A 48,349-nucleotide genomic window follows, 5' to 3' on the forward strand; every position below is an offset into this window, starting at 1 on the left:
GACGGAATCACAGCCCCCCGAAATCACTCACTCAATTTTCGGTCAGGCTCTCAGGGTGAGGGCGGAGAGATGCTCGTGAGAGACGGAGTGCCTACCCGGCCAGCGCGACGCGCTGGTGGCCGGGCTTGCCGTGCAGGAATCCGTTGGCGAAGGTGGCGTTCGGCATCAGCGCGGCAATGCGGGCTTCGCCCTCGGCGCCCGTGATCGACCCGTCCAGCACGTCGCGGAACACCTGGGCCACTGCGACCATGTCGCAGGTGTGCGGCGACAGCCGGAACGCCCGGATGCCGCGCGCGAGGAGTGCGTCGAGGTCACCGACCAGATTGACGAACGCGTCGCTCAGCGTCTGCACGCCGTTGACCGAGAGGAAGCGGCGGCCTTCCAGCGTGTCGACCGCGAGCCCATCCGGATCCTGGTTGCAGATGAACTGGCACGAATCCTTGGCGAGCCCGTGCACGCGCGCATGGTAGCAGCGCGCCGAGATGGCGAGCGGCGCGCGGCCGAAGGCCCAGGCCTCGATGGTCGCGGTCGTCGCCCTGGCGGCGAGCGGCGCCATCGCGGTCATCGGCAGCTCGGGCGGCAGGCAGACATGCACGGCGCCCTGCTTCTCCATGAAGGCGAGCGTGCCCTCGTTGTAGACATTGATCAGCGGCGAGATCGCGTGCGGCCGGCCGGCGAGCTGCGGGAAGGCGGAGACGTCGTTCGCCTCCACCAGCACGTCCGGCATCGCCGCCAGATCCTTGATCATGTTGCGCTCGCGCACCAGCGTCGGCAGCGCCAGCGACGACAGGATCACGGTCTTGCCGCCGCGCTGCAGCCGCTCGATCACGGCCGGAATGTCGTCCTGGTAGAACGGCAGGCGCTTGGAGCACACCACCTCGCCGACGCAGACGCGCTCGACCGGCGCCTCGTCGGCGATGCGGTAGTGGAAGTCGCGCCAGCGCTCCGGCGTCCAGTTGAACAGGAGCGGGCCGAGCGTGAGAGTCGGCCGGGCCGCCTCGGTGCCGTTGGTGGTCATGAATTTATCGCCAGGTCTTCTGGTAGGCACCGCGCGTCGTCGTGGCGCCCTCGGAGAGCGCCATCAGGGCGCGGGCATTGATCGGCAGGCCGCGGGAATGCGCATCGAGCGCGCCGCGCAGCGCCCGCACCACCGCGTCCGTGTAGCTGCGGCTGCGCTGGCGCCCCTCGATCTTGAGGGCCGTGACGCCAGCCTCGGCGAGCGGCGGGATCAGCAGGCTGGCGTCGAGGCTCGCCGGGTCCTCGAAGATGTGCGAGGTCTCGCCGTTCGCCGTGAAGCGGCCCTTGCACAGGGTCGGATAGGGCATCGGCTGGCCGCCCGGCACGGTGTTGATCATGAACTCGCCGAGCCGCGAGACGAACTCGCCGCGCTCCTGCGTGTAGGCGACATGGCTCGGCGGCGAGCAGACGCCGTTCATGTTGGGCGAGCAGCCGGTGACGTAGGAGGACAGCGAGCAGCGCCCCTCCGCCATCACGCACAGGCCGCCGAACACGAACACCTCGGTCTCGCAGGCGATCTCCTTGTTGAGCGTGGCGATCTCCTGGACGGTCAGCACCCGCGGCAGCACCACCCGCTTGACGCCGAAGCGCTCGATATAGAAGCCGATCGCCTCCGGATTGGCGGCGGCGGCCTGCACCGAGAGATGCAACCGCAGGTTCGGGTGCTTCTCGGCGGCGTAGTCCAGGAGCCCGATGTCGGCGACGATCGCGGCGTCGCCGCCGCACTGGACGATCGTGTCGATGGCGCGATGCCAGGCGGCCGGCTCGCCGGCACGCGGAAACGTGTTGACGGCGATCAGCACCTTGACGCCGCGCTTGTGCGCATAGGCGATGCCCTCGGCCATCTCGGCCGGGCTGAAGTTGAGGCCCGGAAAGTTGCGGGCGTTGGTGTCGTCGGCGAAGCCGCAATAGACCGAGTCGGCGCCGGCCTCGATGGCGGCCCGCATGGCGGCCGGCGTGCCGGCCGGGCACACCAGCTCGAGCTTGGCCTTGGGCTTCCAGGCGGCGCTCGGCGCCGGCGCCGCGTTGGCGGTCGTCATCGTGATGGTCATGAGCCGCTCCGTGGGCGGGCGAAGGCGATGCCGGTGATCGTTTCCGCGACCGAGGCGGCGAGGCGGCCGACCTGCTCGGCCGGCGACGCCAGCGGCCCGAGCACGGCGGCGGCCTCGGCGACGAGGTCGATCTCGGCGTCGTCGAGCGCGTTGCGCAGCGCCACCACGGCCGACATGTCGCCCTCGACCGCGAGATCGCGCGAGAAGAACAGCGCGTCGCCGTCATAGGCGCCGTGGATCAGGCCGATCAGGGCCCCGAGCGGTCCGGCGATGCGGGCGTCCGTCTCGGGCTCCTCGCCCCGGCGCACCACCAGGACCTCGGGGTCCTCGGCGCGCGGCGTCATCACCACGACGAAGGGCAGGTCGGTCGGCTCGATGAGGAACCGCTTGCCGGCCTGATCGCCGAGGCGGGCGAACATGGCGGGATGCCGGCGCGCGGCCGACTTGACGACGAGATCGAGCGCCGCAGCGAGCGGGGCGAGCGGCAAGGGCCGCAAGCCGAACGCGAGGGCGGACGGAAGCTCGGGAACAGTGGCAGAGTTGCTCGACATGGAACGCCGTGGTTACCGCGGTGAGGTCGACGCGACTTTGTCCTATATCAAGGACGCTTGACAGGCTAACGCTCTTGATCGCCTGCGCTGCGGAGGCTTTGCACAGTCTCTCCGGTCGTTCCGGGGCGGCGCGACGCGCCGAGCCCGGAACCCATAACCCCTGTCTTCGCCGACAACTGCCGCAGGGCGTATGGATTCCGGGCCCGCGCGCCAAAAGCGCGCGTCCCGGAATGATGGCTTCCGCGCTCTTTTGCCTCGTGGGGTTGAGCCGTGCCGATCCGTGACTTTCCGCCCTTCCGCGATCTTCGCGACTTCTTGCGGCACCTCGACGCAGGCGGCGAGGTGGCCCGGGTGTCCGAGCCGGTCGACCTCGTCCACGACATGGCGGAGATTCACCGCCGCGTGATCGCCCGCGACGGCCCCGTGGTGGTGTTCGAGCGCCCGCGCAACGCGGCGGGCGCGATCCTCCCCGTTCCGGTCGCCGTCAACCTGTTCGGCACCCGGGCCCGCATCGCCGCCGGGCTCGGCATAAAGCCCGAGCGGCTCGCCGAGCTCGGCGAGGCGCTGGCGAATCTGCGCGAGCCGCAGCCGGTGGACGGGTTTCGCGATGCCCTCGCCCGCCTGCCGATCCTTCGGGCGGCGATGCGCACCCGGGCCGAGACGGTCGATCGGCCCCCCGTCCAGGAAGACGTACGCCTCGGCCGGGATGCCGATCTCGGCGCCCTGCCGGTGCAGACCTGCTGGCCCGACGAGGCCGGACCGCTGATCACCTGGCCCGTGGTGGTGACCCGGCCGCCCGACAGCGAGGCGGTCGCCGGCTACAATCTCGGCATCTACCGCATGCAGGTGCTCGGCCGCGACCGCGCCATCATGCGCTGGCTGCATCATCGCGGCGGGGCGAAGCACCACGCCCAATGGGCCGCGCAGGGGCGCGAGACGCCGGTCGCGGTGGCCATCGGCACGGATCCGGCGACCATGCTGACCGCCGTGCTGCCGCTGCCCGAAACGCTGTCGGAGGTGCGCTTCTCCGGCCTTTTGCGCGGCGCGCGACCACGCCTGTCGCCCGCCCGCACGGTGCCGCTGATGGTGCCGTCCGACGCCGAGATCGTCATCGAAGGCTTCGTCTCGCCGACCGAGACGGCGCCGGAGGGCCCGTTCGGCGACCACACCGGCTACTACAACTCGGTCGAAGAATTCCCGGTGATGCGCGTCACCGCCATCACGACGCGACGCGACCCGACCTATGTCTCCACCTTCACGGGGCGGGCGCCCGACGAGCCGGCCGTGCTCGGCGCCACCTTCAACGAGCTCTTCCTGCCGATCGTGCGGCGGGCGTTCCCCGAGATCGTCGATGTCTGGCTGCCGCCGCACGCCTGCTCGTACCGGATGGCGATCATCTCGATCAGGAAGCGCTATCCCGGCCATGCCAGGCGCATCATGATGGGCCTTTGGGGGATGCTGCCGCAGTTCACCTACACCAAGCTGATCGTGGTGGTGGACGACGATGTCGACCCGAAGAGCTGGGACGACGTCGCCTGGGCGATCGCCACCCGCTTCGACGCGTCGCGCGACCTGATGGTGATCGACCGCACCCCGATCGACTATCTCGACTTCGCGTCACCCTTGTCGGGATTGGGCGGCAAGCTCGGCATCGACGCCACCAACAAGATCGGCGCCGAGACGTCCCGCGAATGGGGCAAGGTCTTGAAGCCCACGCCGGACCTGACCGCCCGCATCGACGCGCTGTGGCCGAAGCTGGGGTTGTGAGGCCAATTCCGTCATTCCGGGGCGCGCCGGAGGCGCGAGCCCGGAATCCATAAACACAAGCCGGGGTTTTGGATTCCGGACAGCCGACCTTCGGTCGGCTTCCGGAATGACGGATTTGCTCAATTCCGCTGCATGCGAAACCGCAGCGTGGCCGGGCCGCCGCTGAGCACCAGGGCGTCGTCGACGACCTTCCAGTGCGTCGCCTGGTTGAGGGCCGCGAGCACCTCCTCGTCGCCACGCGCACGCTCGGGCGGGCAGGAACGGTCGGTGCGGGGGCCGGTCAGCACCGTGATGGTATCGGCGGCGACCACCAGGCGGGCCTTGACGGCATTGCACCACAGCTCGATGTCGGCGAGGCCCGTATCGGCGATGTCGAGCACCGGAATCTTCTTCGATCCCTTCATCGGCTCGGCGTCCATCCGCAGCTCCTGCCCGTAGGGGAAGCCGTCCTGGGCGACGGCCTGCCGCACGCCGCCAGCCGCCAGCCCGAGACTGGCCGCGAGCACGAGAGCAAGCGCGCAGGCGCCGCGCCCGCCCCCGGTCGCGAGCCGCAGAGGAACAGCACAGGGTCGAATCACGGTCACACTCCGAAAGAGGACGGGTCTACGGGGACGGCCTCGGCGCCGGACCCCGTGGCCCCGCCGCCAGGGTCGCGGGCGCCTTGTTCTTGCCGGCAGGGCGTGCTTGTGGTCAAGCGCCGGCGGAGCACCCGCCGGCCTCGTGATTCCCCCCGTGCGGGCGGCCGGCCGCGGCCGCCCCGGGTCGCAGCCATCCCCGCTGGAGGACTTCATGCGTGCGCTCGCCGTCGTCGCCGCGTCTCTGACGCTCGCTTTGCCGGCCCCGGCCTGGTCGCAGGCCAAGGGCGGCGCCAAGCCGGCCGCTGCCCCGCCCGCCGAGACGGTGCGTTACATGACGATCTTCGGCGAGCTGATGGGCCCGCTGCCGAGCGACGCGATCTGGCGCGAGACCCGTCAGGGCAACCGGATCACCGCCGCCACGCTCGACGTCTGCCACTCGGTCACGGCCACATCGAACCGCAAGGACCGTTTCGTCGTCACGCTCAAGCCCGAGGGCGGCAAGCTCACCGGCACCGCCCTGAGCGAGCCGGACCACGTGCCCGTCACGGTCAGCCTGGTGCGCAAGCAGTCCGGCGACACCTTCTCGCTCGAAGGCACCATCACCAAGGGCGGCAAGGTCCAGCAGGTGACGGCCGGCGACCTCAGCGACATGAGCGAGGCCGACTTCAAGGACCAGCAGACCAGCGAGGACGAGATCATCGCGACGCCGGCGAGCTTCGCCGAGGTGTCGCCGATCGCGGTCGCCGTGCGGGTCTCGCAGGACGGCTTCCTCGACCTGGTGAAGAGCCTGCGCGGCCAGGGCGTGCGGATCGACTATGCGAGCCTGGTGCAGAGCTGCACGGATCTGCGCAGCGGCCACCAGATGGTGCGGATCGAGGCCGCCCCCGAGCGCGCCGGCGCGCTGGTCGCCAAGCTGCAGGGCATGCCGGGCGTGACCGCGGCCGGCTGGACGACCGGCTCCTACGGCATCGAGCGCTCGGTGCGCATCAAGGCGGCGCCCTTCATGGACGGCGGTGCCCTCAAGGCGGATGCGCTCGCCACGCGCCTCGCCGCCGCGGTCGGCAGCGCGCTGTCGGCCAAGCCGGTGTCGTCGCAATGGGACGAGGTGACCCGCGAGCTGACGCTCAAGCTCGAGCGCCCCGACCAGGCGGCGCGCGGCCTCGACCTCACCGAGGTCATCGAGGTCACGCTGCTGGTCGGACCGGAGAAGCCGGGCGCCGGCGACGCGCTGGTGATCTGGCTCGGCGAATCGAGCATCGAGCCGGCCGACAAGAGCGCCGGCGCTCAGCTCGGCTTCACCAGCGGCTACCAGGGCAACGACGAGGAGGGCGCCGCCATCGAGCAGGAGGCCCTGCTCGCCGCGCTCGCCCGCGACCTCGACGGCCAGACCTGGAGTTCCGAGACGTCGAGCTGGAAGTGAGATCGGCCGCGGTTACGCGGCGCTTGGTGATCTCGCACTGTCATCGCCGGGCTCGCCCCATGGATGCCGAGACGACAGTCTCGCCGGGCTCGCTGGCGTCATCGTCCGCGACGGAGGGCGCTCCGGTGAACGCCGGGAGCCAGCATGGTTCCTCGACACGGCATGGCGTGCTGGATGCCCGGCCTGCGCAGAGCATGACGAAGGACGCGCAATACCGGCTCGTCCCGCGTCCACAAGCATCGACCAGGCGATCCATGAAACCGAGACGATGGTACCTATCTACTCTGCCGATCGTTGCGCAGGCTCGATCCGCGCATGATGCTTCGATAGACGGGCGACACACACTTGCCGCAACGCCACGAGCATCGGCAATGCGGATGATACAAATGCACTATCTACATATCTATTTTCTACTAGGTCCCGAGAGCTGCGACTTAAACGTATTGCCTGCCCCAACCATGCTGATACGGTCACAAATCTGATTTGATTCGTTCGTCGCCAAGGTCTCCGAGTGCGTCGCCGCCGGGCCTGCGAGTTTGTGAATCAGAGCTTCCGAAGACTGAGAATCCCTCCGATAATATTCGGTATGACCGCATGGTTGCGCTCTGGGCGAGCCGCCTGTTCGGGTCCGCGCTGTCGCCCCGCACGGTGCGCAGCACGTTGGTCTGGGTCGTCCTCGCCTGCATGGCCCCGGTCGTCGTCGGCACGCTCTTCCTGGCCGACGCCTTCTACCGATGGGAAGCGAGCCGCCTCGTCTCCGGAACCGTCACGACGGCGCACGAGGTGATGATGGCGATCGATCGCGAGCTGGAAAGAACGGCCGCGACAGCTCGGGTGCTGGCGGCCCTGCCTCACGTCAAGTCCGGCGATCTCGCAGCCTTTCATGCCGAGGCCCGCGAGATCGTGCAGCGGCTGTTGGGATACGACGTCGTGCTGAGCGACGCGTCGGGCCAGCAGGTCCTCAGCACCCACCTTCCGTTCGGTTCGGAGCTGCCGCAAGACGAAAGCCATTCACATCTCGCCGCGGTGTTTGCCGGCCGCGAGACGATCGTGTCGGACCTACTGATGGACAAGGTGCTCCTGCAGACGGCCATCGCCGTCGCCGTGCCGGTCCTGCGCGGAACCGACATCGTCTACAGCCTGGACATCAGGATCGGTTCCGCACGGCTGAGCCGGCTGATCGTCCAGTGGGCGCAGCCCCCCGACCGCGTCGTCGTTCTGATCGACAGGACCGGCACCATCGTGGCCCGCAGTCAGCGGCCGGAGATCTTCGTCGGGCAGAGCCCCCCCTCGAAGTTCACCGATTATTGGGCGCGGCAGGGGGCCGGCGTGGTCGAGACCGTCACCAACGACGGGATCCCGGTCTACGCCGCCTTCAGCCGTTCCGACGTCTCCAACCTGACGGCCGCGATCCTGGTTCCGGTCGCCGCCGTGACCCGCGACCTTCGCTGGTTCGTCGCCGCTTGCGCCGCCATCGGGCTGCTGCTGATCGCTGCGAGCCTGTACGTCGCCATCCGGTTGTCGCGGCGACTGACCGCGTCGGTCGACGCCCTCATCGACCCGGCGCTGGCGCTGAGCCGCGGCGAGGCCGTGCCTCTGCCCAGGCTCGACCTTCAGGAGTCCAACACGCTGGCGACGGCGATGCAGGGCGCGCAGAGCCTCATCGCGAACCGCACCAAGGAGCGCGATCGCGCGCAACGACAGTCGTATCAGATGCTCGTCGCCGGCGACGCCATGGAAAAAACCATGAAGCTGAATGCGGCCTTCTTCTCCTCCCTGAAGCAGGAGATCAGCAAGCCGCTCGAGGCGATCGTCGCGACCACCGACCTGATCGGCTCCGAGACCTACCAGACGCTCGGCTTTCCACAATATCGCCAGTTCGCGACGTGCATTGCCGAGAATACCCGCCACATCATCGCTCTGGTCGATCAGATGCTCGACTCGGCGAGCGTCGAGGTGAGCAAGGTCGTGCTGCACGAGGAGGTCGTCGATTTCGCCGCCGAGGTGCGGACCGTCACCCTGCTGAGCACCGCGCGCGCCGAGTTGGCGGACCTGCGCGTGCATCTGGAGATCGATCCATCGGTGCATCCGATCCTCGGCGATCACCAGCGGCTGCGACAGATCGTGCTCAACCTGCTGTCGAACGCCATCAAGTACACCGACCCGGGGGGAACGATCTCGATCTCGCTGAGCGAGTCCGAAAAAGGAGAGATCGTGCTGACGATCGGCGACACCGGAATCGGCATCGCGGCGGAGGACATCGGACAGGCGCTGTCGCCCTTCGGACGCGTTCCCAACCAGCGGAACTCGGCCGGCGGAGGGACCGGCCTCGGCCTGACGCTGGCGAAATCCCTGGTCGAGCTGCATCAGGGAACGCTGGAGCTGACGAGCAAACCAGGCTGCGGCACGACCGTCACGATCCGCTTTCCGAGACGGCGGGTGGTCGAAGACCGCCACGCGACCCCCGACGCGGCGTGACGGACGGACCGTCACGCCCGGCCGCTCGTCTCACCCCCCGTAAAGATAGGCCGGCAGCCACAGCGTCATGCCGGGCCACAGATACATGATCACCATGCACAGGATCACCACCAGCATGTAGGGCATCATGCCGGCGAAGATCTGGTTGAGGGTGACGTGGGGCGGCGCGACGCCCTTGAGATAGAAGGCCGACATGGCGACCGGCGGCGACAGGAAGGCGGCCTGCAGGTTGACGAACACCAACGTGCCCCAGAGGATCGGGTCGATGCCGAAATGCTTCAGCAACGGCAAGAATATCGGCACGAAGATGATGATGATCTCGGTCCATTCCAGCGGCCAGCCGAGCACGAAGATGATCGCCTGCGACAGGATCATGAACTGGACGGGCGACATGTCGAGCGACAGCACCCAGTGCTCGAGCAGCGCCTGCCCGCCCAGCACGGCGAACACGGCCGAGAACAGCGCCGAGCCGACGAACAGCCAGCACACCATCGCGGTGGTCTTGGCGGTTAGGAACACCGCCTCCTTGGTGCGCTTCCAGTCGAGCGTGCGGGCCTGCAGCGCGAGCACGAAGGCGCCGGCGGCGCCGACCGCGGCCGACTCCGTCGCCGTGGTGATGCCGAGCAGGATGACGGCGAGCACCATGACCGTGAGGATGCCGAGCGGCATCACCGAGATGGTGAGCAGCTTCAACACCTCGAACCGCTCGGCCGTCATCCGCCAGTAATAGCGAAGCTGCAGCAGGGCGAGCACGACGGCGATGCCGGTGAACCACAGGACGAAGGTCGTCGACGGCCCGCCGGGCGTCGTCGCCTCGGCCGGCGTCGTCGGCTCGGGCGAGCCGAGCTGCTGCAGGCCACCGAGCGATTCCAGCGTCTCGGCGTCGGCCTGCTGGTGGATGACGACATACCACCAGACCAGAGCGAGGGTGCCGGCGGTCAGCCCGAACGGTACCAGCGCAATGGCGAAATTGCGCAGCAGCATCGGATAGTCGACCCGCCCGACGCCAGGCTCCCCGGCGTCGCCGATCTCGCGCGCCTTCGACGGCGACACGAGGGACGTCACCAGGGCGCGCAGCACGTTTTGCGAATAGGCCGCCTGCAGCTTCGGGACCCAGGCCGGCACCGGCACCCGGTTCTGCTCCTCCGGCAGCGGCGGCGCGATCTTCGGATCGATGAGCGCCCAGCCGACGACGTAGACGAGATAGAGGAAGGCCAGGAAGAAGCCCGGGAACATCGCGGCCGCGTAGAGCTTGACCACCGACTGCCCGGCCACCGCCGCATAGACGATGATCATCACCGAGGGCGGGATCAGGATGCCGAGCGTGCCGCCCGCCGTGATGACGCCGGCGGCGAGCCTGACGTCGTAGCCGGCGCGCAGCATCGGGTTGAAGGCGATGACGCCCATCAGCACCACGACGGCGCCGACCAGGCCCGAGGCGATGCCCCAGAAGGTGCAGACGATCAGGGTGGCGACGGCGAGCGAGGCCGGCACCCGGCGGAAGGCGAGCTGGATCGAGTAGAACATCTTGTCGACCAGCGCGCCGCGCTCCATCACGTAGCCCATCAGCACGAAGAGCGGGATGGAGATCAGAACGTCGTTGGTCATGGCGCCGTAGGTGCGCTGGACCATCAGGTCGAACACCCGGTTGTCCCACCAGAACTGGCTCGGGTCCCAGAAGGCGATGAAGCCGAAGACGATGCCGAGCCCCATCAGCGTGAAGGCGGTCGGAAAGCCCATCATGATGACGACCACGATGAGCCCGAGCATCAGCAGCCCGAGGGAGGAATCGCTCATGTCTGCAGGTCTCCGCCCATGCCGCGCTGGCGCGCCGTCTCGTCGATCTTGTGGGCCCGCTTGATCGCCGCCTTGCGGGCGTCGTCGTCCACGTGCTCGCTGTCCCGGAGCTGCTCCTCGACCACGTCGATCTCGCTGACGTCCTTGAGGCGGCTCGGCCAGTCGCCGGTCTTGAGGCAGACGACGCAGCGGACCATCTCGGCGAGCCCCTGCAGCATCACCATGGCGCCGGCGATCGGGATCACGGTCTTGAAGTGATAGACTGGAGGACCATCGGCCGTGACGTTGGAGTGCTCGGCGATTCGCCAGGAATCGCCGGCATAGTGCCAGCCGGCGTAGATCAGGGCCATGATGCCGGGGAAGAAGAACAGCAGATAGAGCACGAGGTCGAACGTCGCCTGGGTACGCGGCTGCATCGAGCCGTACAGGAAATCGCCGCGCACATGGGCGTTCTGGGCGAGCGTGTAGGCGCCGCACAGCATGAACAGCGTGCCGTAGAGCATGTTGTTGAGGTCGAAGATCCAGGCGGTCGGCGCATTGAGCATGTAGCGCTTGACCACCTCGATGCACACCACCGCCATCAGGACGATGATCAGCCAGGCCGCCGCCTTGCCGACAAAGGTGCTGATGCCGTCGACCGCATGCAGCAGCCTCTCGGTCGGTGTCTCGGGACGGGCGGACCTGCTGGAACGCCGGGACGGCGCGTCGGTCTGAGCGATCATGGGGTCGGAGTGCTCGGCGCGGGGATGCAACGAACGCTGGGCTGCCGTCCGACCGCGCGGGCGGACGGCGCATGGTTCGGGGATGCGCAATGCCGCCGACGAGCTCCGCACACGCAGGCGGGGTCGGCGGCATCGGCAAGCCGTCGGGCGGTGCGGCGGCCGGCCCCGCGGATGCGGAGCTGGCGCGGCACCGCCGCGAGCTCAGGTCGGCTGCTTCGCCACGCCGTTGGGGCCGAAGTAATGGTCGAACGCCATCTTGCGGCTCACCACCGTGTCGTTCTCCCACTGGGTCGCCCGGCGCGCGAAGGTGAGCTGCGACTCGAGAACCTCCTTGAACATCGGATTCTCGGACGCCTTCTTCTTCACGACCTCGTCGTAGACCTCGAGCTGCTTCTTGAGCACCGCGTCGGGCGTCTTGAAGAAGCGGACCTTGTCCTTCTGCTGCAGCTCGACATAGTCCTTGGAGTAGCGGTCGATCGCCTTCCAGGACATGTCGGCCGAGGCGGCCTCGACGGCGTTGGCGATGATGGCCCGCATCTTCTCGGGCAGCGCATCGTACTTCGCCTTGTTGAAGAGCACCTCGAACTGCTCGGCGTTCTGGTGGTAGCTCTGCAGCATGCAGACCTTGGAGACGTCGGGGAAGCCGAGCACGCGGTCAGACGAGGCGTTGTTGAACTCGGCCGCGTCGAGCAGGCCGCGATCCATGGCCGACACGATCTCGCCGCCGGGCAGCGCGTTGACGGCCATCCCCAACCCGGTGAACACGTCGATCGAGATGCCGACGGTGCGGAACTTGAGGCCCTTCATGTCTTCGATCTTGGCGATCGGCTTCTTGAACCAGCCGAGCGGCTGGGTCGGCATCGGGCCATAGGGGAACGAGGCGACGCTGGCGCCGATCGAATCGTAGAGCTTGCCGAGCAGCTCCTTGCCGCCGCCGTACTTGTGCCAGGCGAGCAGCATGTTGGCGTCCATCGCGTAGCCCGGGCCGGAGCCCCACAGCGCGAGCGCCGTCTGCTTGCCGTAGTGATAGACCATGACGCCATGGCCGCCGTCGAGCGTGCCTTTGGAGACCGCCTCCAGCAGGCCGAAGGCCGGCACCACGGCGCCGGCCGGAAGCACCTCGATCTTCAGGTCGCCACCGGTCATGTCGTTGACCTTCTTGGCGAAGTCGAGCGCGTATTCGTGGAAAATGTCCTTCGACGGCCACGTGCTCTGCCAGCGCATGCTGATCGGGCCGGTCGACTGGGCGATCGCCGGGGCGGCGACCGTCGCGGCGGCGCCGGCGGCCCCCGCGGTCAGCAGGAATTTTCGGCGGCTGGCGACGTTGGACGAGGTGACGGTGGACGAGGCGGCTTCAGACGACGGCATAGACTGACGCGTGTCCGGACGGGACATGGGCTTGTTCCTCCTGAGAACATTGGCTGGCGGCCTCGTTTCGGGCCGTCTTGGAGCGTTGGCCGCTCGTTTTCCGACGTGTCGGACCGTCGGTTGGGCCACAGTGTGGCCGGTTCCTTTCACAACCTCAAGGGCGTTGGACTCGAACTTTAGGTGAAAATCCGCACTCCGGGATGCCGGGCGCCGCGCGCCCCGGCCGGCCGCGGCCGGCCAGACGTGAAAACGCCGGGATTGCCCCCGAAGCAGGCGTCGGCCGGTTACCGCCCCGCCCGGGCGTCGTCCGGCGCCGGGCGAAAAGCCTGGCCGCACCCGACTGGAGCCCGCCCGTGTCTCGCCTGATCGCCTCCCTCGCCGTCGTCTGGCGGCTCGCCGCACCCTATTTCCGTTCGGAGGAGCGCCGGGCCGGTCGCGCCCTGCTGGCGTCCGTGATCGTCATCGAGCTCGGCATCGTCGCCATCACGGTGCTGATCAATCAGTGGAACAACCGCTTCTACAACGCCCTGCAGGAGCGCAACTGGGACACCTTCGTGTCCGAGCTGCTGCTGTTCTGCGCGCTGGCCGCCGCCTACATCCTGCTCGCCGTCTATCAGCTCTATCTCAACCAGTGGCTCCAGATCCGCTGGCGCCGCTGGATGACCGGGCAATACCTGTCGCACTGGCTGGAGGGCAGCAACCACTACCGCATGCAGCTCCTCGGCGACGCCGCCGACAATCCCGACCAGCGCATCGCCGACGACATCAACCTGTTCATCGACCGTGGCCTCAGCATCGGGCTGGGCCTGCTCAACTCGGTGGTCACGCTCGGCTCCTTCGTCGCCATCCTGTGGGGCCTGTCCGAGCAGGCGCCACTGCACATCGGCGGCACGGCCGTGTCGATCCCGGGCTACCTGGTCTGGGCGGCGCTGCTCTACGCCGTGGTCGGCACCGCCTTCACCCATCTGATCGGCCGGCCGCTGATACGCCTGAACTTCCAGCAGCAGCGCTACGAGGCCGACTTCCGCTTCAACCTGGTGCGGGTGCGCGAGAACGGCGAGCAGATCGCGCTGCTGGCCGGCGAGACCGCCGAGCGGGCCCGCCTGCTCGACCGCTTCGCCGCCCTGATGGGCAACTGGTACGCCATCATGTCACGGCAGAAGAAGCTGACCTTCTTCACGGCCGGCTTCAACCAGGTCTCGACCATCTTCCCCTTCGTGGTGGTCTCGCCGGCCTATTTCGCCGGCGCCGTCAATCTCGGCGGGTTGATGCAGACCGCCTCGGCCTTCGGCAGCGTCCAGCAGGCCCTGTCCTTCTTCGTCACGTCCTATCGCTCGCTCGCCGAATGGAAGGCGGTGGTCGACCGCCTCGCCGGCTTCGACGCCTCGATCGCGGCCGGCCGGGCGCTGGCCGCCGGACCCGACACCATCGCGGTCACGGTCGGCGACAAGGCCGGCGGTATCGCGGCGGAGCGGCTCGACGTGCGGCTGCCGAGCGGCACGCCGCTGGTCGCGGCGCACGGTCTCGCACTCCCGGCCGGGGAGCGCGTGCTGGTCAACGGGCCGTCCGGCTCCGGCAAGTCCACCCTGTTCCGCGCCCTCGCCGGGGTCTGGCCGTTCGGCGACGGCAGCGTCGCGGTGCCGGCCGGCAGCCGTGTCATGGTGCTGCCGCAGCGGCCCTATCTGCCGGTCGGCACGCTCGCCGCCGCGGTGTGCTACCCGGCCCTGCCGGACGCCTTCTCGCGCGACAAGATCGCCGAGGTGCTGGCCGCGGTCGGGCTCGGCGCCTTGACGGACCGCATCGACGAGGAGGCGCATTGGGGTCGCACCCTGTCGCTCGGCGAGCAGCAGCGCATCGCCGTCGCCCGCGCGATCCTGCAGGCGCCCGACTACCTGCTCCTCGACGAGGCGACGGCCTCGCTCGACGAGCCGTCGGAGGCCGCCCTTTACGGGCTGTTGCGCGAGCGCCTGCCCGGCGCCGCGCTGATCTCGATCGGCCACCGCTCGACCCTGAACGCGCTGCACGACCGCAATCTGGTGCTGGAGCGCGACGGCGACGGCCACCGCCTGCGCGAGCACACGGCCGCTGCGGCGGCGGAGTGAAAACGCCCCGCACCTCGACCGCGTCGCTCCGTCATCGCCGGGCTCGACCCGGCGATCCATCGCCCTGCGACAAAGCGCTTTTGCGAACGTGATGGATGCGCGGGTCGAGCCCGCGCATGACGGTGATAGGCATGAGGCCACTCGCGTGCACTGAGCGCTCGCTCATGACGCCCTACGCCGTACGGCCCAAGCGCCACCGGCCACGAAAAAGGGCGGCACCCGAAGGTGCCGCCCGAGGCAGATCGAAGGAGGAAGACGGCACTTACTTGATGTTGGCACCGTAGGTCAGGTCGGCCTTCAGCGAGATCACATAGGCCGCGCCGCACCACTTGGAGCCGAGACCATTGGTGTTGATCGCGGTGACATTGGCCGGGCTGAAGCTAGAATTGAAGTCGCTGGTGATCGCGTTGCATTCGGCCTGGCTCAGGTCGGTATCGTAGTAGCGCAGGTCGACCGTGAACACCTTGTAGGTGAAGCCGACGCCGACGTTCCAGGTGGTGTAGTCGGGCAGCCTGATGCCGAGCGGGAAGTTCCCGTTGCCGTAGAAGGAGTCGGTGGTGCCGAGGAAATAGTGGCCGACCTCGCCCGACAGGTAGAGGCCGTAGCCAGTCGGCAGCCAAGTGCCAGGCGCGGTCAGCTTGATGTTGCCGGACACGTACTTGGCGTCGAAGCCGAAGTTCAGCCAATCCTGGTCGTAGAAGAACGCGGCGCCGACGGCGACATTGTCGTTGAACGTGTAGGTGCCCTTGGCGAAGTACTCGAGGAAGCTCAAGTCCTTCTTGATCACGTTGCCGTTGTTGACGCCGATGAGCGGGAACTGATTGCCGTTCAGCGAGCCGTTGTTGAAGCAATCGGCACCGAACGTCGGATTGGCCGCAGTACCGGCCGGGTTGTAGCAGGTGCCACCCGGATAGTAATAGTACCAGACACCGAAATCGAGGGCGAGCTTACCGAAGGTCGGCCGGATACCGCCGTAGATGTCGATCTCGGAGCGGGCGCGATTCGGGAAATCGATGCTCCAGCCGCCGACGCCGACATAGGCCTGCAGGCTGTCGTTGAAGTTGTAGCGCGGCTCGAAATAGGCGTTGACCGACGGACCGCGGTTCGACTGCGAGATGCCGCGGAAATTGTAGTCGGAGTAGACGCCGGCACCGAACGCGATGTCCCACGGATTGGTGACGACCGGCGCGACGACCGGAGCCTTCACGGCCATGTCTGCTGCGAACGCCGAGCCGGCGAGGCAGGTGATGGCAACCGTAGCAAGAGCGATCTTTTTCATCTGAGCCCCCAATCCCCCTCGCGAGTCGCACCGGGCTGCTGCGCTCGCCTGAACCCCACTCGATTTCCCGTCGACCCCCCGACGAGAAGAAATCGTGGTTCATAAACTCACACGGAACGCGTGCGCAGCAAGGTGAATCACTCGGCAACTGCCGCGTTATTGGGCAATCGAATTAGGTTCGTGACGGGCGTTGCATTTTGGTCACAATGCGGTGGGGTCCGGCGGCCCCAGTACGCAGATTTCCATAACGTTTCCAGATTGATCCTGCAGGCTGGGTGCTGTTGCGCCGGGTTTCGAATCGCAGCGATTCGGGGGTGAGCTCCCCAAAAAAATAGGTCACCCCTCCGGGCGGAGGGGTGACCTTGATACCTTGTCGAAATCACAAGGAGCCTGGCGCCCCTCAGGCGATCAGCTTGTAGGCCGGGACCGTGAGGAAGTCCTCGAACTGCGGCGCCAGCGACAACCGGCGGAACAGATCGATGGCCTCGGGGAAGCGGCCGGCATCGTAGGCTTCGGCGCCGAGCTCGCCCCTCACCCGTTCCATCTCCTCGCCGAGCGCCCGATCGAAGAGCTCCGGCGTCACCGTGACGCCGTTCGTCAGCACGGCGCCGTATTGCAGCCACTGCCAGATCTGCGCCCGGGAGATCTCGGCCGTGGCCGCGTCCTCCATCAGGTTGTAGATCGGCACCGCGCCGCGGCCGCGCAGCCACGCTTCGACGTACTGCACCCCGACCCGGATGTTGAGGCGGAAGCCCTCCTCGGTCTTGGTGCCCTCGTGGATGCGCAGCAGATCGGCCTGGGCGACCGTCACGTCCTCACGCTGGCGGTCGACCTGATTCGGCTGCGGCATCAGCCGATCGAACACCTCCTTGGCGACCGGCACGAGGTCCGGATGGGCGACCCAGGTGCCGTCGTGGCCGTCATTGACCTCGCGCTCCTTGTCGGCCCGCACCTTGGCGAAGGCCGCCTCGTTGGCCGCGGGATCGCCCTTGATCGGGATCTGCGCCGCCATGCCGCCCATGGCGAAGGCGCCGCGGCGGTGGCAGGTCTTGATCAGGAGCTGCGCATAGGCGCCGAGGAAGGCCTTGCCCATCACCACCTGGCCGCGGTCCGGCAGCACGTAGTCGGGCCGCTTGGCGAGCTTCTTGATGAAGGAGAAGATGTAGTCCCAGCGGCCGGCATTGAGGCCGGCGGCATGGTCGCGCAGCTCGTAGAGGATCTCGTCCATCTCGAAGCCGGCCGGCAGCGTCTCGATCAGCACCGTGACCTTGATCGAGCCCTTGGGGATGCCGAGCTTCTCCTGGGCGTAGACGAAGACGTCGTTCCACAGCCGCGCCTCGAGATGCGACTCGAGCTTGGGGATGTAGAAGTACGGCCCCGAGCCCTTGGCGAGCAGCGTCTTGGCGTTGTGGAAGAAGTACAGGCCGAAATCGAACAGCGAGCCGGAAATCGGCTCGCTGTCGACGGTCAGGTGCTCCTCGAGCAGATGCCAACCACGCGGTCGGATGATCAGCACGGCCGGGTTGTCGCCGATGGCGTAGCGCTTCCCCGAGGTCTCGTCGGTAAAGTCGATCTTGCCGTCCCAACGGTCGCGCAGGTTGAGCTGGCCCTCGATGTTGTTCGACCAGGTCGGCGAGTTGGCGTCCTCGAAGTCGGCCATGAAATGCGTCGCGCCCGAGTTGAGGGCGTTGACGATCATCTTGCGGTCGACCGGACCCGTGATCTCGACCCGGCGGTTCTGCAGGTCGGCCGGGATCGATCCGACGGTCCAGTGGCCCGAACGGACCTCCGCCGTCTCGGGCAGGAAGTCGGGCAGCTCGCCGGCGTCGAAGCGGGCCTGTCGCTCGGTGCGGGCGGTGAGCAGCTCGCGTCGACGCCCGTCGAAGCGGCGATGCAGCTCGGCCAGGAAGGCGAGCGCGCCGGGCGACAGGATCTCCGGATAGCGCGGCCCCATGCGGCCCTTGATCACCACGCCCGGAACCGCGGCGCCGCGCACCGCGCGGCCGCGCCCACGCGGCTTGGAGTCGGGGCGCAGCGTCGAGGCCGGACGCGGCGCCGGCTTGAGGGCGGCCGCCGCCACATCGGCGACGGTGGCGACGACGCGCCGCACCGCCCGCTTCACCCGGCCGGCCGCCTGCTGACGGGCGAGGTCCAGGGTGCTTTTGGCAGGCGCCTTGTCGGCCGCCGGCTTGCCGGCCGGCTCGAGCGGCGAGGCCTTGGGCGCCGAGTCGGTCGACGCGGACTTGCCGGGCCGCCCCTTGACCGCTGGAGCCTTGGCCGGCGCCGCCGGCTTGCGCCGGGCGGGCGCCGCCCCCGAGGGCGCGGCCGCACGCGACGCCGCGGCGCGCGATGCGGCACCGGACCGCGTCGGGCGCGATGCAGGCTTGCTGCTGCGCGCCGAGGTCTTGGCGGTCTTGGTCGGCTTCGCCGTCTTGATTGGCTTCGCCGTCTTGGCGACCGGCTTCTTCGCCGACGACGCCTTGCCGCGCGCGGCCGACGTCACGGCCCCACGCTTCGGCTTCGACTTCACCGTCACCGCGGCCTTGGTGGCCGGCTTCTTGGACGTCGGCTTCTTGGAAGCCGGCTTCTTGGAAGCCGGCTTGCCCACCGACTTCGCGGACGGCTTCGCCGCAGGCTTGCGAGCCGGTTTGGCGACCGGCCTGGCCTTGGACTTCTTTGATGCCGGCTTGGACGCCGACTTGCCGGCGGCCTTGGGAGCCGCCCGCTTGGCGGCCCCCTTCGTGGTCGCCTTGCCAGCGACCGTCTTGCCGGTGGCCTTGGCAGCCGCCGTCCTGGGCTTCCGGATGTCGGACGCCGCCTCGGCGCCCTTCGCCCGCCCGGCGCTCTTTGCGCCCTTCTTCTTGTTCGACTTAACGGATGCCTTGCCGACCATGTGACCTCTTTGTTGGCCTTTGCCTTACGGACTCGGTTGCTCGATATCGCCGGCGGCCGCAACGGGGGCGGCGGACGGCGGCGGAGATGCGGCCGGCACCACGGCGGCCGGCGCGGGCGCGGCGGGCGTCGACGGACGGCGGACGACGCGGCGCGGCTTCGGCGCGGCCGGAGCAGACGCGGCCGGAGCAGGCGCGGCGGGCGGCGTCACGGGCGCCGGAGCAGGAGCGGCGGGACGCTTGCGCGGCGCGGCCGGTTTGCGCGGCGCGGCGGGTTTGCGAACCGACGCGGCGCGGCGGGCGGCCGGCTTGCGGGCCGTCGACGTCTTGGCGGCGGGCTTGCGCGCCGTGGTCTTCTTGGCCGCCGGCTTGCGGGACGGCTTCACGACGGCCTTGCGGACCAGGGCCTTCTTGGCGGCGGGCTTGCGCGTCGTCTTGGCAGCCGCCTTGCGAGCGGCGGGCTTCTTGACCGCGGCGGCGCGCGGCTTCGCGGCCGCCTTGCGGATCGGCGCCTTCTTGGACTTGGCCGCCGCCGGCTTCTTGGCCGCCGGCTTCTTGGATTTTGCAGATTGCTTCTTCGCTGTCTTCGCCATGATGGGGCTCCCGATCTGGGCTGAGCTCGACGTTACGCCACGGCCAGGGTGGTCGAACCAAGAGAAGAACGTCGCGGTGACGCGGACGACAACGCGGCGCTCCTGTCGGGCACACCGGTGTCGACCATTCCGCGATGCTCCATGGCCATCGGCGCTGATCCCCCAGCCGCTCCGACCGAGGTGATCGATCGGCATGCACGACCGGGATTGCGAGGCCCTCGGCGATCCTGTGACAGAGCCGACGAGGTCGGCGATGATCGCATCGGGCGCGTTCTTCTCGATATTCGCGATCTTGCGCTCGCGCAACCGATTCGCCAACTCCGGCCCATGCAGCGATCCTCACCGTCGTCGCCATCGTCGTCGCTGTCGATCGATCGCGCGGCGTCCATCCTTCACGACGAGCGCATGCATGCAAAGCGTTTCGTCGCGTGTGGCGCAGTTTGGAGCACGGCTCGTACCGACACCACGGAGCAACGACGGGCAAGCGACGACGCAGCCGACCATGCCGCACAGCGGAGCTATGGGGCGCTGCGCCAGCCGGCGGGCGGTGGACCGCCGGTCGCCCAGTCGACCAGCTCGACCGGATGCACCACGGGGATCGCGGTGCCGGCGGCGATCTGGGTGATGCAACCGATGTTGCCGGCCGCGATCACGTCGGGCGCGAGCGCCTCGAGATTGGCGATCTTGCGTGCCCGCAGCCGGCCGGCGATCTCGGGCTGAAGAATGTTGTAGGTGCCGGCCGAGCCGCAGCAGAGATGCGGCTCCGCCGGATCGCGCACCACGAAGCCGAGCCGCGCCAGCACGTCCTTCGGCTCGCGCACGATCTTCTGCCCGTGCTGCAGCGAGCACGGCGCCTGATAGGCGACCGTCAGGGCCGGCGTCGGCACCCGATTCAGCGAGCCGAGGCCGTGCAGGAACTCGCCGATGTCGCGCACCTTGGCGGCGACCCGGGCGGCCGGCTCGGCAAAGGCCGGGTCGGTGCGCAGCATGTGGCCGTAGTCCTTCATCGTCGTGCCGCAGCCCGACGCGGTCGAGATGATGGCGTCGAGGCCGGCGCCGTCGAGCTCGGCCGCGAACGCCGTCACATTGACGCGCACCGCCGAAAGCGCCCGGTCCTCCTCGCCCATGTGATGCGTGACCGAGCCGCAACAGGCTTCGCCGTCCGGCAGCACCACCTCGAAGCCGTGCCGGGTCAGCACCCTGATGGCGGCCTCGTTGACGGCCGGCGACAGCACCCGCTGGACGCATCCCGACAGCAGGCCGACGCGGCCGCGCCGCGGCCCCTCGGCCGCAAACACGCGGCCCGACGGCGCCGGCGACGGCAGCATCCGGGCCGGCGCGAGGCGCAGCATCGCGGCGAGCTGCGGCAGGCCGAGCCGGTCGAAGAGCGGCGCGAGCGGTTTTGCCAGCGTCGCCCCGGCGCTGGCGATCCGGAAAAGCGACGGATTGGGAATGGTGCGGGCCAGCAGGGTGCGCAGCGCCCGCTGGTGCCAGGGCCGGCGAAAAGTCTTCTCGACATGGGCGCGGGCGTGGTCGACCAAGTGCATGTAGTGCACCCCCGACGGGCAGGTGGTCATGCAGGACAGGCACGACAGGCAACGGTCGAGATGCTTGACCTCCTCGGCCACGGCCGGACGGTCGCCCTCCAGCATGTCCTTGATCAGGTAGATGCGGCCGCGCGGACTATCGAGCTCGTCGCCGAGCAGCACATAGGTCGGGCAGGTCGCCGTGCAGAAGCCGCAATGCACGCAGGCGCGCAGGATCGCGTCCGCCTCGGCGATGGCCGGATCGGCGAGGCGGGCAAGGGAAAACTCGGTCCTCATGGTGCCCTCACACGCCTGCCCACATGCGCCCGGGTCCGAGCACGCCCTTGGGGTCGAAGCTCTCCTTGACGCGCCGGGTCAGCGCGGCGAGCGGACCGCGCTGCGGCTCGAACACGTCGACGGCGGCCCGCACGGCGGCGCTCGCCCGGATCAGGGTCGCGTGGCCGCCGCAGCGCGCCGTCGCGGCCCGCACGGCGGCGGCGCCCGCATCGGCCGAGGGCGCGAGCGAGGCCCAGACGAGGCCGCCGGCCCAGTCGAACAGGAAGGCAGCGTCGGCCGCCGCCGCGATCAGGCCGGCCAGCTCGGCGCCACGCGACGGCACGGTCGAGATTCGCCACACCGGGCGGTCGGCCTGCTGGTCGACGGAGACGGCGAAGGGCGTCACGTCGCGAATCGCCCGCCACAGGTTTCGCGAGGCCGTCGCGTCGAGATCGCCGGGCGAAGCGAACGACGCGAGCAGCGCGGCGAGCCCGCCACGGCGATGGGCGACCGAAGGCGCGACGCCTTCGAGCCGCAGCACCGTCGCGGCCTGCCCGGCCGGCAACGCCGCGAGGCCCGTGGCCGCCACCACCGCGGCCGGCAGATGGGCGGCACCCGACACCTCGAAGGGCGAGCCCATCGCGGCCGCCATGGCGGCGACGGCCTTCTCGGGCGACAGCCCGAGCAGCAGCACGGTCGCCTCGGTCTCGGCCCGCGGCAGTGTTTTTATGGTGACGTCCGTCATCGCGGCGAGCGTGCCCCAGGAGCCGGTCATCAGCTTGGAGAGGTCGTAGCCCGTGACGTTCTTCACCACCCGGCCGCCCGACTTGAAGGTCTCGGCCCGACCCGACACGGCCGAGAAGCCGAGGACATGGTCGCGTGCCGCGCCCGCCTTGATGCGCCGCGGCCCCGACAGGTTGGTCGCGATCACGCCGCCGAGCGTCCCCGCCCCGGGCATTCCGCCGAGCAGCGCGCAAAAATCCATCGGCTCGAAGGCGAGCGCCTGGCCGCTCGCCTCGACCAGTTTTTCCACCTCGGCGATCGGCGTGGCGGCGCGGGCCGAGAGGACGAGCTCCTTGGGCTCATAGAGGGTGACGCCGGAAAGCGCCGCGAGCGACAGCGTCGCGTCGGTCTGGGCCGGACGGCCGATCGCCCGCTTGGAGCCGCGCCCGACGATCTCCAGCGTCTTGCCGGCCTGAAGCGCCCAGCGCACCGCCTCCTCCACGTCCCTGGCATCGCGCGGCGCGAGCGTGTCGGTCATCTGAAACTCACTTGGCGGGATCGCGTCGACAACATCAGCGAGGTCTTCACCCTCCCCTGGAGGGGGAGGGTCGGGCGTCCGCAAAGCGGACGACCGGGGTGGGGTGAAGCCCCAAGCTCGGCTTCGCCGATCACCCCCTCCCGGCGAGCTTCGCTCGCCGACCTCCCCCCTCCAGGGGGAGGTGAAAAAAGGGCAGCACGCGTGCTCATCAGAACCTCGGAATATCCGGGAACGGCAGCTTGCCGGCCGAGACGTGCATGCGACCGAGCTCGGCGCAGGCGTGCAGCACCGGAAAGACCTTGCCCGGATTGAGCAGTCCCTTGTGGTCGAAGGCGCATTTGAGCCGCTGCTGCTGGTTCAAGTCGATCTCGGAGAACATTCGCGGCATCAGGTCACGCTTCTCGACCCCGACGCCGTGCTCGCCGGTCAGCACACCGCCGACCTCGACGCACAAGCAAAGAATGTCGGCGCCGAACGCCTCGGCGCGGGCGAGCTCGTCGGGCTTGTTGGCATCGTAGAGGATCAGCGGATGCAGATTGCCGTCGCCGGCGTGGAACACGTTGGCGCAGCGCAGGCCGTATTTGGCCGACAGCTCGCGGGTGCGCTGCAGCACGTAGGGGAGCTGCGCCCGCGGGATGGTGCCGTCCATGCAGTAGTAGTCGGGCGAGATGCGGCCGACGGCGCCGAACGCCGCCTTGCGGCCGGCCCAGAACAGCAGCCGCTCCTCCTCGGAGGTCGACACCCGCAGGGTCTGGGCGCCGCAGTCGCGGGCGATCGCCGACACGGTCTCGATCAGGTGGTCGCATTCGACCCGCGGTCCGTCGAGCTCGACGATCAGGATCGACTCGACGTCGAGCGGGTAGCCGGCATGGACGAACTGCTCCACCGCCTCGGTGGCGAGCCGGTCCATCAACTCCATGCCGCCCGGGATGATGCCGGCCCCGATGATGCGGCCGACGCATTCGCCGGCCGCCTCGTTGGAGCCGAAGCCGACCAGCATGGCGCGCGCGGTCTCGGGCTTTTGCAGGATGCGGACCGTCACCTCGGTGATCACGCCGAGCAGGCCCTCGGAGCCCGTGACGACACCGAGCAGGTCGTAGCCGCCGGCATCGAGATGGCCGCCGCCGAGCCGGATCACCTCGCCCGTGATCAGCACCATCTCGCAGCCCAATACGTTATTGGTGGTGAGGCCGTATTTCAGGCTGTGCACGCCGCCGGAGTTCTCCGCGATGTTGCCGCCGATCGTGCAGGCGATCTGCGAGGACGGATCGGGAGCGTAATAGAAGCCGGCATGCTCGACCGCCTTGGTGACGGCCAGGTTGGTGACCCCAGGCTCGACCACGGCGAGCCGGTCGGCGAAATCGATCGACCGTACCTTGCTGAACTTTCCCATGCCGAGCAGGACGCCGTCGCCGAGCGGCAGCGCGCCGCCCGACAGCGAGGTGCCGGCGCCGCGGGGAACGACCTTGACGTCGTTCTCGAAACAGTAACGAAGCACCTGCGAGACCTGCTCGGTGGTGCTCGGCAGCACGACGACGAGGGGGAGCTGGCGGTAGGCCGTGAGGCCGTCCGATTCGTAAGGGCGCATCTCGCGTGTCGTCGAGATCACGCCCTCGCCCGGCACGATGCGGCGCAACGCGGCGACGATCTCGTCGCGCCGCGCGACGACCGCCTGGTCGCACGGCGGCATCGGCACGCTCATCGGACGTTCCTCCTCGTCCCGCTCGTCCTGTCCGGACGATCTTAGTTGGACCCTTTGTAGCGCGGGACGCGGCCATCGGTAAGATGCTTGAGGGTTTCGCACGGCCGCCTTAGGCTTTGACGCCCGTCAACATCCACGCTTTCCCGCCTTCTAGTGTCGGTACGTCATACGGAACGCCGCGCCGGCCCCCGTCCGGCGGCGCTCTCTGGGAGTGAAGCCATGATCAAGGACATCGTCGTGAACCTCGCCCTGGTCGGGGCGAACGATCCGGCCGCCGCCTACGCGGTCTCGGTCGCCCGCACTTTCGGGGCGCATCTCACCGGCATCGTCTTCGTCTACGACCCGGTGATCTCGCCGAGCATCATGGACGGCGTCTCGGCGGAGTGGATCGACGCCCAGCGCGACGAGAGCCGGACGATGGCGCAGGCGGCGATCGAGAGCTTCGAGCGGGCGACGGAAGGCGCCGGCGTCCAGGCCGAGCACCGGATCATCGAGGCGACGCTGGGGGGCGCCACCGACATGTTCGGGCGAATCGCGCGGCGCTTCGACCTCGTCGTGGTCGGCCAACGCGAGCCCGACCGCATGTCGCCGGCCGACCTGTTCGCCGAGGGCGCGCTGTTCGAATCCGGCCGGCCGGTCGTGATGGTGCCCTACATCCAGAAGGAGGGCCTGCGCCTCGGCCGCGTGCTGATGTGCTGGGACGGCAGCCGCACCGCCGCCCGCGCCATGGGAGACGCGATGCCGTTCCTGGCCCGCGCCAAGCAGGTCGACGTGGTGATCGTCGCCACCGGCCGCGCCAAGAGCGACGAGATCCCGGGCGCCGATGTCGGCCACCACCTGGCCCGCCACGGCATCAAGGTCGACGTGAAGCGCATCGTCGCCGAGGACGTCGACGTCCCCAACACGATCCTGTCCTACGCGGCCGATGTCTCGGCCGACTTCGTGGTGATGGGCGGCTACGGCCATTCGCGACTGCGCGAGTTCGTGCTCGGCGGCGCGACCCGCGGCATTCTGGGCTCGATGACCATCCCGGTGCTGATGTCGCATTAGCGCACGTTCGGCCGCCCCGTTCCCCACCCTGCGCTGCGGCCTTCGGCCGCAGCGCAGACCGCCCTCCCCGGTCTCCGGCTCCCCCACGTCCACACCCGGTCACCCGCAATCGCTGGGCGAGCCCGCACGCGCCTTCCCGCTCCTTTTGTCCCGGCGCCGGCTGTGCCAGGATAGAAACGAACGAGAAACGTTCGGGGGAGGCTCCATGGCCAGCGCGGCGGGACGGCGTCGATTCCAGCTCATCCTGGTGAAGCCGTCGCGCTACGACGACGACGGCTATGTGGTGCAGTGGTGGCGCTCGGTGATGCCGTCGAACTCGCTCGCCTGCCTGTACGGCATCGCGCGCGACGCGGCCGAGCGGCGGGTGCTGGGGCCGGACGTCGACATCGACATCGAGGCGATCGACGAGATCAACACGGCCGTGCGGGTGGACGAGGTCATCGCGCGCATCCGCGCCGCCGGCGGCTTCGGCATGGTCGGGCTGGTCGGCGTGCAGTCGAACCAGTTCCCGCGCGCCGTCGACATCGCCCGGCCGCTGCGGGCTGCCGGCGTGCCGGTGGTGATCGGCGGCTTCCACGTCTCCGGCTGCCTCGCCATGCTGAAGGAGACGCCGCCGGACATCCAGGAGGCGCTCGACCTCGGCATCAGCTTGTTCGCCGGGGAGGCCGAGGGCCGGCTCGACCGCGTCCTGCAGGACGTCGCCGCCGGCACGCTTGCGCCCGTCTACGACTACCTCGACGACCTGCCCTCGGTCGTCGACGTGCCGACCCCGGCGCTGCCGCCCGAGGTGCTGGCCCGCACCCTCAACCAGCATTCCAGCTTCGATGCCGGCCGCGGCTGTCCGTACCAGTGCTCGTTCTGCACCATCATCAACGTGCAGGGCCGCCAATCGCGCCGGCGCTCGCCCGACGATGTCGAGCGGCTGATCCGCCAATCGCTGGCGAGCGGGTCCGGCCGCTTCTTCATCACCGACGACAACTTCGCCCGCAACAAGGACTGGGAGCCGATCCTCGACCGCATCATCGCGATGCGCGAGGCCGAGGGGCTGAACCTGCGCTTCTCGATCCAGGTCGACGCGCTCGCCTACAAGATCCCGAGCTTCGTCGAGAAGGCGGCGCGGGCCGGTGTGCGGCAGGTGTTCATCGGGCTGGAGAACATCAACCCGGCCAACCTGCTCGCCGCCAAGAAGCGGCAGAACAAGATCACCGAGTATCGCGAGATGCTGCTCGCCTGGAAGCGGGCCAAGGTGGTGACCTATGCGGGCTACATTCTGGGCTTCCCCAACGACACGCCCGAATCGATCCGCGCCGACATCGAGATCATCAAGGCCGAGCTGCCGCTCGACATCATCGGGTTCTACTTCCTCACCCCCCTGCCCGGCTCCGAGGACCACAAGGTCCTCGCCGAGAAGGGCGTGTGGATGGACCCCGACATGAACAAGTACGATCTCGAGCACTGCGTCACCGGGCACGCGACCATGTCGCGCGAGGCGTGGATCGGCGCCTATCGGGACGCCTGGACGACCTATTACACGCCCGCCCATATCGAGACGATCATGCGGCGCGGCGCCGCCACCCGCACGGTGCTGGCGCGTCTCGTCACCATGCTGTTCGTCTATGCCGAGGTGATGGCGGTGGAGAACGTCCATCCGCTGCAGGGCGGGCTTTTGCGCATCAAGCGGCGGCGTGACCGCCGGCCGAGCGTCCCGATCGAGCCGGCCTGGCGCTTCTATCCGAAATTCGCCGTCGAAACCGTGTGGAAGCAGGCCGTGCTGACGAAGCGGCTCGCCTCGCTGCTGCTGCTCTATGCGCGGATTCGGCGCGACCCGAACCGCCACGCCTATCTCGACACGGCGCTCGGCGCCGACGCCGGAGAGGACGGCCTCGCGCTGCTCACGCACACCCAGGAGGCGCGCGACGCCGTCGCGCACAGCCGCAAGCTCGCCGCGCTGGGGGCGCGCTGAACGGACGGTCGGCCGATCAGATCAGATTGGTTCAGTGCACCGTGTGGCGACGCGGCGGCAGCACCGCCTGATCGAGGGCGAGGCCGTCGAGCCGCTCGGCATAGGGGCAGAAGGCCGGCGCACGCGATACCGCGACGGGCGCCCGGGCCAGCCAGTTGCTGCACACTTCGGCGGAACGGCAGATCTGGCACGAGCGGATGACGCTTCCGAGCGTCCGCCCGAAATAGCCGTCGACTTCCTCCTCACACTCGATTCCCAGCCGTTCCATCATCTCGCCGATGTTGGCGGAAAATCGGTCGAATCTGTCGAAATCTCGCATCGTCGTCTCCGCGGCGCGGCATCCTCGGCCGCCACCGTGGGCAATTTGGAAGATCCGGATGTGAGCGTCCTTGATCTTAGGCAAGCGGAACCTTGATCTGCAGCAAACGCCCCCGACCCTCGCGCCACCCGGGCATGCGTGCCGATCAGGCCGCGTCGTCGACCGGCCACGGCGCTTGGACGACCAGGCCGCGGGCCCGCGCATCGACCACGCCGAGCGCCCGCAGGACGAGCAGCACCATGGCCTGCACGGTCTCCTTCTGCTTGGCCGGGTCGGCCGTCTCGTCCGCGGACGGGCCGATCAGCGCCTCGACCAGGGCGCCCAGAATGGCGTCGGCGCCGATCCGGGCGTCCTGCTCGGGTAGCCGTCCCGATGCCACGGCGGCCCGGATACACCCCTCCAGCACGGCCGCGACGGCGCGCCGGCAGGCGCGGCGCTGCGCCTCGATCTCCGGCTCGACCGGTTCGGCCAGCATGGCGAAGACCAGCCGCCGTTGCCGCAAGGCACGGCCCGCGAAGGTGGTGACGGCGGCGGCGAGCCCGGACAGCGGCCCGGGTGCGCCGGACGCCGCCGTGGTCATGGCGGCGACCTCCTGCTCGCTCACCTGCTCGAGCAGGGCGGCGACCAGGTCGGCCTTGGCCGGGAAGTAGCGATAGACCGTCCCGGCCGCGATACCGGCCCGCTCGGCCACCGGGACGATCTGGACGCCGGCGAGCCCCTGCGCGGTCGCGACCGCGCGGGCAGACGCCAGGATGTCGTCCCGGCGGGCGGCCAGGCGCTCGATGACCCTTTCGGTGCGGCGGTACGGCATGGCGGGCGGTCGCCTGAAAGCGATGAGTCGGGATTCACGGAACTCTGCCGTGCCGCCGGCCGCCGCGCAAGCGTAGAAAGCCCGAGATCCGGTCGCTCACCCCTCCTCGCGGGCCAGGGCCGTCTTGCGGATGCCGGCCAGGGTCGCGGTCGGCGTGATGGCCTCGGGGTCGATCTTGAGGTGCAGGATCGCCGGCAGGCCGGAGGCCTGCGCGGCCGCGAAGGCCGGCGCGAACTCCGCCGTGGTCTCCACCGTCGCGCCGAAGCCGCCGAAGGCCCGCGCATAGGCGGCGAAGTCGGGGTTGCGTAGCGTCGTCGCCGAGACGCGGCCCGGATACTCGCGCTCCTGATGCATCCGGATGGTGCCGTAGATGCCGTTGTCGCAGACGATGACGACCACCGGCAGGCCGAACTGCACGGCGGTCGCGAACTCCTGGCCGTTCATCAGGAAGTCGCCGTCGCCGTTGACCGACACCACGGTGCGCCGAGGGTGGAGGCGCTTCATCGCGATCGCCGACGGCACCGCATAGCCCATCGAGCCGGAGATCGGGGCGATCTGGGTGGCGAACTGCCGGAACCGGTAATAGCGGTGGATCCAGCCCGCATAGTTGCCGGCCCCGTTGGTAATGACGGAGTCGGGCGGCAGGTTTTCGCGCAACCACAGCACGACCTCGCCGAAATTCACTCCGCCCGGCACCGCGGCCGGCGTTTCGCTCCAGGCGAGATAGTCGGCATGCGCGGCCGCCGCCTCGCCCTGCCAGGCGATGCTCGCGGGCGGCACCAGCGTCGCCGCAGCCTGCGCGAAAGCCACCGGCGTGGCGTTGATGGCGAGATGCGGCCGGTACACGAGGCCGAGCTCCTCGGCGCCCGGATGGACATGCACGAAGGTCATCTGCGGGCCCGGAATGTCGATCAGCGTGTAGCCCTGCGACGGCAGCTCGCCGAGCCGGCCGCCGACCAGCAGCACCAGATCCGCCTCCTTCACCCGGGCCAGCAGCTTCGGGTTCGGGCCGATGCCGAGGTCGCCGGCGAAGCACGGATGCAGCGCATCGAACAGATGGGTGCGGCGGAACGTGGTGGCGACCGGCAGGGCGAAGCGCGACGCGAAGGTGGCGATGGCGGCATGGCCAGCGTCGGACCAGCGGCTGCCGCCGAGCAGCAGGATGGGCCGCTCGGCCGTGGCCAGCATGTCCTGCAAGGTGGCGAGGTCGGCCGCACCGGGCGCCGTGTCGACGGGCCGGAAGGGCGGCGCCGGCGGCGCCTCGATCCGCTCGGTCAGCACGTCCTGGGGCAGCGCGACCACGACCGGGCCGGGCCGGCCGCTGGTCGCGACATAGAAGGCGCGCGAGATCAGCTCCGGCATGCGAGCCGGATCCGTGATCTCGACGACCCACTTGGCCATGCCGCCGAACATGGCGCGGTAGTCGACCTCCTGGAACGCCTCGCGCTCGCGCTGGTCGCGGCCGACCTGGCCGATGAACAGGATCATCGGGCTCGAATCCTGCTGGGCGATGTGGACGCCCGGCGAGGCATTGGTGGCGCCGGGGCCACGGGTGACGAAGCAGACGCCCGGCCGGCCGGTCGCCTTGCCGATCGCCTCCGCCATCATGGCGGCACCGCCCTCCTGGCGGCACACCGTGACGGCGAGGTCGCGATCGTGAAACGCGTCGAGCACCGCGAGATAGCTCTCCCCGGGGACGCAGAAGACGTGCTGCACCTCGTTGACGATGAGCTGGTCGACGAGGGCTTCGGCAGCCGTGCGGAGATTGCCTTGCAGACGCATGGGACGGTTTCCGGATGACGGGAGGGGCTGGCGGGAACTGGCTGCGACGCGGAACGCCTCAGCGCCGGATCGGCGCGAAGGAAGCCGGAATCATCAGGCTGGTCTTCTGCTCGACCAGCAGGCCGGCCTCCGAGTTCAGCTTCTGATACGCCTTCCCTTCCGGATCGGCCAGCATGGCGGCGCGGCGCGCGGCGCGCTCGGTCGCATCCTCGTAGGCCCAGATGTGGACCACCGTGTCGAGCTCGCCGGACTCGCTGAACATGTCGGCGACCGGGCGGCCGAGATGCCGCATCTGCGCGGCCATTCCGTGCTCCTCGTCGAGATCCAGATAGGCCTGAACCTTGGTGGGCTTGATCCTGGAGGTGCGGTGATCGACGAGCACGGCGGTCTCCCTTGACGACTCCACACGGGCGCGAGGGCGATCATTCGAAGCCCGCGCACCCTGTCAATAGCGCACGGCCGTCAGGCAACTGTAAGCTTGGCACCCGTATCCAATTCGTTCGTACAGATCCTGGCGGGCGGCGCGGCTTTCCGGCCACGTCCAAACGAAATCCGCCTGTGATTCGTGGTCGCACTGGCGACCGAACCGTTAATTCGTAGTAAAGACGTCGCCGGGCCGCGAGGCATGGCAAGGACAATGATCCGCACCCCCGATGGTGCGGGCCTCGGGCCCGAGGCGGTCGGACGAGAGCGCGGGGAGCGATGGTTTCGTCAGTGAATGCGTGCGCCACAGGCGCGCGGAACCGGCGTGGCGACGAGCAGGTCGGGCGGTGTCGCGTGCCTCCGCTCGCGGCGGCCGCGCTGGCGCTCGCCGCGCTGTGCGTCGTCGCGCCGCGGCCGGCCGGCGCCGAGACCCTGCCGGTTGCGCTGGTGCGTGCCTATCAGACCAACCCGGTTCTCAATGCCGAGCGGGCCCGCCAGCGCGGCACCGACGAGAACGTCTCGATCGCCCTGTCGGGCTATCGGCCGCAGATCGCCGCCGGGTTGAGCCCCAGCCTGATCGCGCTGCGCAACCTGATCCCGGGCGGCGACAGCGAGTCGGCGACGCTGCGCGGCTACACGGCGCAGCTCACCATAAACCAGGTCCTGTTCAACGGGTTCCGCACCGGCAACCAGGTCCGCCAAGCCGAATCGCAGGTCCAGTCGGGCCGCGAGGCGCTGCGCGGGGTCGAGCAGTCGGTGCTGCTCGACGCCGTCACGGCCTATATGAACGTGGTCGCCAGCCAGTCGCTGGTGGAAGCCCAGCGCGTCAACCTGACGTTCCTGCGCGAGACGCTGGCCACCACCCGCAAGCGGCTCGAGGCCGGCGACGTGACCCCGACCGATGTCGCCCAGGCGGAGGCGCGGCTCTCCCGCGGGACCGCCGATCTCAACGCGGCCGAGGTCGCGCTCGCGATCGCCCAGGCGACCTACGAGCAGGTGATCGGCTCAGCCCCCGGCCGCCTCGCCTCGGCCGAGCCGATCGACCGGCTGCTGCCGCGCGGGCGCGACGAGGCGATCACGCTCGCGCGGCGCGACAACCCGGCCGTGCGCGGCGCCAGCTTCGACATCGACGTCGCCCAGTACGCCATCAAGATCAACGAGGGCGCCCTTTATCCCACGCTCGGCGTGCAGGGCACGCTGCTGAGCACCAAGAACACCGACACCACGCTCGGCACCACGGCGACCAACTCGGCCTCGCTGGTCGGCAGCCTCAACATCCCGATCTACGACGGCGGCCAGGCCGCCGCCCAGGTGCGCCAGTCGAAAGAGGTGCTGACCCAGACCCGCATCGTGCTCGACCGCGTGCGCACCCAGACCAACACGGCCACCGTGGCGGCGTGGGTCACCCACGAGGGCGCCAAGATCGCGCTCGCCGCCTCCGAGTCCGAGGTGCGGGCCGCCGGCATCGCGCTCGCCGGCGTGCAGCGCGAGGCCCAGGCCGGCCAGCGCACCACGCTCGAGGTGCTCAACTCGCAGCAGGACCTCACCCAGGCCCGCTCGCGTCTGATCCTCGCCCAGCGTGACCGCGTGGTCGCCTCCTACACGCTGCTCTCGACCATCGGCCGGCTCGATCACAAGAGCCTCGCTTTGGCGACCTCGAGCTACGAGCCGCAGGTCCATTACGAGCAGGTCCGCGACGTCTGGCACGGCCTGCGCACGCCCGACGGGAAGTAGAGCCGGGCGACGCCGCGCCGGTCAGCTCGCGGCGTCGCGGATCAGATAGCCGACGCCGCGCACCGTGTGGATCGCCACCCGGGCGCCGCAGTCGGCGAGCTGCCGGCGCAGCCGGTGCACGTAGACCTCGATGGCATTGGCCGAGAGGTCGCCCGCGACCCCCGACAGCTCGTCCTCGACCAGCCGCTTGGGGACGACCCGGCCCTTTCGCCGCATCAGGATCTCCAGCACGGCGACCTCGCGGGCCGACAACACCTGCGGCTCGTCGTCGACGAAGGCCTGCCGGCTCGCCGTGTCCAACCGCAGATTGGCGAGCACGAGAGCGAGTCCCTGGAGCTCGCGCGGCCGCCGCAGAAGCGCCTCCAGCCGGGCGAGCAGCTCCTCGAAGGCGAACGGCTTCACCAGATAGTCGTCGGCGCCGCTGCGCAGGCCCTCGACCTTGTCGTCGATGCCGGAGCGCGCGGTGAGCACCAGCACGGCGGCAGGGTCGCGGTGCGCCCGCATGTCGCGCACGATGGTGAGACCGTCGGCATCCGGCAGGCCGAGATCGAGGATGACGGCGCCGAACCGATGCGCCGCGACCAGATCCCGCGCCTCGGCGGCGGTCGACACGTGATCGACCAGATAGCCGGCCGTCTTCAGCCCGCCGGTCACCAGCCGCGCCAAGTCCTCGTTGTCCTCGACCATCAGCACCCGCATGCGACCGCACTCTCGCGACGTCGACGGCCATCCGGCCCCCGCGCGACGTTACTCCAGCGCCGCGGCTCGCGGAAGCCGCGCCGTCGTTTTGCAACGCTTCGGATCGCTTAAGGCCGCCGTCAGACTCGCGTAAGCGCGCTGTAAGACGAGCACCCTAGTTCTGATCACGTTCCGCCCGCGGCCGTCTGGTCGCCCACATCGAAGTCCCAATCGAAGTCGGCCGAACGGCCGCGGGCTCCTCATTCGGAGATCGATCCGATGCGTCGTTTCGAAGCGTCCGTCATCCAACGTGTCGCCGCCGCCGTCACGGTCGCGACGATCGCGCTCGCCGGCGCACTGACGCTGGCCGGCCGATCCGGCGCGAACACGGAGCCCGCGGCCACGCCCGGCAAGCCGGCAGCGGACCCGCGGTCCTTCCTGGTGAGCGATCGTCAATGGGACGATCTCCGGGTGGAGACGGTGGAGAGCAGAAACTTCGTGTCGCGGCTGACCACCGAAGGGCGCATCGCCATCGACGAGAACCGTGCGACCCCGATCTTCTCACCCTATGCGGGGCGGATCACCCGGCTCCATGCCCAGCCGGGCGAGGAGACGACACGCGGCCAGCTCCTGTTCACGCTCGAATCGCCCGACATGGTGCAGGCGCAGAATGATTTCATTACCGCCACCGCGGCGCTCGACAAGGCGCGCTCGCAGCTCCGCCTCGCCCAGACGGTGGAACGCCGACAGAACGATCTCTATGCCGCCAAGGCGGTGCCGCTGAAGGACTGGCAGCAGGCGCAGGCGGACCTCGTCGGCGCCGAGAGCGACATGCGCGCGGCCGAGATCGCGCTCGACGCGGTGGTGAACCGGCTGCATCTGCTCGGCCGCACCGACCAGGACATCGAGGCGTTCCGCAAGACCGGACGGATCAGCCCGGAAACGCCGATCTTCGCACCGCTGTCCGGCACCATCGTCCAGCGCAAGGTCGGGCCCGGGCAGTATGTCAGCGTCGGCGCAAGCGACCCGGTCTTCACGGTCGGCGATCTCTCCACCGTGTGGCTGATCGCCAATGTGCGCGAGAGCGACGCCGCCAAGGTGCGGGTCGGGCAGGCCGTGACCTTCAAGGTGCTGGCTTTCCCGGGCCGCCGCTTCGCCGGGCGGCTCGACTATGTCGCCGCATCGGTCGATCCGGCGAGCCGCCGCCTCGCCGTGCGGGCCGTGATCGACAATGCCGACCGCGCCCTCAAGCCGGAGATGTTCGCCAATGTGTCGATCGCGATCGGCGAGGAGGTGAGCGCCGCCGCGGTGCCGCGCACGGCGCTGGTGCACGAAGGCGAGACGGTGCGGGTGTGGGTGGCGACGCCGTCGCGCCGGCTCGAGCTGCGGGAGATCCGTTGCGGCCTGATCGACGAGGGCGTCGTCCAGGTCGTCGAAGGCCTGCAGCCCGGCGACCGGGTCGTCACCCGCGGCAGCCTGTTCATCGACCGCGCCGCCAAAGCCCGCGACTCCTGATCCCGGTCCGAGTGTCCCCATGAATCGCGTCGTCGCCTTCGCCCTGCACCAGCGGCTGCTGGTGCTGATCATGGTCCTGATGCTGTTTACGGGCGGCCTGGTCGCCTTCCGCGCCCTCAACATCGAAGCCTATCCGGATCCGGTCCCGCCGATGGTGAACGTGATCACCCAGAGCGAGGGCATGTCGGCCGAGGAGATCGAGCGCTACGTCACCATCCCGATCGAGACCCAGCTCTCGGGGATCCGCCATCTCACCACGATGCGGACCATCTCGCTGTACGGCCTCTCCGACGTGAAGCTGCAGTTCACGTTCGACTATTCCTACGAGGAGGCGCTCCAGCAGGTGCTCAACCGGCTCGCTCAGCTTCCCGCGTTGCCGAACGGGGCGACGCCGCAGATCAACCCGGTCAGCCCGATCGGCGAGATCTACCGCTACAAGCTGGTCGGCCCGCCGGGCTACAGCGTGCTCGACCTCAAGACGCTGCAGGACTGGGTGCTGGAGCGCCGTTTCCGCGCAGTGCCGGGCGTGATCGACGTGATCGGCTGGGGCGGCAAGACCAAGACCTACGAGATCCAGGTCGATTTCGACCGCCTGATCGCCTACGGCCTGACGCTGCCGCAGCTCGTGCAGACGCTGAACAACTCGAACATCAATGTCGGTGGCAACACGGTGAACATCGGCCCGCAGGCCGCGGTGGTGCGCGGCGTCGGCCTGATCCGCTCGCTCGAGGATCTCGAGACGACGATGCTGACCCAGGTCAACGGCAGCCCGGTGCTGGTGCGCGACGTCGCCAAGGTGCAGGTCAGCCACGCGCCGCGGCTCGGCATCGCCGGCAAGGACGACGACGACGACATCGTCCAGGGCATCGTGCTGATGCGGCGCGGCGAGAAGAGCCTGCCCTCGATCGAGAACGTCCAGCGTGCCGTCGAGAAGATCAACGGCTCGAGCATCCTGCCGCCCGGCGTGCGGATCGAGCGCATCTATGACCGCAAGGACCTGGTCGACCTCACCACCCACACGGTTCTGCACAACATGCTGGCCGGCATCGTGCTGGTGTTCATCCTGCAGTGGATGTTCCTCGGCGACTTCCGCAGCGCCGTCATCGTCGCCTCGACCATCCCGTTCGCGCTCTCCTTCGCCATCGGCATCATGGTGCTGCGCGGCGAATCCGCCAATCTGCTCTCGGTCGGCGCCGTCGATTTCGGCCTGATCGTCGACGCCACCGTCATCATGGTGGAGAACATCTTCCGACGGCTCGCTCACCGCCCAGACCCCGCGGAGCGCGCTGCCGGAACGTCCGGCGCCGCGGCGAGCCCCCCCTCGCCCGGCGACACCGCGGCGCCGGACACCACAGCCCAGGCCGTTGCTCGCGGCGGCTTCACCGGCAAGCTCGCCGTGATCTACGAGGCGGCGACCGGCGTGAACCGGGCGATCTTCTTCTCCGGCGCCATCATCATCGCGGCATTCCTGCCGCTGTTCACGCTGACGGGCGTCGAGGCGCACATTTTCGGACCGATGGCGAAGACCTACGCCTATGCGCTGGTCGGTGCGCTGATCTCCACCTTCGTGGTGGCGCCGGCGCTCGCCGCCATCCTGTTGCCCGAGCATGTCCGCGAGACCGAGACTTGGCTGGTGCGGGCGCTCGCCGCGATCCACCGGCCGGCGCTCGACTTTGCGATGACGCACCGCGTCGTGACGCTCGCCGGCGCCTTCGCCCTGATGGCGGTCGCGGCGCTCGCCGGCCGATCGCTCGGCCTCGAGTTCCTGCCCAAGCTCGAGGAGGGCAATCTGTGGATCCGCGCGACCCTGCCGGCCACCATCTCGCTCGAGGAGGGCTCGGGCTACGTCAACCGCATGCGGCGCCTCGTCCGCAGCATCCCCGAGATCGAGACCGTCGTGTCGCAGCACGGCCGTCCCGACGACGGCACCGACGCCACCGGCTTCTTCAACGTCGAGCTGTTCGCGCCGCTGAGGCCGGACTCCGCTTGGCGCCACGGCCTCACCAAGGAGGCGCTGACGGCCGAGATCCTCGCGCGGCTGGAGGCGGAGTTTCCCGGCGTCGATTTCAACTTCTCGCAGTATCTGCAGGACAACGTCGCCGAGGCGGTGTCGGGCGTGAAGGGCGAGAACTCGATCAAGCTCTACGGCAACGACCTCGAGGCGATCACGGCGAGCGCCGAGCGCATCAAGGCGGTGCTGGCGAGCGTGCGGGGCGTCGCGGATCTCGCGATCTTCACCTCGCTCGGCCAGCCGACCATCCAGATCGACATCGACCGCGAGCGCGCCGCGCGCTACGGGCTGGCGCCGGGCGACATCAACGCGGCCGTCCATGCGGCGATCGGCGGCCAAGCGGCAGGCGATCTCTACGAGCCGGGCAGCGACCGCCACTTCGCCATCGTGGTGCGGCTCGCGCCCGAGTACCGGCAGACCCCGGAGGCGATCAAGACTCTCAGCATCGGCGTCACCTCGGCGAGCGGCGGCACCTCGCAGATTCCGCTCGGCGAGGTGGCGACCGTGTCGCTGGTCACCGGGCCGGCCTTCATCTATCGCGAGGGGCAGGAGCGCTACATCCCGATCAAGTTCAGCGTGCGCGGCCGCGACCTCGGCTCGACCATCGCCGAGGCGCAGGCGCGCATCGACGCCGAGGTGCGGCTGCCGGCCGGCTCGCGGCTCGAATGGGTCGGCGAGTTCGGCAATCTGCGCGACGCGCTGGCCCGGCTGGAGATCGTCGTGCCGCTGACCATCCTGCTGATCGCCGTGCTGCTCTACATCAATTTCGGCTCGCTGACCGACACGCTGCTGGCCGTCAGCGTCATTCCGATGGCGGTGATCGGCGGCATCGTCGCGCTGTTCGTCACCGGCACGCCGTTCAGCGTGTCGGCCGCGATGGGCTTCATCGCACTGTTCGGCATCTCGGTGATGGAGGGCGTGATCCTGTTGACCTACGCCAACCAGGCGATCGAAGCCGGCGGCGCCGACCGCCTCGCGGCGGTTCGCGACGCCGCGACGGCGCGGATGCGGCCCGTGATGATGACCTGCGTGGCCGCCTGCGTCGGCCTGCTGCCGGCCGCGCTCTCCACCGGCATCGGCTCGCAGGTGCAGCGTCCGCTCGCCATGGTGGTGGTCGGCGGCATCCTGTTGGCGCCCGCCTTGATCCTGATCGTTCTGCCGGTGCTGATCAGCCTGGTGTCGCGGCGCCGGCCGGCCGACACGGCGGCCCCGGCCGGCACGGCGCCGTCGGAGCCGGCGGAGCCGGCCGAGCGGCCGGCGTGAGCAGCGCAGGCGCGATCAGAAGAACGAGCGCAGGCGGAAGGCGGCGATCGAGGCCGGTCCGCGGTCGCGGTTGTAGCCCGGGTTGATGACGAGCTGGTGGTCGAGGGTGGCCCGGAAGGCGCCGAGCGGAAAGCTGTAATAGGTCTCCAGGATCTGCTCGAGGCCGGGATGGGGCAGCTTGCCGTCGCCCAGCAGGGCGGTGAGGCCGCCGGCGTTCAGATAGGCGACATGGGCATCGGAGATATGGTTGACGATGCCGGCGATGCCGATCGAGTCGTCGGAGCGCCCCCACATCCGGCCGGACAGCACCGTGCCGGCCGCGACGGTGCGGTCGACGTCCGTGAAGGCGTTCACCTCGAGGTTCTTGTCGTTGAAGCCGGCGCGGGCGAACAGCCCGATGTCGGGCGTGATCTGCTGCTCCAGATTGACCGAGAGGCCGGGCTTGCTGGTGTAGCGCCGCACGGCCGCGAGGCTCGGAGTGGTGCCGGTCGCCTGCCCCAGCGCAATGGCGTCCTCGAAGCGGCCGAGCCGCGCCCGGCTCAGGAAGCCCGTCACGGCGATCTTGCCGGGCTGCCCCCAGAGCTGATAGCGGCGCTCGACCTCGCCGATCATCTGGAACTGGCCGAAGCTCGGATCGAGATCCGTGAAATTCGGTGTCACCGGCAGATCGAAGACGCCGGCCCGATAGGTCCAATCGCCGCGATACCACTCCACTGCGGTGCCGTAGGTGAAGGCCCAGGCGTCGGCGGCGTAGTCGAAGGTCGCGGTGTCGGCGATCGTCCAGTTGAGGAAGTCGGTGCGCGGATCGTGCGCGTATTTGTTGGTGTCGAACACGTCGACGGAGGAAAACTTGCCGGCCGTGATCACCAGCCGGTCACTGGTCTGCGACCCGGCGAACTGGTTGATGCCGCCCTCGACCTTCTCGACCGTGCCGCCGAGATCGATGGTCTGGCGGATGAAGGCGCGCGGAATCCGCGCATACGGATAGGCGTTGCCGACCTTGTAGGCCTCGCCGCTCGGGAAGCCGGCGATGCCGAACGTGTCGGAGAGGCCGAAGCCCTGGTCGATCTCGGGATTGATCCAGAATTCGGCGCCGTCCCACAGGCGCGCCCCGACATAGAAGGTGGCGTCCCAGGTCTGGCGGCCCTGGCTCGGGATCATGCTGTTCTGTCCGGCATAGGGCGAGCGGAACGGCAGCGCGGCCTGATACGTGAAGGTGGTCTGTCCGTGGACGGCGAAGCGGTCGAGCTCCAGCGGCGAGATACCGGTCGTGAGCAGGTCGCCGACCTTGCCGCCCTCGCCGATCCGGTAGTTGAGGCCGAGCCGGACAGTGTGCAGCGAGAGATCGGACGTGAACGCCTGCCCGGACATCGGGAACGTGACGGTACTGCTCTCGAAATGCGTGTAGAGATACTCGGCGCGCGCGCTCCAATTCGGCGCCAGCGGCAGCTCGATGCCGCCGCCCGCCGCCCAGCCGAGCCGCCAAAGCTGGATCGGCTCGGTGCCGTCCTGCTCCTCCTCGCCGGTCGCCGCGGAGCGGTTGGGCGTGCGGGTCAGTCGGTCGTAGCTCCAGGCGAAGCCCGCCGTGCCGTAGGCGAGAAAGCTGTCGAACGCGTAGCCGACCCGGCCCCGCACCGTGCCCGACAGCACCACCCGTTCGCCATAGCCCGTCTCGCCAAAGGTCGGCGACCAGAACACCCGCTCGTTGCCGATCCGATTCGGGGCGGAGACGTCGGCCTCGACGCCGAGCACCAGACGCGAGGGAAGAGCCCAGGTGTAGCCCGTCTGAAGGCCGAGCGTATAGCTGCCCGTGCCCTTGAACATGTCGTAGGTGTTGAACATGTCGACTGTGCCGGTCGAGGCGCCGCCGGCCGGCTCGCTGGCCAACCAATTGGACGTTCCGGTCGCATAGCCGAGATGGGCGCCGAGATGGAATCCGGTCCAGTCGTACGCTACGGGGGCACCGGCAGCCGGAGCGCCAGCCACGCGCGGAGCCAGCTCGGCGGCCCAGGCTGGGCCGCACGCGAGCAGCGCACAGATCGCGCAGATGTCGAGCAGATGCCGAGTCTTCATGCTTCGTCCATACACTGGCGCCTTATGCTCCAAATGGCCTGACGATGCGGAGCGGCTGTTTTTCGCTGCCGATGTAACCGTTTGGCAACACTCCCGGACTCGTCTGTCCAGCCCCATGCGTTACGACACTTCTGTGACAGGTACACAACGCCCCGCCGGGGCATGCGGGGAGGTCGTCAGGCTTCCGTCAGCCGGTCGAGGCGACACTGCGATCCGTCGCCGGTTTGCCGGCCGTGCGCCGTGCACCAGACGAACGAGCACCATGCCCAAGATATTGTCCCTGCTCATTTGCAGCCTTCTGGCGGCCGGCCTCGGAACGCCGGCGACGACGGCCCGGGCCGGCGACGCGCTCGCGGTCTCGGCCAGCCAGGCCGAACGCGTCGGCATCGAGACGTCACGGCTCGAGGAACGTCCCGCCTCCGTGGGCCTGCGGTTCCCCGCCAAGGTCGTGGTGCCGGCGCATCGCAGCCGGCTGCTGAACGCCCCGCTCGGCGGTCGCATCGAATTGATGGCGGCCCGCATCGACGAGACGGTCAAGGCCGGTCAGGTCCTCGCCGAGTTGCAGAGCCCGCCCCTCGCCCAGGCGCAGGCCGAGTTCCTGGTCGCCCACAACAAGGAACAGCTCCTCAAGGAGACGTTCGAGCGCGAGCAGTCGCTGTCGCCCTATGGGGCGGTGCCGCGCAAGCAGGTCCTGGCTACCGGCAACGAGTATGCGCAGGCGCGCGCCACCACGGCCGAGCGCCGCCAGGCGCTGCGCCATTACGGCATGGTGGACACCGCCATCGACCGGCTGATCGCCACCCAGGCGCTCGATGCGCGCCTCGTCGTCGTCTCGCCGGTCGACGGCGTCGTGATCGAGACGACCGGGGTGCCGGGCCAGACCGTGGAGGCGCTGGCACCGCTCTATCGGCTGGCGCAGCTCGCACCGCTGTGGATCGAAATCCAAGTCCCGGCGGCGCGGGCCGGAAAGTTTGCCGTCGGCGCCGCCGTGGTGATCGACGATCCCGCGATCACCGGCCGCGTGGTGTCGATCGGCACGAGTGTCGAGGCGACGGCGCAGACCGTGATCGTTCGCGCCGAGTTCACCGAGTCGTCCGCGGATCTGCGACCCGGCCAGGTGGTCGAGGCCCGCATCGCCCCGATGGTCGCCAGCGAGGCGGAATGGCGCGTCCAGTCCGGGGCGCTCGTGCGGCGGGGCAACGACGCCTTCGTGTTCGTGCAGACGCCGACCGGCTTCGTCGCGACGCCCGTCACGGTGCAGGAGGAGATGCCGGAATTCGCCGTGGTCAGCGGCACGTTCAAGGGCGACGAACGGATCGCCGTGCGCGGGCTCGCGGCGCTCAAGGGGGCCTGGCAGGGCCTCGGAGGGGTCGAGTGATGCTCGACCGACTGGTGGAGTTCTCGCTCGCGCACCGGCTCCTGATCGTGCTCGCGACCGTCCTGCTGATCGCCGGCGGCGTCTACGCGGTCCAGCAGTTGCCGATCGACGCGTTCCCGGACGTCTCGCCCGTGCAGGTCAAGGTCATCGTGAAGGCGCCCGGCATGACGCCGGAGGAGGTCGAGACCCGCGTCACCGCGCCGCTCGAGCTCGAGCTGCTCGGCATTCCGAACAAGAAGATCCTGCGCTCGGTGAGCAAATACGCGCTCGCCGACGTGACGGTCGATTTCGAGGACGGCGTCGACATCTACTGGGCGCGCAACCAGGTGGCGGAGCGCCTCGCCGGCCTCGTCAAGGATCTGCCGACGGGCGTCACGGCCGGGCTCGCACCGATCACGACGCCGCTCGGCGAGATGTTCATGTTCACCATCGAGGGCGGAGGACTGTCGCTCGCCGAGCGGCGCAGCCTGCTCGACTGGGTGATCCGCCCCGCCTTGCGCACACTGCCGGGCGTCGCCGACATGAACTCCCTCGGCGGTCACGTTCGCAGCTTCGAGGTCGTTCCGAACAATCTCGCCATGGCGGCGCGAGGGATCTCGGTCGACATGCTGCAGAAAGCACTTGAGGCGAACAACCGCAACGGCGGCGCCGGCCGTCTCACCGACGGCGAGGAAGTCCTGCTGGTTCGGGTCGACGGCAGCGTGCACACGCTCGACGACCTCCGCGCCATCGTGGTGGCCTCGCGGCCGGGCGGCATGGTCCGCATCGGCGACGTGGCGGAGGTGCGCATCGGCAGCATCACACGCTACGGCGCCGTGACCCGCGACGGCGAGGGCGAGGCCGTGCAGGGCCTGGTGCTCGGCCTGCGGGGCGCCAATGCCAGCGACGTGGTGAAGTCGGTGCGCGCCAAGCTCGCCGAGCTCGGCCCCATCCTGCCGCCCGGCGTGACCCTGCGGGTGTTCTACGACCGCGGCGACCTGGTCGACCGCGCCGTCGGCACGGTGGCACGATCGCTCCTGGAGGCGACCGTCCTGGTGGTGGTGCTGCTGATTCTCTTCCTGGGCGACTGGCGCGCCGCCCTGGTGGTCGCCCTCACGCTGCCGCTGTCGGCACTCGGAACGTTCGTGCTGATGCGTCAGGCCGGCATGTCCGCCAACCTGATGAGCCTCGGCGGGCTGGCCATCGCGATCGGCATGCTGATCGACGCCGCCGTCGTGGTGGTGGAGAACATCGTCGCCCATCTCGCCCACGACAGGCACGCCGGCCGGGTTCCGCTCCTGCATCGCATCTTTCACGCCATGCGCGAGGTGGTGGTGCCGGTCACCTCCGGCATCATCATCATCATCATCGTGTTCCTGCCGCTGCTGGCGCTGCAGGGACTCGAGGGCAAGCTGTTCATCCCGGTCGCGCTCGCCATCGTGTTCGCGCTGGCGAGCTCGTTGCTGCTGTCGCTCACGGTGATTCCGGTGCTGGCGTCGCTGCTGCTCCGGACCGGCGGGCACGGCGACACCTGGCTGGTCCGCCGCAGCATCGCGCTGTACGATCCGGTGCTGCGCTTCGTTCTGCGGCACGAGAAGGCCGTGCTGGCCGTTGCCGGCGTCGCCTTCGTGGTGACCATCGTGGCCTACGGCCAGCTCGGCAAGACCTTCATGCCGACCATGGAGGAGGGCACGCCGATCGTCAGCGTCGAGAAGCTGCCCTCGATCAGCCTGGATCAGAGCACGGCGCTCGACCTGCGCATCCACCAGGCGATCATGAAGGACGTGCCGGAGGTGACCGGCATCGTCGCCCGCACCGGCTCGGACGAGCTCGGGCTCGACCCGATGGGCCTCAACCAGACCGACACCTATCTGCTGGTGAAGCCGCCCGAGACATGGCGGCGGCCGGGCGACAAGGACTGGCTGATCGGGGAGCTCCGCAAGTCGTTGGCGCAACTCCCGGGAATCGGCTTCAGCTTCACCCAGCCGATCGAGATGCGGGTGCAGGAGATGATCATCGGAGCGCGCGGCGACGTGGTGGTGAAGATTTTCGGGCCCGACATCGCCACCCTGAACGACCTCGCCGAGCGGATCACGGCGGAGCTCAAGACGATCCCCGGCAGCGAGGACGTCCGCACCACCCTCAACAAGGGCTTCCAGTATCTCAGCGTCAATATCGACCGCCTGCAGGCCGGCCGGCTCGGAATCGATGTCGACACCCTGACCGAAGCGTTGCGCTCGCAGATCGAGGGCAAGTCGCTCGGCATCGTGCTGGAAGGCGCCCGGCGCACGCCCGTGCTGTTGCGCGGCACCGACGCGCTGCGCGACTCTCCGGCCCGGTTTGCCGGCCTCAATCTGGTCCTGGCAGACGGCAAGGCGGTGCCGCTGGCGACCATCGCGACGCTGGAGCGGATCGACGGACCAGTGAAGATCGATCGCGAGAACGGTCGGCGCACCGCTCTTGTCCAGAGCAATGTGGGGGGCCGCGATCTGGTCGGCTTCGTCGACGAGGCCAAGCGCGTCGTCGGCGAACGCGTGCCGCTGCCGGAGGGCTACATGCTCGCCTGGGGCGGCCAGTTCGAGAACCAGCAGCGCGCGGCGGCGCGCCTCGCCATCGTGGTGCCGCTCGCGCTCGTGCTGATCTTCGTGCTGCTGTTCGCGACCTTCGTCTCGGTCCGCCAGGCGCTGCTGGTCTTCGTCAACATCCCGTTCGCGCTGATCGGCGGCGTGTTCAGCCTGCTGGCCTCAGGTGAATATCTCTCGGTGCCGGCCTCGATCGGATTCATCGCGCTCCTCGGCATCGCCGTGCTCAACGGACTCGTGCTGGTGTCCTGCTTCAACCAGCTCCGCGACGAGGGCATGGCGCCGAACGAGATCGTCATCACCGGAGCGCGGCGCCGCCTGCGGCCGATCCTCTTGACCGCGAGCATCACGGCGTTCGGCCTGGTGCCGCTGCTGTTCGCCGAGGGGCCGGGTTCCGACGTGCAGCGGCCGCTCGCCATCGTGGTGATCGGCGGCCTGGTCTCGTCGACCATGCTGACGCTGCTGATCCTGCCGATCCTCTATCGCCGCTTCGGCCTGCCGGCGGAGCGCCGCGCATGACATTGGCAGCACTCGTCCTGTTGATTCCCGCCGCCCTGGAAGAGGAGGTCGTAGACCGCATGCTCGACCACGACTCTGTGGCACGTGCCGGGTTCATCACCCGCGATGTCCGGTTCCACGGCGACGCCGCCGCCTATCAGAGCGTCATCGAGCAGGTCCGCGGCTACACCCGCGTCGTCGAGATCACGGTGACGCTGCCGGAGCCGGACCTCCGCCGCCTGCTGGCCTCGGTGTCGGAAGCGCTGCCGGGGCGCGGCATCTCCTATCGCATCGTGCCGATCGCGGAGGCGAGCACGCTCTGATCAGAAATGCGCGGTGAGCCGCAGCAGCGCCTGGTTGCGCTCGTAGTTGCGCAGGTCGAAGGCGGCCGGGTCGCCGACCGCCTTGCCGGCCACCTGATAGTTCCAGGTCCCCGACAGACCGACCACTTTCGAGAGCATCAACGAGAAGGTCGGGCCGACATAGAGGGCCTCGCCGCGGAAGTGGTCGAGCCCGAGCCCGTCATAGGCGCGCAGATAGCGGGTCTCCACCCCGACCAGCACCTTGGGCATGATCTGGTAGGAGAACGCGCCCTGGATGGCGACCTCCGACGAGTGCGTCCACTCGCGGGTGCCGAGCAGACGCGCGGCATCGCCGGTCCAGCCAAAATTGAAAGCGCCGAACAGCTTGTCCGGAATCAGCTCCTTGTCCATCAGCATCGAGACGACGCTGCCGTAGCCTTCGACCCGCTGCCCCGAGACGGGATCGACGCCGGTCCAGCCCGGCTCGAAGTTGAGGGTCAGCCCGAACGGGTCCTTGTGGCGATCCATCACCTTGTAGCGGATCTCGACCGAGGCCTCCTGCAGGCCCGCCTCGCTGTGGTCGACGAGCTCCGGCACGCCCTCGATCCGGTGCGAGCCGAACGTGAAGCCGGGCGCGATCCGCAGATTGTCCGTCACCGTGTATTTGAACTGGGTATGGGTGGCGGTCGAGACATACAAGCCAAAGCGCTTGCCGATGCCCGAGAAGGTCTCAAGCTCGAGCTCGAGCTCGCCCTTGTCGCCGATGTCCGAGCCCATGGTGATACCGAAAATATGCTCGGTGTCGACCTCGTCCTCGTCCGCGTGGGCTTGCGGCGTGGCGGCAGGGCGCCGGATGCCGGCCATCGGCGGCGGCGCATAGGCGAGCCAGCTCTCCGCCTCGCTGGCCGCGACCGGCGACGCCGACGCAGCAAGCATCGCCAGCCCGGCCAGGAGCCCGGCCAGAATCCCGGCGACGACGCCGGGACGCGGCCGTGCGCACGACCGAAACACGCTGTCCCGCATGCAGCGGGCGATGTGCCGACTGACCGACATGCCCCCCGGAACCTGCGGTCCCGCCCCGTGACTGCCTCATCGACCGTTGTCAGCCGCCTCTCGATCGGACTATGCGAGAGAGACGGCACTTCAGCGCCGATAATATAGGCAACGCTCGCTCTGCGTACCAACTCCGAAGAGTCGGAGCAAGAAGCAGCGAGGTGTCAGGACGGCGAAGACCCGGACCCGTGGCCTGTCCTAGAACTCGCCATGCAGGCGCGCCGCGAACAGCGACACCGGCCCACGATCGGCGTTGTAGGCCGGATTGACGACGAACTGATAGTCGAACGTCAGGGCCATGCCGGGCGAGAGATTATAGGAGTAGTAGGTCTCGAGCACTCTTTCGGTCCGATAGTTGAGCATGCCGTCGCCGATCAGGATGCCCATGCCGCCCGCGGCGAAGAACGCCCGTCCCTCGGGGGACAGGCCGTCGATGACACCGCCGAGGCCGATCTTGTCGTTGGGCCGCCCCCAGGACGTGCCCTTGAGCACGCCGCCGACCATGATGCTCTCGTCGCTGTCCGTCCAACCCATCTTCTCGGTCTGACCGGCGCCCCAGCTCGCCCGCGCCATCACACCGAGGTCGTCGGTGATCGCCTGCTCGGCGTTGACGACGAACCCGTAATTGTTGCGAACCGCGCGGGTCGCCACGATGTCCGCAGGCATCCCGGTCTGCAGCGCGATCGCCGTGGCCTCGGCATAGCTCCCCAGCATCCCGCGGTTCAGGTAGCCGAGAAAGCGCAGCTTGCCGGGCTGATCGAACAGCGAGTAACGCAGCTCGAGCTCGGCCAGATACTGGCCCTGGTCCGGCATATGGACGTCGAAATTGTTGACGTTGGAGACCGCCGGCAGGAGGAAGTAGCCGACGCGGAACGCCCAGCGCTTCTGGTTCAGCTCGGCGGCGGCGCCCCAGGTGTAGCCGACCTTGTCCATGGTGAGGTCGTAGGAGCCGCAGCAGTACATGTTCCAGTTCATGAAATCGACGCGCGGATCGTGCGAGAACGAATTGGCGTCGAACAGATCGATGACCGACATTTTGCCGGCCGTCACGGTGATGCGGGACACGTCGCGCTTGCCGGCGAGCTGATTGGGGCCGTCCTCGACGGTTTCCTGCTCGCCGCCGAGCCCGAAGGTCTGGCGGACGAACACCCGGGCGATATTGGCGCGCGGCATCGGAAAGCCCGACTTCTGCGCTTCGCCATTGGAGTATGCGCCGAGCCCGTAGGTGTCGCTCAGCCCGGATCCCTGCATCAGCTCCGGATTGAGGTAGATCTCGGTACCCTCCCAGGGACGGACGCCGAGGAATGCCGTCGCACTCACCGTGTTCTTGAACTGACGGCTGCCGGTGAGGCTGTTGGTGCCTTCATAGGGCGAGCGGAACGACGGATAGGCCTGGCCGATGGCCGTGAACTGGCCGTGGATGTTCCAGTTCTCGCCGACGTTCCAGTCCTTGCCGATCGGCTCGGCCTTGCTGGCCGGCGCCCAGCCCGAGGGGGAATCGCCCCACCGCAGCGATCGATTGATGCCGACGCGCAGCATGTGCATGTTGATGCTGGAGTCGTAGACGTCTCCCGACGGGAACGCGGCCTGCACGCCGCCGATGTGGTCGTAGAGATATTCGAGCCGCGCGCTCCAGTCCTTTGTCACGGCGAACTCGGCACCGATACCGGCCGCCCAACCGGTCCGCGTCGGCGTCAGCTTGTCCACGGGTGCGGCCACGCCCGGATTTTCGGTCAGCCGCGCCTGCGAGACCAGAAAGCCGCCGGTGCCGTACAGCATCCAGCGATCGAAGGCGTAACCGACCCGTCCTCGGACCGTGGCGATGTAGTCCACCTGCTCGATGAACTGGGTCCCCTGCGCGTTCGTGCGGTTCGCCGCGAACCCGTCCTCGAGGAAGTTGGGGAATGTCGCGTCGACCTCGACGCCGAGCATCAGGCGAGACGGCAGGACGACGTTGTAGCCGCCCTGGAAGCCGGCATAGAGGCTGCCGAACGGCGTCGCGAAGATGGTCGGATCGGGATCGCGCAGCGTGCTGTGGGTGTCGCCGCGACCATAGCCGAGATGCCCGCCGAAATAGGCGCCGCTCCAGTCGTACCGCGCGACCGCACCGTTCCAAACATCGGCTGCGAGATCGGCGGCGGCGAGCGGCGACACCGACGTGAGGAGCGATGCCAGCCCGGCGACGAGCGGAGCGGTAAATCCGGATCCGCGGCCGAGCCGTGCGGACCGATGCGATCGGGCCCGCGCGCCCGCGGCGATGAGCCGAGTGGCCGACATGAGAACCCCCAAACCCGTCGGCCACCCCCGTGACCGTCCCCTCCCCCCTTTGTGCAATTCGGAACCACTCGCGTCAAGAAAATACCGTTTTAGTGTCAATAGTTTAGAAGACGTACAAAGTACGGCACCGTATGGCAGGGGTGGTGTGGGCGCCCCGGAGCGGGGCGAGGAGGCCGGCGATCCGGACGAATCGCGGGTGGACTCGAACATGGCGAGAGCGGGTATGATACGGTTTCCGGGTGATTGACTCGGAGGATTCCGAGACTGTTGCGAAGCAG

At 68.9% G+C, this 48,349-nt stretch carries 33 protein-coding genes; 12 read left to right on the plus strand and 21 right to left on the minus strand.

All coding sequences use genetic code 11. From position 1 onward, the window contains the following. Positions 1–91: 91 nt before the first annotated feature. From HXX10_RS25365 to HXX10_RS25375, 3 genes are read right to left on the minus strand one after another with little or no spacing between them, the layout of a single operon-like run. Positions 92–1,018, minus strand: a complete 927-nt coding sequence (locus HXX10_RS25365) for a U32 family peptidase (protein WP_296526088.1) — start codon at positions 1,016–1,018, stop codon at positions 92–94. A 4-nt stretch (positions 1,019–1,022) separates the two neighbouring features. Beyond that, positions 1,023–2,057 carry a peptidase U32 family protein gene (locus HXX10_RS25370; RefSeq protein WP_296526120.1) on the minus strand — a complete coding sequence of 345 codons (1,035 nt, stop codon included), beginning with the start codon at positions 2,055–2,057 and terminating at the stop codon, positions 1,023–1,025. An 8-nt stretch (positions 2,058–2,065) separates the two neighbouring features. Continuing rightward, complete coding sequence (locus tag HXX10_RS25375) at positions 2,066–2,620, minus strand: SCP2 sterol-binding domain-containing protein (protein ID WP_296526089.1); 555 nt, start codon at positions 2,618–2,620, stop codon at positions 2,066–2,068. 270 nt (positions 2,621–2,890) lie between these two features. Between HXX10_RS25375 and HXX10_RS25380 the strand changes: the two genes are divergently transcribed. Continuing rightward, positions 2,891–4,387, plus strand: a complete 1,497-nt coding sequence (locus tag HXX10_RS25380) for a UbiD family decarboxylase (RefSeq protein WP_296526090.1) — start codon at positions 2,891–2,893, stop codon at positions 4,385–4,387. A 119-nt stretch (positions 4,388–4,506) separates the two neighbouring features. Here the strand turns inward: HXX10_RS25380 and HXX10_RS25385 are convergent, their stop codons facing one another. After that, positions 4,507–4,965: an META domain-containing protein gene (locus HXX10_RS25385; protein WP_296526091.1), complete on the minus strand. Its 459-nt coding sequence runs from the start codon at positions 4,963–4,965 to the stop codon at positions 4,507–4,509. 211 nt (positions 4,966–5,176) lie between these two features. Between HXX10_RS25385 and HXX10_RS25390 the strand changes: the two genes are divergently transcribed. Both HXX10_RS25390 and HXX10_RS25395 read left to right on the plus strand, forming a co-directional pair. Next, positions 5,177–6,385, plus strand: coding sequence for a hypothetical protein (locus HXX10_RS25390; protein WP_296526092.1), 1,209 nt, complete (start codon positions 5,177–5,179; stop codon positions 6,383–6,385). Positions 6,386–6,979: 594 nt separating this feature from the next. Continuing rightward, positions 6,980–8,863, plus strand: coding sequence for a sensor histidine kinase (locus HXX10_RS25395; protein ID WP_296526093.1), 1,884 nt, complete (start codon positions 6,980–6,982; stop codon positions 8,861–8,863). Positions 8,864–8,893: 30 nt separating this feature from the next. Here the strand turns inward: HXX10_RS25395 and HXX10_RS25400 are convergent, their stop codons facing one another. The 3 genes from HXX10_RS25400 to HXX10_RS25410 all read right to left on the minus strand — a co-directional run bounded on the left by HXX10_RS25400 (position 8,894) and on the right by HXX10_RS25410 (position 12,750). After that, entirely contained in the window at positions 8,894–10,660 is a 1,767-nt protein-coding gene (locus HXX10_RS25400; RefSeq protein WP_296526094.1) for a TRAP transporter large permease subunit, read from the minus strand. Next, entirely contained in the window at positions 10,657–11,382 is a 726-nt protein-coding gene (locus tag HXX10_RS25405) for a TRAP transporter small permease subunit (protein WP_296526095.1), read from the minus strand. The genes HXX10_RS25400 and HXX10_RS25405 overlap by 4 nt, the downstream gene beginning before the upstream one ends. Positions 11,383–11,583: 201 nt before the next feature. After that, a complete protein-coding gene (locus HXX10_RS25410; RefSeq protein ID WP_296526096.1) occupies positions 11,584–12,750 on the minus strand; it encodes a TRAP transporter substrate-binding protein in 1,167 nt (388 codons plus the stop codon). 353 nt (positions 12,751–13,103) lie between these two features. Here HXX10_RS25410 and HXX10_RS25415 point away from each other — a divergent pair, with 353 nt between their 5' ends. Next, positions 13,104–14,852 carry an ABC transporter ATP-binding protein/permease gene (locus HXX10_RS25415; protein WP_296526097.1) on the plus strand — a complete coding sequence of 583 codons (1,749 nt, stop codon included), beginning with the start codon at positions 13,104–13,106 and terminating at the stop codon, positions 14,850–14,852. Positions 14,853–15,114: 262 nt separating this feature from the next. Here HXX10_RS25415 and HXX10_RS25420 read toward each other — a convergent pair whose 3' ends face one another. The 6 genes from HXX10_RS25420 to HXX10_RS25445 form a co-directional block, all read right to left on the minus strand. After that, the gene (locus HXX10_RS25420) at positions 15,115–16,131 is read right to left on the minus strand and encodes a TorF family putative porin (protein ID WP_296526098.1); all 1,017 of its coding nucleotides are present in this window, start codon (positions 16,129–16,131) and stop codon (positions 15,115–15,117) included. A gap of 400 nt (positions 16,132–16,531) precedes the next feature. Continuing rightward, positions 16,532–19,024 (minus strand): malate synthase A, encoded by a 2,493-nt coding sequence (aceB, locus tag HXX10_RS25425; protein WP_296526099.1) that lies wholly within the window; start codon positions 19,022–19,024, stop codon positions 16,532–16,534. 24 nt (positions 19,025–19,048) lie between these two features. Beyond that, positions 19,049–19,615: a histone H1 protein gene (locus tag HXX10_RS25430; RefSeq protein WP_296526100.1), complete on the minus strand. Its 567-nt coding sequence runs from the start codon at positions 19,613–19,615 to the stop codon at positions 19,049–19,051. Between the two features lie 518 nt (positions 19,616–20,133). Further along, complete coding sequence (gene glcF / locus HXX10_RS25435) at positions 20,134–21,438, minus strand: glycolate oxidase subunit GlcF (protein ID WP_296526101.1); 1,305 nt, start codon at positions 21,436–21,438, stop codon at positions 20,134–20,136. Positions 21,439–21,445: 7 nt separating this feature from the next. Then, on the minus strand, positions 21,446–22,678 hold the full coding sequence (locus tag HXX10_RS25440) for an FAD-binding protein (RefSeq protein ID WP_296526102.1): 1,233 nt from the start codon (positions 22,676–22,678) through the stop codon (positions 21,446–21,448). A 208-nt stretch (positions 22,679–22,886) separates the two neighbouring features. After that, a complete protein-coding gene (locus HXX10_RS25445) occupies positions 22,887–24,380 on the minus strand; it encodes an FAD-linked oxidase C-terminal domain-containing protein (protein ID WP_296526103.1) in 1,494 nt (497 codons plus the stop codon). 219 nt (positions 24,381–24,599) lie between these two features. Between HXX10_RS25445 and HXX10_RS25450 the strand changes: the two genes are divergently transcribed. Continuing rightward, a complete protein-coding gene (locus HXX10_RS25450) occupies positions 24,600–25,430 on the plus strand; it encodes a universal stress protein (protein ID WP_296526105.1) in 831 nt (276 codons plus the stop codon). A gap of 205 nt (positions 25,431–25,635) precedes the next feature. After that, on the plus strand, positions 25,636–27,393 hold the full coding sequence (locus tag HXX10_RS25455; protein WP_296526106.1) for a radical SAM protein: 1,758 nt from the start codon (positions 25,636–25,638) through the stop codon (positions 27,391–27,393). A gap of 31 nt (positions 27,394–27,424) precedes the next feature. Here HXX10_RS25455 and HXX10_RS25460 read toward each other — a convergent pair whose 3' ends face one another. The 4 genes from HXX10_RS25460 to HXX10_RS25475 form a co-directional block, all read right to left on the minus strand. Next, on the minus strand, positions 27,425–27,796 hold the full coding sequence (locus HXX10_RS25460) for a DUF6455 family protein (protein ID WP_296526107.1): 372 nt from the start codon (positions 27,794–27,796) through the stop codon (positions 27,425–27,427). A 61-nt stretch (positions 27,797–27,857) separates the two neighbouring features. Beyond that, positions 27,858–28,523 carry a TetR/AcrR family transcriptional regulator gene (locus tag HXX10_RS25465; RefSeq protein ID WP_296526109.1) on the minus strand — a complete coding sequence of 222 codons (666 nt, stop codon included), beginning with the start codon at positions 28,521–28,523 and terminating at the stop codon, positions 27,858–27,860. Between the two features lie 96 nt (positions 28,524–28,619). Continuing rightward, on the minus strand, positions 28,620–30,305 hold the full coding sequence (locus HXX10_RS25470) for a thiamine pyrophosphate-binding protein (protein ID WP_296526110.1): 1,686 nt from the start codon (positions 30,303–30,305) through the stop codon (positions 28,620–28,622). Positions 30,306–30,363: 58 nt separating this feature from the next. Further along, positions 30,364–30,687: an NIPSNAP family protein gene (locus HXX10_RS25475; protein WP_296526111.1), complete on the minus strand. Its 324-nt coding sequence runs from the start codon at positions 30,685–30,687 to the stop codon at positions 30,364–30,366. Between the two features lie 419 nt (positions 30,688–31,106). On the opposite strand from HXX10_RS25475, the gene HXX10_RS25480 reads away from it, so the two are divergent. Further along, positions 31,107–32,462 carry a TolC family outer membrane protein gene (locus HXX10_RS25480; protein ID WP_296526122.1) on the plus strand — a complete coding sequence of 452 codons (1,356 nt, stop codon included), beginning with the start codon at positions 31,107–31,109 and terminating at the stop codon, positions 32,460–32,462. Positions 32,463–32,483: 21 nt separating this feature from the next. On the opposite strand, the gene HXX10_RS25485 is transcribed toward HXX10_RS25480, so the two are convergent. Beyond that, complete coding sequence (locus HXX10_RS25485) at positions 32,484–33,161, minus strand: response regulator transcription factor (RefSeq protein ID WP_296526112.1); 678 nt, start codon at positions 33,159–33,161, stop codon at positions 32,484–32,486. 258 nt (positions 33,162–33,419) lie between these two features. Here HXX10_RS25485 and HXX10_RS25490 point away from each other — a divergent pair, with 258 nt between their 5' ends. Beyond that, complete coding sequence (locus HXX10_RS25490; RefSeq protein WP_296526113.1) at positions 33,420–34,655, plus strand: efflux RND transporter periplasmic adaptor subunit; 1,236 nt, start codon at positions 33,420–33,422, stop codon at positions 34,653–34,655. Between the two features lie 19 nt (positions 34,656–34,674). Beyond that, positions 34,675–37,929, plus strand: a complete 3,255-nt coding sequence (locus HXX10_RS25495; protein WP_296526114.1) for an efflux RND transporter permease subunit — start codon at positions 34,675–34,677, stop codon at positions 37,927–37,929. 15 nt (positions 37,930–37,944) lie between these two features. Here the strand turns inward: HXX10_RS25495 and HXX10_RS25500 are convergent, their stop codons facing one another. After that, positions 37,945–40,002, minus strand: coding sequence for a carbohydrate porin (locus tag HXX10_RS25500; protein WP_296526115.1), 2,058 nt, complete (start codon positions 40,000–40,002; stop codon positions 37,945–37,947). Between the two features lie 262 nt (positions 40,003–40,264). Between HXX10_RS25500 and HXX10_RS25505 the strand changes: the two genes are divergently transcribed. Genes HXX10_RS25505 through HXX10_RS25515 form a run of 3 tightly spaced genes read left to right on the plus strand, consistent with a single transcriptional unit; the run spans position 40,265 to position 44,762 of the window. Continuing rightward, positions 40,265–41,380: an efflux RND transporter periplasmic adaptor subunit gene (locus tag HXX10_RS25505; protein ID WP_296526116.1), complete on the plus strand. Its 1,116-nt coding sequence runs from the start codon at positions 40,265–40,267 to the stop codon at positions 41,378–41,380. Beyond that, entirely contained in the window at positions 41,380–44,460 is a 3,081-nt protein-coding gene (locus tag HXX10_RS25510) for a CusA/CzcA family heavy metal efflux RND transporter (protein ID WP_296526123.1), read from the plus strand. The genes HXX10_RS25505 and HXX10_RS25510 overlap by 1 nt, the downstream gene beginning before the upstream one ends. Next, on the plus strand, positions 44,457–44,762 hold the full coding sequence (locus tag HXX10_RS25515; protein WP_296526117.1) for a DUF3240 family protein: 306 nt from the start codon (positions 44,457–44,459) through the stop codon (positions 44,760–44,762). Before HXX10_RS25510 ends, HXX10_RS25515 begins: the two co-directional genes overlap by 4 nt. Here the strand turns inward: HXX10_RS25515 and HXX10_RS25520 are convergent, their stop codons facing one another. Both HXX10_RS25520 and HXX10_RS25525 read right to left on the minus strand, forming a co-directional pair. Continuing rightward, a complete protein-coding gene (locus HXX10_RS25520; protein WP_296526118.1) occupies positions 44,763–45,794 on the minus strand; it encodes a hypothetical protein in 1,032 nt (343 codons plus the stop codon). 198 nt (positions 45,795–45,992) lie between these two features. Beyond that, on the minus strand, positions 45,993–48,071 hold the full coding sequence (locus HXX10_RS25525; protein ID WP_296526119.1) for a carbohydrate porin: 2,079 nt from the start codon (positions 48,069–48,071) through the stop codon (positions 45,993–45,995). Positions 48,072–48,349: the final 278 nt, after the last annotated feature.

Source organism: Rhodoplanes sp., from assembly GCF_013377085.1.
Lineage (GTDB): Bacteria > Pseudomonadota > Alphaproteobacteria > Rhizobiales > Xanthobacteraceae > Rhodoplanes.

Coding starts and splice junctions, on each gene's coding strand:
- HXX10_RS25365 (WP_296526088.1), bottom strand. CDS start 1,018: ATGACCACCAACGGCACCGAGGCGGCCCGGCCGACTCTCACGCTCGGC.
- HXX10_RS25370 (WP_296526120.1), bottom strand. CDS start 2,057: ATGACGACCGCCAACGCGGCGCCGGCGCCGAGCGCCGCCTGGAAGCCC.
- HXX10_RS25375 (WP_296526089.1), bottom strand. CDS start 2,620: ATGTCGAGCAACTCTGCCACTGTTCCCGAGCTTCCGTCCGCCCTCGCG.
- HXX10_RS25390 (WP_296526092.1), top strand. CDS start 5,177: ATGCGTGCGCTCGCCGTCGTCGCCGCGTCTCTGACGCTCGCTTTGCCG.
- HXX10_RS25395 (WP_296526093.1), top strand. CDS start 6,980: ATGGTTGCGCTCTGGGCGAGCCGCCTGTTCGGGTCCGCGCTGTCGCCC.
- HXX10_RS25400 (WP_296526094.1), bottom strand. CDS start 10,660: ATGAGCGATTCCTCCCTCGGGCTGCTGATGCTCGGGCTCATCGTGGTC.
- HXX10_RS25405 (WP_296526095.1), bottom strand. CDS start 11,382: ATGATCGCTCAGACCGACGCGCCGTCCCGGCGTTCCAGCAGGTCCGCC.
- HXX10_RS25410 (WP_296526096.1), bottom strand. CDS start 12,750: ATGCCGTCGTCTGAAGCCGCCTCGTCCACCGTCACCTCGTCCAACGTC.
- HXX10_RS25420 (WP_296526098.1), bottom strand. CDS start 16,131: ATGAAAAAGATCGCTCTTGCTACGGTTGCCATCACCTGCCTCGCCGGC.
- aceB (WP_296526099.1), bottom strand. CDS start 19,024: ATGGTCGGCAAGGCATCCGTTAAGTCGAACAAGAAGAAGGGCGCAAAG.
- HXX10_RS25430 (WP_296526100.1), bottom strand. CDS start 19,615: ATGGCGAAGACAGCGAAGAAGCAATCTGCAAAATCCAAGAAGCCGGCG.
- glcF (WP_296526101.1), bottom strand. CDS start 21,438: ATGAGGACCGAGTTTTCCCTTGCCCGCCTCGCCGATCCGGCCATCGCC.
- HXX10_RS25440 (WP_296526102.1), bottom strand. CDS start 22,678: ATGACCGACACGCTCGCGCCGCGCGATGCCAGGGACGTGGAGGAGGCG.
- HXX10_RS25445 (WP_296526103.1), bottom strand. CDS start 24,380: ATGAGCGTGCCGATGCCGCCGTGCGACCAGGCGGTCGTCGCGCGGCGC.
- HXX10_RS25450 (WP_296526105.1), top strand. CDS start 24,600: ATGATCAAGGACATCGTCGTGAACCTCGCCCTGGTCGGGGCGAACGAT.
- HXX10_RS25455 (WP_296526106.1), top strand. CDS start 25,636: ATGGCCAGCGCGGCGGGACGGCGTCGATTCCAGCTCATCCTGGTGAAG.
- HXX10_RS25465 (WP_296526109.1), bottom strand. CDS start 28,523: ATGCCGTACCGCCGCACCGAAAGGGTCATCGAGCGCCTGGCCGCCCGC.
- HXX10_RS25470 (WP_296526110.1), bottom strand. CDS start 30,305: ATGCGTCTGCAAGGCAATCTCCGCACGGCTGCCGAAGCCCTCGTCGAC.
- HXX10_RS25485 (WP_296526112.1), bottom strand. CDS start 33,161: ATGCGGGTGCTGATGGTCGAGGACAACGAGGACTTGGCGCGGCTGGTG.
- HXX10_RS25490 (WP_296526113.1), top strand. CDS start 33,420: ATGCGTCGTTTCGAAGCGTCCGTCATCCAACGTGTCGCCGCCGCCGTC.
- HXX10_RS25495 (WP_296526114.1), top strand. CDS start 34,675: ATGAATCGCGTCGTCGCCTTCGCCCTGCACCAGCGGCTGCTGGTGCTG.
- HXX10_RS25500 (WP_296526115.1), bottom strand. CDS start 40,002: ATGAAGACTCGGCATCTGCTCGACATCTGCGCGATCTGTGCGCTGCTC.
- HXX10_RS25505 (WP_296526116.1), top strand. CDS start 40,265: ATGCCCAAGATATTGTCCCTGCTCATTTGCAGCCTTCTGGCGGCCGGC.
- HXX10_RS25510 (WP_296526123.1), top strand. CDS start 41,380: ATGCTCGACCGACTGGTGGAGTTCTCGCTCGCGCACCGGCTCCTGATC.
- HXX10_RS25515 (WP_296526117.1), top strand. CDS start 44,457: ATGACATTGGCAGCACTCGTCCTGTTGATTCCCGCCGCCCTGGAAGAG.
- HXX10_RS25520 (WP_296526118.1), bottom strand. CDS start 45,794: ATGTCGGTCAGTCGGCACATCGCCCGCTGCATGCGGGACAGCGTGTTT.
- HXX10_RS25525 (WP_296526119.1), bottom strand. CDS start 48,071: ATGTCGGCCACTCGGCTCATCGCCGCGGGCGCGCGGGCCCGATCGCAT.